At 62.9% G+C, this 57,671-nt stretch carries 46 protein-coding genes and 1 pseudogene (1 of these 47 cut by a window edge); 13 read left to right on the top strand and 34 right to left on the bottom strand.

The features are described 5' to 3' along the window. Positions 1-375: the beginning of a hypothetical protein gene (locus SJY41_RS21320; RefSeq protein ID WP_380784386.1), read on the bottom strand. Its footprint begins 966 nt before the window's first position; only the first 375 of its 1,341 coding nucleotides appear in the window; its start codon is at positions 373-375; its stop codon lies off the left edge, out of view. Positions 376-474: 99 nt separating this feature from the next. Between SJY41_RS21320 and SJY41_RS21315 the strand changes: the two genes are divergently transcribed. The 3 genes from SJY41_RS21315 to SJY41_RS21305 all read left to right on the top strand — a co-directional run bounded on the left by SJY41_RS21315 (position 475) and on the right by SJY41_RS21305 (position 3,185). Beyond that, positions 475-1,347 (top strand): glycosyltransferase family 2 protein, encoded by an 873-nt coding sequence (locus SJY41_RS21315; protein ID WP_380784385.1) that lies wholly within the window; start codon positions 475-477, stop codon positions 1,345-1,347. A gap of 4 nt (positions 1,348-1,351) precedes the next feature. Further along, positions 1,352-1,951 (top strand): acyltransferase, encoded by a 600-nt coding sequence (locus SJY41_RS21310; RefSeq protein WP_380784384.1) that lies wholly within the window; start codon positions 1,352-1,354, stop codon positions 1,949-1,951. Positions 1,952-2,099: 148 nt separating this feature from the next. Next, on the top strand, positions 2,100-3,185 hold the full coding sequence (locus SJY41_RS21305) for an acyltransferase family protein (protein ID WP_380784383.1): 1,086 nt from the start codon (positions 2,100-2,102) through the stop codon (positions 3,183-3,185). A gap of 17 nt (positions 3,186-3,202) precedes the next feature. On the opposite strand, the gene SJY41_RS21300 is transcribed toward SJY41_RS21305, so the two are convergent. Genes SJY41_RS21300 through SJY41_RS21290 form a run of 3 tightly spaced genes read right to left on the bottom strand, consistent with a single transcriptional unit; the run spans position 3,203 to position 6,638 of the window. Continuing rightward, on the bottom strand, positions 3,203-4,063 hold the full coding sequence (locus tag SJY41_RS21300) for an alpha-1,2-fucosyltransferase (RefSeq protein WP_380784438.1): 861 nt from the start codon (positions 4,061-4,063) through the stop codon (positions 3,203-3,205). Positions 4,064-4,068: 5 nt separating this feature from the next. Then, a complete protein-coding gene (locus tag SJY41_RS21295) occupies positions 4,069-5,571 on the bottom strand; it encodes an oligosaccharide flippase family protein (RefSeq protein WP_380784382.1) in 1,503 nt (500 codons plus the stop codon). After that, positions 5,568-6,638, bottom strand: coding sequence for a hypothetical protein (locus SJY41_RS21290; protein ID WP_380784381.1), 1,071 nt, complete (start codon positions 6,636-6,638; stop codon positions 5,568-5,570). The genes SJY41_RS21295 and SJY41_RS21290 overlap by 4 nt, the downstream gene beginning before the upstream one ends. A 117-nt stretch (positions 6,639-6,755) precedes the next feature. Between SJY41_RS21290 and SJY41_RS21285 the strand changes: the two genes are divergently transcribed. Beyond that, positions 6,756-7,910 (top strand): glycoside hydrolase family 5 protein, encoded by a 1,155-nt coding sequence (locus SJY41_RS21285; RefSeq protein ID WP_380784380.1) that lies wholly within the window; start codon positions 6,756-6,758, stop codon positions 7,908-7,910. Between the two features lie 62 nt (positions 7,911-7,972). Here SJY41_RS21285 and SJY41_RS21280 read toward each other — a convergent pair whose 3' ends face one another. From SJY41_RS21280 to SJY41_RS21270, 3 genes are all read right to left on the bottom strand, one after another. Next, positions 7,973-9,145: an acyltransferase family protein gene (locus SJY41_RS21280; protein ID WP_380784379.1), complete on the bottom strand. Its 1,173-nt coding sequence runs from the start codon at positions 9,143-9,145 to the stop codon at positions 7,973-7,975. Positions 9,146-9,291: 146 nt separating this feature from the next. Continuing rightward, entirely contained in the window at positions 9,292-9,435 is a 144-nt protein-coding gene (locus tag SJY41_RS21275) for a hypothetical protein (protein WP_380784378.1), read from the bottom strand. A 390-nt stretch (positions 9,436-9,825) separates the two neighbouring features. Then, positions 9,826-10,152 carry a hypothetical protein gene (locus SJY41_RS21270; protein WP_380784377.1) on the bottom strand — a complete coding sequence of 109 codons (327 nt, stop codon included), beginning with the start codon at positions 10,150-10,152 and terminating at the stop codon, positions 9,826-9,828. Between the two features lie 587 nt (positions 10,153-10,739). On the opposite strand from SJY41_RS21270, the gene SJY41_RS21265 reads away from it, so the two are divergent. Continuing rightward, positions 10,740-11,807: an acyltransferase family protein gene (locus SJY41_RS21265; RefSeq protein ID WP_380784376.1), complete on the top strand. Its 1,068-nt coding sequence runs from the start codon at positions 10,740-10,742 to the stop codon at positions 11,805-11,807. Positions 11,808-11,964: 157 nt separating this feature from the next. Next, complete coding sequence (locus tag SJY41_RS21260) at positions 11,965-13,062, top strand: acyltransferase family protein (protein WP_380784375.1); 1,098 nt, start codon at positions 11,965-11,967, stop codon at positions 13,060-13,062. Positions 13,063-13,117: 55 nt separating this feature from the next. On the opposite strand, the gene SJY41_RS21255 is transcribed toward SJY41_RS21260, so the two are convergent. The 4 genes from SJY41_RS21255 to gmd all read right to left on the bottom strand — a co-directional run bounded on the left by SJY41_RS21255 (position 13,118) and on the right by gmd (position 17,234). Continuing rightward, positions 13,118-14,074, bottom strand: coding sequence for a GDP-L-fucose synthase family protein (locus SJY41_RS21255; protein WP_380784374.1), 957 nt, complete (start codon positions 14,072-14,074; stop codon positions 13,118-13,120). 88 nt (positions 14,075-14,162) lie between these two features. Continuing rightward, complete coding sequence (locus tag SJY41_RS21250; RefSeq protein WP_380784373.1) at positions 14,163-15,098, bottom strand: hypothetical protein; 936 nt, start codon at positions 15,096-15,098, stop codon at positions 14,163-14,165. A gap of 173 nt (positions 15,099-15,271) precedes the next feature. Then, positions 15,272-16,174, bottom strand: coding sequence for a glycosyltransferase family 2 protein (locus SJY41_RS21245; RefSeq protein WP_380784372.1), 903 nt, complete (start codon positions 16,172-16,174; stop codon positions 15,272-15,274). Beyond that, the gene (gmd, locus tag SJY41_RS21240) at positions 16,167-17,234 is read right to left on the bottom strand and encodes a GDP-mannose 4,6-dehydratase (protein ID WP_380784437.1); all 1,068 of its coding nucleotides are present in this window, start codon (positions 17,232-17,234) and stop codon (positions 16,167-16,169) included. Before gmd ends, SJY41_RS21245 begins: the two co-directional genes overlap by 8 nt. 1,229 nt (positions 17,235-18,463) lie before the next feature. Between gmd and SJY41_RS21235 the strand changes: the two genes are divergently transcribed. After that, positions 18,464-19,453, top strand: coding sequence for a J domain-containing protein (locus SJY41_RS21235; RefSeq protein ID WP_380784371.1), 990 nt, complete (start codon positions 18,464-18,466; stop codon positions 19,451-19,453). 129 nt (positions 19,454-19,582) lie between these two features. Here SJY41_RS21235 and SJY41_RS21230 read toward each other — a convergent pair whose 3' ends face one another. Together SJY41_RS21230 and SJY41_RS21225 are read right to left on the bottom strand one after the other, a co-directional pair. After that, positions 19,583-20,851 (bottom strand): nucleotide sugar dehydrogenase, encoded by a 1,269-nt coding sequence (locus SJY41_RS21230; protein WP_380784370.1) that lies wholly within the window; start codon positions 20,849-20,851, stop codon positions 19,583-19,585. Positions 20,852-20,859: 8 nt separating this feature from the next. After that, on the bottom strand, positions 20,860-21,858 hold the full coding sequence (locus SJY41_RS21225; protein ID WP_380784369.1) for a GDP-mannose 4,6-dehydratase: 999 nt from the start codon (positions 21,856-21,858) through the stop codon (positions 20,860-20,862). Between the two features lie 255 nt (positions 21,859-22,113). On the opposite strand from SJY41_RS21225, the gene SJY41_RS21220 reads away from it, so the two are divergent. Both SJY41_RS21220 and SJY41_RS21215 read left to right on the top strand, forming a co-directional pair. After that, on the top strand, positions 22,114-22,764 hold the full coding sequence (locus SJY41_RS21220; protein WP_380784368.1) for a hypothetical protein: 651 nt from the start codon (positions 22,114-22,116) through the stop codon (positions 22,762-22,764). Between the two features lie 18 nt (positions 22,765-22,782). Beyond that, positions 22,783-23,862, top strand: a complete 1,080-nt coding sequence (locus SJY41_RS21215) for a glycosyltransferase family 4 protein (RefSeq protein ID WP_380784367.1) — start codon at positions 22,783-22,785, stop codon at positions 23,860-23,862. Here SJY41_RS21215 and SJY41_RS21210 read toward each other — a convergent pair. Together SJY41_RS21210 and SJY41_RS21205 are read right to left on the bottom strand one after the other, a co-directional pair. Then, positions 23,856-25,796 carry an acyltransferase family protein gene (locus SJY41_RS21210; RefSeq protein ID WP_380784366.1) on the bottom strand — a complete coding sequence of 647 codons (1,941 nt, stop codon included), beginning with the start codon at positions 25,794-25,796 and terminating at the stop codon, positions 23,856-23,858. The two genes, SJY41_RS21215 and SJY41_RS21210, sit on opposite strands and share 7 nt — an antisense overlap. Then, on the bottom strand, positions 25,793-27,619 hold the full coding sequence (locus SJY41_RS21205) for an ABC transporter ATP-binding protein (protein WP_380784365.1): 1,827 nt from the start codon (positions 27,617-27,619) through the stop codon (positions 25,793-25,795). Before SJY41_RS21205 ends, SJY41_RS21210 begins: the two co-directional genes overlap by 4 nt. A gap of 169 nt (positions 27,620-27,788) precedes the next feature. Here SJY41_RS21205 and SJY41_RS21200 point away from each other — a divergent pair, with 169 nt between their 5' ends. After that, positions 27,789-28,784 carry a glycosyltransferase family 2 protein gene (locus tag SJY41_RS21200; protein ID WP_380784364.1) on the top strand — a complete coding sequence of 332 codons (996 nt, stop codon included), beginning with the start codon at positions 27,789-27,791 and terminating at the stop codon, positions 28,782-28,784. Between the two features lie 9 nt (positions 28,785-28,793). Here the strand turns inward: SJY41_RS21200 and SJY41_RS21195 are convergent, their stop codons facing one another. The 19 genes from SJY41_RS21195 to SJY41_RS21105 form a co-directional block, all read right to left on the bottom strand. Continuing rightward, positions 28,794-29,663 (bottom strand): sulfotransferase, encoded by an 870-nt coding sequence (locus SJY41_RS21195; protein WP_380784363.1) that lies wholly within the window; start codon positions 29,661-29,663, stop codon positions 28,794-28,796. Next, complete coding sequence (locus SJY41_RS21190) at positions 29,660-30,772, bottom strand: glycosyltransferase (RefSeq protein ID WP_380784362.1); 1,113 nt, start codon at positions 30,770-30,772, stop codon at positions 29,660-29,662. The genes SJY41_RS21195 and SJY41_RS21190 overlap by 4 nt, the downstream gene beginning before the upstream one ends. 56 nt (positions 30,773-30,828) lie before the next feature. After that, on the bottom strand, positions 30,829-31,953 hold the full coding sequence (locus SJY41_RS21185; RefSeq protein ID WP_380784361.1) for a glycosyltransferase family 4 protein: 1,125 nt from the start codon (positions 31,951-31,953) through the stop codon (positions 30,829-30,831). Then, complete coding sequence (locus tag SJY41_RS21180; protein ID WP_380784360.1) at positions 31,950-32,987, bottom strand: glycosyltransferase family 4 protein; 1,038 nt, start codon at positions 32,985-32,987, stop codon at positions 31,950-31,952. The genes SJY41_RS21185 and SJY41_RS21180 overlap by 4 nt, the downstream gene beginning before the upstream one ends. Positions 32,988-33,040: 53 nt before the next feature. Then, entirely contained in the window at positions 33,041-33,979 is a 939-nt protein-coding gene (locus tag SJY41_RS21175; RefSeq protein WP_380784359.1) for a glycosyltransferase family 2 protein, read from the bottom strand. A gap of 1 nt (position 33,980) precedes the next feature. Further along, a complete protein-coding gene (locus tag SJY41_RS21170) occupies positions 33,981-35,084 on the bottom strand; it encodes an EpsG family protein (RefSeq protein WP_380784358.1) in 1,104 nt (367 codons plus the stop codon). Next, complete coding sequence (gene asnB, locus SJY41_RS21165; protein WP_380784357.1) at positions 35,078-37,033, bottom strand: asparagine synthase (glutamine-hydrolyzing); 1,956 nt, start codon at positions 37,031-37,033, stop codon at positions 35,078-35,080. The genes SJY41_RS21170 and asnB overlap by 7 nt, the downstream gene beginning before the upstream one ends. Continuing rightward, positions 37,033-37,560 (bottom strand): hypothetical protein, encoded by a 528-nt coding sequence (locus tag SJY41_RS21160; protein WP_380784356.1) that lies wholly within the window; start codon positions 37,558-37,560, stop codon positions 37,033-37,035. The genes asnB and SJY41_RS21160 overlap by 1 nt, the downstream gene beginning before the upstream one ends. Positions 37,561-37,614: 54 nt before the next feature. Beyond that, complete coding sequence (locus tag SJY41_RS21155) at positions 37,615-38,517, bottom strand: glycosyltransferase (RefSeq protein WP_380784355.1); 903 nt, start codon at positions 38,515-38,517, stop codon at positions 37,615-37,617. Positions 38,518-38,880: 363 nt separating this feature from the next. Further along, entirely contained in the window at positions 38,881-40,071 is a 1,191-nt protein-coding gene (locus tag SJY41_RS21150) for a glycosyltransferase (protein ID WP_380784354.1), read from the bottom strand. Beyond that, the gene (locus SJY41_RS21145; protein WP_380784353.1) at positions 40,068-41,141 is read right to left on the bottom strand and encodes a glycosyltransferase; all 1,074 of its coding nucleotides are present in this window, start codon (positions 41,139-41,141) and stop codon (positions 40,068-40,070) included. The genes SJY41_RS21150 and SJY41_RS21145 overlap by 4 nt, the downstream gene beginning before the upstream one ends. After that, the gene (locus tag SJY41_RS21140) at positions 41,142-42,020 is read right to left on the bottom strand and encodes an FkbM family methyltransferase (protein WP_380784352.1); all 879 of its coding nucleotides are present in this window, start codon (positions 42,018-42,020) and stop codon (positions 41,142-41,144) included. It lies immediately after the preceding gene. A gap of 417 nt (positions 42,021-42,437) precedes the next feature. After that, entirely contained in the window at positions 42,438-43,814 is a 1,377-nt protein-coding gene (locus SJY41_RS21135; RefSeq protein WP_380784351.1) for a lipopolysaccharide biosynthesis protein, read from the bottom strand. 86 nt (positions 43,815-43,900) lie between these two features. Further along, positions 43,901-45,136 carry a tetratricopeptide repeat protein gene (locus tag SJY41_RS21130; protein WP_380784350.1) on the bottom strand — a complete coding sequence of 412 codons (1,236 nt, stop codon included), beginning with the start codon at positions 45,134-45,136 and terminating at the stop codon, positions 43,901-43,903. Next, on the bottom strand, positions 45,133-47,397 hold the full coding sequence (locus tag SJY41_RS21125) for a GumC family protein (protein ID WP_380784349.1): 2,265 nt from the start codon (positions 47,395-47,397) through the stop codon (positions 45,133-45,135). Before SJY41_RS21125 ends, SJY41_RS21130 begins: the two co-directional genes overlap by 4 nt. A 124-nt stretch (positions 47,398-47,521) precedes the next feature. After that, positions 47,522-48,838, bottom strand: coding sequence for an O-antigen ligase family protein (locus tag SJY41_RS21120; protein ID WP_380784348.1), 1,317 nt, complete (start codon positions 48,836-48,838; stop codon positions 47,522-47,524). A gap of 586 nt (positions 48,839-49,424) precedes the next feature. After that, a complete protein-coding gene (locus SJY41_RS21115) occupies positions 49,425-50,075 on the bottom strand; it encodes a polysaccharide biosynthesis/export family protein (protein ID WP_380784347.1) in 651 nt (216 codons plus the stop codon). A 154-nt stretch (positions 50,076-50,229) separates the two neighbouring features. Continuing rightward, a complete protein-coding gene (locus SJY41_RS21110; RefSeq protein ID WP_380784346.1) occupies positions 50,230-50,997 on the bottom strand; it encodes a metallophosphoesterase in 768 nt (255 codons plus the stop codon). A gap of 90 nt (positions 50,998-51,087) precedes the next feature. Further along, positions 51,088-52,284, bottom strand: coding sequence for a sugar transferase (locus SJY41_RS21105; protein ID WP_380784345.1), 1,197 nt, complete (start codon positions 52,282-52,284; stop codon positions 51,088-51,090). A gap of 630 nt (positions 52,285-52,914) precedes the next feature. Between SJY41_RS21105 and SJY41_RS21100 the strand changes: the two genes are divergently transcribed. The 3 genes and pseudogenes from SJY41_RS21100 (at position 52,915) to SJY41_RS21090 (ending at position 56,977) form a co-directional block, all read left to right on the top strand. Beyond that, a complete protein-coding gene (locus SJY41_RS21100; protein ID WP_380784344.1) occupies positions 52,915-54,261 on the top strand; it encodes a UDP-glucose dehydrogenase family protein in 1,347 nt (448 codons plus the stop codon). A gap of 473 nt (positions 54,262-54,734) precedes the next feature. Then, positions 54,735-55,491, top strand: a pseudogene (locus tag SJY41_RS21095) (IS5 family transposase). 907 nt (positions 55,492-56,398) lie between these two features. Beyond that, on the top strand, positions 56,399-56,977 hold the full coding sequence (locus SJY41_RS21090) for a class I SAM-dependent methyltransferase (RefSeq protein ID WP_380784343.1): 579 nt from the start codon (positions 56,399-56,401) through the stop codon (positions 56,975-56,977). The last annotated feature ends 694 nt before the right edge of the window (positions 56,978-57,671 follow it).

The raw sequence follows: 57,671 nt of genomic DNA, 5'->3' as shown, positions 1-57,671 counted from the left end.
TGTTGCCATGTTCACGCGAGCCCAAAGCAAAGCGACCGCAGGATTTGCTTGGAGACCCCTTACGAGATTTATTATAATGATGACGGCAATTAGTAATATCGGTATTAGTATGAGTCCACCACGCGGGCGGCGATAGTTTAAACCAATAAACGTTGAGGCAATTGCCATGAGCACGGGGGGGTCAACGACGTGTAAAGTGTAGAAGCCGAACGAAACCAGCATACTCTGCCCGAGAACTTCCCGGACAAAGTTAGCGAGCAGCACCGCCCAAATCGTCCATACCGTCCACCGCTCATCGAGCGGTATGATGGCCGCCCGGGGGCGGCGGGGTCGGGCGATATTTCGGTTCCCAAGACCAAGCGCCTGCTCGTTCATCTCACGCCCCTCGTCACGCACATGCTTGCGCTCCCTAGCCGGTCCGCTTACGGACACGAAGGCAAAATCGCGCCTAGGGGGCAGGTTCATGAAATCCGCGTGGTGACGCCCGGCCTGCCGGTCGTGGCGATCCTGCTAGTCTGTCGGAACCGGCGCGACACCACCGTCGCGGCGGTGCGGCGGCTGCGCGAACAGTCGCTCGCCTTGCCCTATCGCATCGTGCTGTTCGACGATGCGTCCACCGACGGCACGGTGGACGCGGTGCTGGCCGAGGTGCTGGACGCGGTGGTGGTGCGCGGGACGGGCGACGCGTTCTGGAATGGCGGCCTGTTCTGGGCGTGGCAGCGGGCGCTCGACCTGCCGTGCGACTGCTTCCTGTGGCTGAACGACGACGTGACGCTCGATAAAGACGCGTTCGCCCGGCTGGCCGACGCCTGGGCCGCGATGCACGCGCGCCGGCCGGCCGGCGACTTCATCCTCGTCGGATCGACCATCGGCAGCGACGGCGTCGTTAGCTATGGGGGCCTGCGGCATGTGCCCGCCTCCCTGTCGTTCCGCCTGGACCGCGTCGAGCCGGGCGCCGATCTAGCCGCCGTCGACACGTTCAACGGCAATATCGTGCTGGTGCCGCGCGCGGTCGTCGACCGGATCGGCATCAACGATCCCGCCTACCATCATAATTTGGGGGACATGGATTACGGGCTGCGCGCCAGCCGTGCCGGCATCCCTGCAATGCTCATGCCGGGCACGTTCGGCCGTTGCGACGCCAACCTGGCCAAGCAGGATCGCGGATACGGATCGCCGACGTTGCGGTGGCGCGAGCAATGGCGCAAGGTGAACACGCACCACGGCTTGCCCTTTGCCAGCTGGTGGCATTTCACTCGACGCCATTCGGGCGGCTGGTGGCCCCTGCATTTTCTGGTGCCGTACCGCCGGCTGGTCCTGCCGCGGTTGCGGCGCGGCGTGCGCTGACGCCGTGGGCGGGCTGGCGGACAAGTTGCAGGGGCTCGACTGGCATCTGTCCAGCGCGATCGCTCGCGCGCGCCTTCCGAAGGGCGTGCGCGGCGGCGCGGATCTGCGCTGTCTCGGGCAGCCGCTGATCGTGCTGGCGCCCGGCGCTACGCTGACGCTGGGCACCGGGATCGGGCTGGTCAGCCGCAGCATCGGGACCGCGCTGGGCGTATCGCACCGCGTCGTGCTGCGCGGGTTGACGTCAGGCGCGCGGATCGCGATCGGCGACGACAGCGGATTGAGCGGCACGTCGATTTGCGCAGCGATCACTGTCACCATCGGCCGCCGCTGCCTGTTCGGGGCGGACGTGCTAGTGTTCGATACCGATTTCCACAATCACGCGCCCGAAGGCCGGCGCTTCGCAAAGTCCGACTGGGCAGCGATCAGTCGTCCGGTCATCATCGGCGACGACGTGTTCATCGGTACCCGCGCGATTGTGGGCAAGGGCGTGACGATCGGCGACGGGGCGATCATCGCGGCGGGTAGCGTGGTAGTGTCGGACGTTCCGCCGCGCAGCATCTTCGGCGGCAACCCCGCCCGCCTGCTGCGCGCGATCGACCGTTAGCACCGCCCCCTCGGCCGCATGCGGCTTCCGCCTGTCGTCGAACTGTGGCACGGAGCGGATGGGCAGGACTGAACTGGGGGGACTTGTGTCCGAGACGATCGCCACACGCTTGGCCCGATGCAGCAACCGGCCGTCGGGTTTCGACTATATGCGGCTAATCCTGGCCTCGCTGGTCGTCTGGACGCATACGGTGAACATCGCCGTCGGCAACAACGCGGTCGACCGGCTGTGGGGCGGGCCATTGCGGCCCCCGCTGGCGATGGTTCTCGGCATGTTCTTCTGCCTTAGCGGCTTCCTGGTTGCAGGTAGCTTGGAACGGTGCAGGACGATGGTGTCCTTCCTTGGGCTGCGCATCATCCGGCTGGTGCCTGCGCTAGCGGTAGACACTGCGATCGCAGCGCTGATCCTCGGCCCGACCTTCACGTCGCTGCCGCTGGCAGAGTATTTCGCCCATCCCGAGTTTCGCGCCTATTTTCTAAACATCGTCGGCGAGATCCATTTCCTCCTGCCGGGTGTGTTCGAGTACAATCTGCAGAAGACGGTCAACGGGCAGCTATGGACGCTGCCGTACGAGTTAAAATGCTACGCTGTGCTGACGCTGTTCGGCATCATCGGCTTCGTTCGGTATCGCTGGCTGCTTCTGCTGACGGTGATCGTGGCTATCGTTTTACTGACCGGCTATGAGCTTTATGAGGCCAAGTCGCTTGTCCGCTTCACGCTATACGGCCGCGCGCTGGTGCTGTGCTTCCTGCTTGGCAATCTGGGCTACATGTTCCGGGACAAGATCCCGTTGTCGCGGCCGCTTTTCGGGCTTGCGTGCGTCGCCGCCTACGGGCTGATGATGCTGCCAGGCGGCGACTATGTCGCGTTGCTCGCTATCGCCTATGTCACCTTCTATCTGGGCCTGCTGACGCCGCCGCGGATGAAGATCGTGTCGTCCGGCGATTATTCCTACGGCATCTTCCTATATGGCTATCCCATCCAGCAGGCAGTTTTCCAGCTTGTCGGCCCTGGTTTCTGGAAGAACCTGCTGCTGCCTTATCCGATCATCGTCGCGCTGGCGGTCTTCTCCTGGTTCATGGTCGAGAAGCCGGCTCTCCGGCTGCGCACGAAGCTGTTCGCGCTGGAAGTCTGGGTGCAGCGCCGGGCGCTGGCCATTCCGTTCGGCCACTGGATGGTGCAGCCGCCAGTTGGTCCGTGGCTGCGCCGCCCGCCGGCGCGCGAGAACCTTTGACTCAGGCAGGTGATCGATCAGTAGCGGCGGTGGTCCGGCCGGTAGATCGGATTGTCGGAGTCGCTGCCGGGGCGGGCAGGGCGCTTCCAGTCCCGCGGCACCCAGACGCGCTTGCCCGCGGTATCGCCCAGCGACGATGCCCACCATGAGAATGTCGAATTGGCGATCACGAAATCGTCGCATGCCGCCATCGCAGCGAAATCGTCAAGCGCGGTCGCACCGGGGAAACGTGGTACCGGGCGGCCGAAATCGATCGCATCCAGCGCGTCCGGCGTGTCGGTGAAGGCGATCACCCGCGCCTCGGGTTCGAGCCCGGCCAGCACGGCGCGGACCCGTGCTACCGGGACCACCGCTTCCTGGCCGTCGCCGATCGTCAGGTAGTCCCCCAGCCGCAGGTGCAACGCGACGATGCGACCCGTACCGGCTAGGCGCGTCTCCAACGCCTTCCGCGCCGCTGTCATGCGCGGTCCGAAGCGTTTGCGAACCGCCGCCTGCACAGCATCCACTCCTGGTTCCACGCAGGCCCAAGCCTGGAAGAAGCCAGCGACGAGCATGGGATCGCGGATTCGCGCAAACCCCGGATGGCAGCCTGCATCGGCAGCGATATGGCAAATGCCCGGCACATGCCGGACCGCGGTCCCGCGCGGGCGCAGCAGGCGGTGGATCGCCACCGCAGCCAGCCCTCGCGCGCTGCGCGTGCGGATCAGCTGATCGCGGCAGTCGACCAGTTCGGGCAGCAGCAGCGGGCGATCCGGGCGTGCGTGGACGGAGTCGAACGCATCAACCAGAAAGCCGATCTCGGCGCCCGTCCGCGCCTGAAGAGTCGCTGCGGCGGCATATTGGAACAACTGGTTTCCCAGGCCGTCCGTCAGCCGCATAACGATCACGGTCGCACCGCCTTGCCTGCACCGCGCAGATACCTGTCGAGCCAGGGCAGCAGGCGCAGCGCGACGGGGGCGGCATTCTCGATCAACAGCAACGCCACGGCCGGGAACAACAAAAGCATCGTCAGCGCGTCAACCACGCCGCACGCCGCGACCTGCACGGCAAAACGCAGCGGCGTCGCCAGCGTTTCCTCGCCGCGGCCGATGGCCCAGGCCACCGCGAAGCACGGCACGGCAACGACGATGCCCGGCACCAGCCAGCCAAGCACCTCCGCCACCCGCATTTCCAGCACCCGCGCGGCTGTGCGGGCCGAGAGCAGGAGGTAGATGCAGCCGCTTGTTGCGATGCCCGCCACAGCGCCGATGAGGCCCAGCCGCGTCCCCGCCAGCGCGAGCACGACGAGGAACGCCGTGCTGATGACCTGCGCGCGTGTCTTCGCGGCGAACGCCCGCATCGCCTCGATGGCGATCCCGTACAGCGTGCCCATCATCACCGCCCAGGCACTCAGGGCCAGCAGCGGCAGGAAGGTGGCGGCGTCCGTCCACCGTGGTCCGAAGGCAAGCAGCAGGAACGTCTCGTTGGTGCCGGCGATGCCCGCCGCCACGGGCGCCACGACGACGCCCGCGACCTGCACTAGCACGCGGGCATTGTGACGGAAGCGCGCACGTTCGTCGCGCATGGCGAACAATGCGGACACCATCACCCGGCTCATCGAACTGGTCAGCAGCTGGATCGGCATCTGGACAAGGCTGTAGGTCCGGTTGAACAGGCCCACCGGCCCCACGCCCAGCTGGGTCGCCAGCACAAGCGGCGCCACTTGCCCGTTCACGATCTCCGCCGCCGCGGTGCGCCCCAGGTCGAAGGCCGAACGCACCAGCACCACCGCGCGCGCGATCGACGGACGGGTCCAGCCGGGCGCGTCGCGGTGGCGCACCCGCAGGATCAGGACCAGCACGATGTTCTGGAACACCGCACCACCGGCAAGCGCGTAGCTGCCCCAGCCGGCGGCGGCCAGTGCCACCGCCATCGCCCCCGCGCCGAGCAGCATGCCGGCCAGTTCCGCGCTGACGATGATGCCGAAATACAGCCGCCGCCGCATCAGCACGCGCGGCATGATCGCCCCCGCGCCGATGACGTTGGCCAGCAGCGTCGCGCCAAGCAGCGCGGGTTCCAGCGCCAGCAGGCCGGTGGCGTGCAAGACCCACGCGATGCCCAGCGCGCACAGCGAGATGCCGGCGGACAGGATCAGCAGCACCGCGGACTGGTCTGCCGGCTCGCCGTCGGCTTCGGCCACGACGAGCGCGCGTTCCATGACGTTCGAAACGAATACGGCGGAAAGCGAGGCAATCGCCACGCACAGCGCATAGGCGCCATATTCGGCGGGCGTCAGCAGCCGCGCCAGCACCGTCATGACGAGGAACTGGAGCACCCCGCTCGCGACGGTGCCGAGGAAGGTGAGGCGAACGCCCGCGCGGATGCTGCCCTTTGCCGGTGTGCTCATGCGGTGTGCGCCCGCCGGTGGGCCCGAACCGCCTGTTCCAGCCCGTTGCGGAACACCGGTTCGGCCTCCAGATGCTCGAAGACCCAGCGCTTGGCCGCCAGCCCCTCCGCCAGCAGGTCGTTGTCCGAACGGCCGATCAGCCAACGCGCCGTCTCCACCGCCTCTTCCGGCGTTTTGCAGGCATAAAGGCCGGGGCAGTCCGCGAAGATATGATCGTAGCCGAAATGGTGCGTCGTTACGTGCGGCACGCCGGCGGCAAGCGAGATCGGCAACCGATCCGAAAAATAGTAATCGATATCATCGAAATGATCCCAGTTCACCGTGATGCGGCCGGACTGGATCGCTTCCTCTTGCTTGAAGAAGGGCAGGCTGCCCTGCGCCGATGCGAGACCGGTCCAGCCCCCGCCGTAGAGCGCGAAGCGGCTGGCGAACATGGCCGACAGGTGCCTGGCCAATTCGGCGCGGCGGCGGCCGCCCGGCACATAGAGCATCTTAAGCCGCCGACGCCGGCCGCTGTTGCCGATCATGACGAGATCGTGCGTCTTTTCGGCCGTGGCGGGATCGCGCTGCGCGAAGCGGCTGCGCACGAAACAGTGCGGCATCCAGCCGATCGGCGCCGTGCTGTGCTGCCCGAGAATGTCCGCCAGCGAGCCGAGGCCACAGGCCAGCACGAGATGCGCGTGGCCGAGTATGGCGACGGTCGCGCGGTCGATGCGCTTCGCACCGCGATCGAACGGGTCGCCTTCGTGATAAACCAGCGTGGTGCCGGGCATCTCGTGCCGGATTGCCTGCCAGAAGCCCTTGCCGAGATCGGTGCCGAACAGGTGCTGGACGAACAGGATGTCCGGCGCGAAGGCGCGAACCGCGTCCATCGCCGAACGCTCGAAATCAGCGGCCGTGCTAAAGCGGGCGCGCTCCACCCGATAGGAATAGATCTGCAGCGCGTCGACGGTGCCGTCCGCTTCCATCGAGCCGAACGCATCCCGTCCGCCCGCCTGGGTAAAGTCGGGATAGAGATGCGCCGGCTCGTTCGGCCAGTACATCACCCGCATTCCGGTCCGCTGCATCGGTCCCCCTTGTCCGACCGCCAGGGGGCATTCCTGGCGACGCCGCGTCTATAGCGGTCCTCCCGCGGGGCGCATACAGCTTTGGACGGCGGCCCTCGCTATGATAGGTCGAGTGTTATGAATGGTCGGTCAAACCAGATATATTACCGCTGGCGGCGGCCGCTGCGCGCACTGGCGCTGCTGCCCGCGGCGTTCGCCTGCACGTCGGCGGCGGTGCCCCCCGACGCACGACTGTTCGGCAACGGCCGCGGCATGAACATGGGCACGGCGGTGCTCGCCATCGGCACGCCGCGCACCTACCAGGTCCAGCCCGCGCGTTACAAACCCGCGATCGTGCGGGGGGTCGCCGATTCGGGCTTCGGCTTTGTCCGGCTGGTTATTACGCCGACGCCCCTGATGGCGGACGACCCCGCCGCGCGCGCCCGCGCGCTGGCATGGCTGGCCGCGATGATCGATGCCTATCGCGCCGCCGGCCTTTGGGTGGTGGCGGACCTGCACTTCTGGTCGTCTGACGCGCCCGTGACGCAGGATGATGTCGCGCCCGATCCGCGCCGTCGTGCTGCGCTGATCCGCGCGCAGGTCGCGGTGGCGCAGATGCTGGCGGCTAGGCCCAGAGTCGCGCTGGAACTGCTGAACGAGCCGCCGTGCTGGCAGGACGGCAAGCCGTTCGACTGGGCGCCGGTGCAGGCCGCGATGGTCGCCCGGGTGCGTGCAGTAGCGCCGCGGCTGCCGCTGGTGCTCACGGGGTGTCGCGGTACGGCCGCTGCACTTATGGCACTCGACGCCGCGCCCTATCGCGGTGATCGCAACATTGCCTGGACCTTCCATTATTATGATCCTGGCGCCTTTGTCGGGCAGGAAGAGGACGGGGTGCGCGGCGTGCCGTTCCCGCCCGATCCGAAACTGGCGACCGATGCGGCGACCAAGATGCTGCCTGCGCCCGGGTCCCCGCGCCGCAACTGGCTTGCCGCCCGGCTCGACGATTATCTCCGTCATAATCGCGGCCAAGCGACGATCCGCGCCGATATGGCCGCGGTCGCCGCCTGGGCCAGACGGCAGGGCGTGCCGCCCGGCCGCATCTTGGTCGGCGAGTTCGGTGTCGGCCTCACCCCGCAGAAATCGCCCCTGCTTCTCGACGACGCGTATCGCTGGTTACGCGCGGTCCGCGCGGAGGCGACGGCGCGGGGTTTTGCGTGGGCCTATTGGACCTTGCCCGATCCGGGTGCGTGGAAGCAGGGTCCACCACCCGACTTTCCCGGCGCCCGGCCCTAGCGCGCGCCGCGTAGGGCGCAACTTGACTGGAGGGGCGCGCATTGCCTGGTGACGTCGCGCGGCTATGATCGAGTGCCGCCCGGTGGCACTCGGCTGTCCAAGTACCGGATCAGCCGCTTGCCCTTATCGATGAATCGGTCCTCGATCTGTCGCTTGCTCAGTTTTGCAACGGCGAGGCTTGCCAGCACGGACAACAGTAGCGTGGGCAGGTAAAGAACTGCTTGGGCACGCACGCTTAACTCAAAGAGGCGCAAGATGCTCGATGTCAGGACCCAGGCGAACGCAAAGTGGAATATGTACATGGAGTAGGAAAGCTGGCCGACACGCGCAAGCCATAAGGACCGAGTGACGATTGTACCGGATCTCGCGAGATTCAATACGAACACGAAGGAAAGAGCGGCTGTTGCCGGAAGCAGCGTGAAGGCGGCTGCGGGCAACCTTCCTTCTTCTCCCAAGTGCAGAAGAAGGAAGGAGGATGTGCCCAGTATGAGGAGGGCCGCAAGGTCACGCATCGGGCGCAGGGGGGGGGCGCCGTCCCTGATGACGAAGTACGCGGACATGCCGATCAGGAACACGGGTAACTGATTGAGTATATTGCAATATACCAGGTTGTTATTGGATATGCCCTTGCCGGCGTACCGGTACAGACCGCACTCCAGCGCGGCAGCGACCGCTATCCCGACAGCGGGCGAGGCGACAAGTGCGCGTATCCCGTATCGATCGTAGGCCGCCGCGAACCACCCGTGGAGAAACGGAAAGATGGCGTAAAACGTCATCTCCGTCCCGATCGACCATCCGCCCGGTACGACACCGTTAAAGGCGCCGGGCACGAAGCTGTGGACGAACAGGAGGTTCGCGATGATATTCACCGGCGTATAGAGGCCGGGATAGCCGTTTTGCGGGATGCCCTCTCGCACCATGTACATGGCGAGGTAGAAGAATATCCCGAAATAATAGAGGGGCGCGATGCGGATCAGGCGGCGGAGGTAGAAGTTGCGGGTCGCGTGGGATTCCTGCCGCCGTGCATCTGCCGACAGGCAGAGCGTGAAAGCGGAGGCCACGAAGAAGAGTTGCACACCCAACTGGCCATAGGATGCAATGGTCCGGACCGACGGCAGATCGGGAAATCGCTGGGAGTGATGCACCACGATCACCAGGAGGATTGCCAGCCCGCGGAGCCAGTCGACAAAAACGAGCTTGTCCTTCTCCGCCAGGCGCCCGCTCTCGGCCTGCATGGGCGCAAGCGCTCGTGCGGCATCCTGAACAGTCCTGGCCTGATCATCGCAAAGCATGTTCGGAGCCCCCACAACCCGTGGGCCACCGCTAACAGTTGCGGCGAATCCTGACAACACGGGCGACGGGGGACAATAGAGATGCCGGTTTAGAACCTGGGCAGGTTCGCCGCCAGCCAGGCGCGCAGTCCGGCTTTGCCGGCATAGCCGTTCCACAACTGGGTCAGGCCCTGGTCGGCGGAGTGGATGCGCTTGCCATCCGCGCCGTCCGACAACACATAGTTGGCACCCACCGCCCGGTCGAAGCTGGCGCCCAGATCAACGACAGCACGCTGGGATCGCCCAATCCCGCGACGTAAGTCCGCTCGGCGGATCGGAGTGCCGCCGCAGCCCCCCGAACGTCGCGTTCTGGAGCGGCGTCGGCCCGAAGATGACAAGCTTCGCGCCGGTATAGCGCTTCCGCTTCCAGGCGACGAGAGCCTGGATGTTCGCTATAGTGGTGCCGGTCGTGTAGCCTTGGCCCGCGTCGTTGACGCAGAGATTGTGAAGATCGTGTCGACCTGCGCAAAATCATATTTGCCGCCCCTGGCGGTAATAATCATGCCCGGTGCTGGTCGCCCCTCTATAGGCCTTCAGGATATTGTGACTGTCTACCCCCGATCGCGGTAGAATTTGTTAATCTGCTAGGGCGCGCAGGCCAGCATGCTCATCGCGCCGACGCCGTTCCAGGTGCTGTCGCCCAGCATAAAGATCACCTTCCGGGCGCCGAAGTTGATGCTGCCGGCGAGACCGAACGCCGCCACGGTGAAACCGACATAGTGGGTGCCGGTCACGGCGGGGGCCAGCCAGCGCTGGATATAGCAGCTGAGGCTGAAGCGATCGGCAGAGCGGATGAAATTGTTCACCGGGATGATCGGGCACGCAAGCTGCGGCCCGCACGAGAAGCTGACGTCCCGGAGCGGCGCGGTGCCCGTGCCCGGCCAGTGCGAACCGCCCGTGCTGATCTGCATGCGCCCCAAGATCGGCGTATTGGAGCAGAAGCTGATGCACCGCCCGACCGGGGCCGGGCGAGGGGACGCCGTTCGGGCCGGCTGTGCCGGCGTCGGTCGGCACCAGAAGGGGCATGTAGGTCGTGCTCGCATCGCCCGCCGCCGGTTCGCCTTTACGGTTTAGCCGCTCGATCAGCGACAACGGGCTGGCGCCGCCGCGCAGATCGACGGGCAGGAGGCTGTCCGGCGTCACCGCGACGGCGGGCGATCCCAGCGCACCGAAGAATAGAGCGTGCGGCGGGGCAAATCGGCCGGGGCGGCCACTGGCAGTTTTGTCTGGTCGGACAGCTCGGTCTCCGATAGGGTTTGGACCAACGGTGAACCATATGGGTCCTACATTGCGAGGATCAGTTATGTTTCCGCGTTCCTCAGAACCAAATGCCGCGCTCCCTTAAAACCATATCGGTTAACTAACTGATGAATAGGGTGTACCCTGCGCGACAGGTCGTGCCCTTGTGAAGGACATGAATCGGTGCCAGACGCAGGTTGAGGATTGAACAGTTCGGGTGCCGCGGGCCCGGTCGCCGGTTCGTGCGGGGGGTATGATCATGACGGTTGAGCCAGAGGGGCGACAGGCGCAGCGCTTCGCATGGCTGGACCTGTTGCGCTTCCTCTGCGCGATGGCGGTCGTGCTGTTCCATTATGGCTATGTCGCGCCGTTGGATCTGTCCGGCGGGCTTGCAGACTATGTGGTCGCGCCGACGATCACGATCTATGGCCGGCTCGGCGTGCCGGTGTTCTTCATGGTCAGCGGCTTCGTCATCGCCATCAGCGCGGAAGGACGGACGTGGCGCGATTTCCTCTGGGCGCGGATGGTGCGGCTCTACCCTGCCTATTGGCTGGCGGTACCGGCCACGGCGCTGGTGCTGGCGATGACCGCTTCGCCGCGCGCGCCCGGACTGGGGCAGACGTTGGTAAACCTGACCATGCTGCAGGCGTTCGTCGGCGTGCCGCATGTCGACGAGGTCTATCATACGCTGGCCGTCGAACTGCGCTTCTACCTGCTCGTGGCGCTGCTCGTCATGGCCCGCGTCCGCGTCACGTCGCCCGCGGTGCTGATCGGCTGGATCATAACGTCTGCGGCCGCACCGTGGCTTCCGGGCATCATGGGCAAGCTGTTGCTAACCAACTTTGCGCCTTATTTCCTGACCGGCATGACGATCCGGGCTATGCTGCGGCCGCAGGGCAGGCTGTTGAACGCCGCATTGCTGGTCGTCCTGCTTGCCATGGAGGCGTGGATGCTGGGCGTCGGCGGTGCTGCACGCCCTGGCCCCTATGATCCCGCCGTGCAATTCGCCATCGTCGTCGCCGGCACGGTGCTGATCCTCGTCTGCGCCTTTGCGCCGAACCCACGGCGTGCGGCACCGCTGGCCGCACTTGGCGCGATGACCTACCCGCTCTACCTGTTTCATTCGGAGATCGGCATGGCGCTGATGCGTGTCGCCGCACCCTGGATGCCGCGCGCGACGGGGATCTGGCCGATGGTCGGGGCGATGCTGCTGCTGGCCTGGCTCGTCAGCCGCTATCCGGAACCGGCGATCCGCCACCGGTTGCAGGCGCTGCCTCGGAGGCGTTCGGGCGCACGCCACGGGCTGGAACCTGCCGGACGACTTTGAACAGAGCGGGTATTGCCATGGAGTGCGGTTGCGCAACCGCGTCTTCACTGGCACATCCGCTACTCTGATGGTGACGCCGGATCACGCCGATCGTGGCGGTGGGCGCACGCGTAGGAACCGGGCGATCCGTGAGGGCTGGGCTCGACAAGGGGGATTGATGACCGTCGAATCGCTCGGACCGCTTGCGCGGCGCTATGAGTTTCTGGATCTGCTCAGGCTGCTATGTGCCGCCTCGGTGGTCCTGTTCCATTATGGCACGGTGTTCCCGCATAGCGGCGTGTTGCCGCTGCGCTTCTCGTTTGTCCCGGATGTCTTAGTGTACGGTCAGTTCGGCGTGCAGATCTTCTTCATGATCAGCGGTTTCGTCATCACGCTGAGTGCTCGCGGCCGGGGGCCGTTCGCCTTTGCTTGGGCGCGTTTCCTGCGGCTGTATCCGGCCTACTGGATCTGCTGCACGCTGACCGCGCTTGCGATCGTGATCGGCGGACGCGTCCACCCGACCGTCTGGGCACCGGATCTCTTTCATTATCTCGTCAACATGACGATGGTGCAGGCCTTCGTGCATGTGCCGTTCGTGGACGGGGTCTATTGGTCGCTTATCGTCGAATTACGGTTCTACATTATCGTCATACTGTGTCTGGTACTTCGGCGACGCATAGATGCGCTCTGGCTGCTCGCCGCCTGGCTGCTTGCATGTGCGATCGCGCCCCATGCACCGGCGATCCTCGGTAAGGCGGCGATGACGGATCACGCGCCCTACTTTATCGTGGGAATCCTCGCACAGCGGCTCGGCGAGCATCGGCATACTGCTGTCAAGCTGGTCCTGATCGTCGCCGCGCTCCTGCTTGCCTCGAAAGGCATCTATGCAGTGGCGGCAACACCGGCCGCACACGCGGCCTATCCCTATTTTCCGGGGATTGCGGTGGCCGTGATCTGGTGTGGCGCACTACTGGTCGGCTGTTGCGTATTCCTGCCCGCGCCGTCGCCGCGGCTTACCCGGATACTCGTCACGATCGGCGCCACGACGTATCCGCTTTACCTGCTGCATAGTTCGTTCGGCGCGGTGCTGTTCGTCCGGTTGCAAGATCGTGGGCCCACCGTGATGGTGTGGCTCGGCGTGGTGGCGATCGTCTTCGGCGTCACGCTACTCATTTCCGAGAAGGTGGAGCCGGCAGTACGCAACCGGCTGCGCACGCTTGGCAAGCGTCTGGCAGTACCCGAGCCAGCCCGGGTTGCAGGAAAGCAGGTCGCCTGACCGCGCGGCAGGGGCTGCCTGCCGCCCTGCCTTGCCGCTTGCGCGACCATGCGGCTTAGGTTGCCGCCATGCCGCGGGCCTGATCGCCGGTTCTGAGGAAGTAGTTGTAAGCATCCGCGATCCCCTGGCGCAGGTCGATCTTCGGCGACCAGCCCAGCGCACGCAGCTTGCTGGCGTCCATCAGCTTGCGGGGCGTCCCGTCGGGCTTGGTCGTGTCGCAGCGCACGTCGCCGTCCAGCCCCACGGCGGCCATCACCATCCGCGCGACCTCGAGGATCGTCACGTCCTCGCCGAAGCCGACATTGATATGCTCGTCTTCGGAATAGACCTTCATCAGGAACACGCAGGCGTCGGCCAGGTCGTCGACATGCAGGAATTCGCGCCGCGGCGTGCCGGTGCCCCAGATTTCCAGGCCATGCTCGCCGCGCAGCTTCGCCTCATGCGCCTTCCGGATCAGCGCGGGGAGAACGTGGCTGCCCTTCAGGTCGAAATTGTCGCCCGGCCCGTAGAGGTTGGTCGGCATGGCCGAGACATAGTCGTGCCCGTGCTGGCGGCGATATGCCCGCGCTAGCTTCAGCCCGGCGATCTTGGCGATGGCATACCATTCGTTGGTCGGCTCCAGCGGGCCGGTCAGCAGCAAATCCTCGGTGATCGGCTGCGGCGCCATCTTTGGATAGATGCAGGACGAGCCCAGAAACATCAGCTTGGCGACGTCCGTGCGATGCGCGGCCTCGATGATGTTCGCCTCGATCATCAGATTGTCGTAGAGGAAATCTGCCGGAGAGGTGTCGTTCGCCAGGATGCCGCCGACCTTCGCTGCCGCTAGGAACACTGCGTCCGGCCGCTCGCGCTCGAACCAGGCGCGCACCGACGCCTGGTCCTTCAAGTCCAGTTCGCTGCGCGCGGGTGCCAGGATGGCGCAGTCCTCCGACGCCAGCCGGCGGACCAAAGCCGAACCCACCATGCCGCGATGGCCCGCGACGTAAACTTTCTTGCCCGACAGCTTAAACATATGCTTGCTACGCCTCATTCTGGAGTTCTGGTATTCGATCATCCGGCGGTTGGGCAGCACCTGTGCCCGTTCCCGCATCCGTCGCGCATCAGCCGTCGGCTTCCGTACCGATGACCTGCCGTTCGGGAAACCCGGTTGACCCGCTAAGCGTCTTGTTGATCGTCACCGTCTTCAGGTCAGGACGCGAAATCTTACTAATCGCGGACAGGTAGGAACTGGTTCGGATGCAGCGCGGTGCCGACGCGATCAGGAAGATGTTGACCACCGCCTCTAGGGCCTTGTCCTGCGGCGACATCGCCGAGAAATGGCGGGGCACGCCCGTGGGCACATCGTCCAGATTGTAGGTTGTAAAACTTACGTCAGGGTAGCGGAGGCGCAGCGCCACCTCGCACGACGCATCGTCGGTGGCGAGGAAGATTTGTCCCCGCGCCGGCAGCGATGGCAGCGTTCGATCGATCTGGCCGAACAGATTGTCGACATCGACGCGACCGGATTCTAGAAACTTGTCAGTGCCGCGGAAATGTATCGACAGGTCGAACCGGTTGCGCCCGGCCATCACCGCAGCGATCGTTTCCCTAACCAGCGCGCTCGGCTGAAAATGCTGCGCGAACAGGGCGGCGGCGCGTTCGTAGGATATGTGCGTCTGCGCCACCTTCCGCAACGCCCACAGATAGCTGCGTCCGCTGAGCGGAGGTCCAGGGCTGGCGGCGACCGGCCGATCGAAGTAACGGCCCAGGAAATCCTGCCCGGGCGCGCTGGCGTAGAGGGGATTGGAAGATATGATCTCGGGACGCAGTTCCAGATCCTCCGCCAGCGCGTGGAATAGCAGCGCCTTGGCGATCGTCGCGCCGAGCCCCATCCGCGCATCGACATTGACCGCGAGGACACCAGGGTTGGCGCGCCGCCGGCGTCGGTAAGCAGGCAGGCCGATGGAGGCGGTCAGATCACGGACTGTTTCACTGGTCTTAACCCGAATGTAGAACGGGTATGCGGGGCCAAGCAGGGACTTAACGCGACTGTTCACGCGCCGGACCTCGGCGTGGACTTAGGGCAGCGGCCGATGCCGCGCGGGCACACTCTGGGCGCGAAACGGTTGGCACGATGCCTAGTCATGATCAAGTTAGTAGCTCCCCGCGTCTGGTCGCACTCGAAAGATGATATGGTCCAGCGGCGATCCCACCAGAACCGATCGGCCGGTCAGCGCATTTTCGTGGCCGCCCAGATTGCCAACAGCTTGTCCTCTACGCTCCAGCGGAAGCGCCGCGGAACGAGGCGGCTAACGCTAGCGATGGCCCGAAAGACGAAGGATCGCGAGAACGCCTCGACCCTCAGATCCCACAGCCCGCCCGCTCGATAGAGTTCGGGATAGGTGGATCTGAATTTCTCGGCATCGCCAGTAAACGATACGGTGCTGCCCCCGGAGTTGAGCGTCAGCGAGCCGAAATGGACGCACCGTGCCGGGATCTGCCATATGGACCGCTTGTCCAGCTGCATCCTACGCGTCAGCACGACGTCGTTGTAATTGCCCTTGAACTCCTCCGGAACACCGCCGATCGCGTTCAGATAGTCGGTCGGGAAGGCGTTGAAGTTCAGCGTCATCAAAGGAACTTGGATCGCCTTGCGGAACGTGCCGCCGACTCGCTGTAGGTTCAGGTCGCCGGCGCTGAGCAATGGCACAACGCAGCCGACCTCCGGTCCCGCGTCGGCGCAGAACCCGTCCAAGGCGGAGAACACCGTTGCGGACGGATAGATGTCCGACGCGCAGAAGATCGTCCAGGGCCGATCGGACAAGGCCAGTCCGCTATTATAGCCTTCGGCGAAGCTGAGCCGCCGACCGGCGTGGTAGTATCCTATGCCGAGCTCAGCCAGAGCAGTCTTCAGCTTGCCATTTGGCTCTGCTGACCCATCGACCACCACCACGGCCCCGACTGACGTTGCCGCTATAGCCAGCGAGGCCGAGAAGAGGGTGGACTGCACAAGATAGGCGGGCGGTTTGGCGCCCTGATAATGGTTGATGACGACGAAGAACCGGCCTGGTCGCCGCTGGTGCGCCGGGCTGCCGGCGGCTGCCGCCGGTTCCTCAATCGTTCCATCAGGCATCCTTGGCGATCGGCGCATGACGCATCACTTCGAGATCCGCCAGCACCATCTCACGCGCCAGTTCGCGCACGGGCGTGTCGTGGACCCAGCCGAGCTTTTCCTTGGCCTTGGTTGGATCGCCGATCAGCAGTTCGACCTCGGTCGGGCGGAAATAGCGCGGGTCGACCTGGACAAGGCACTTGCCCGTCTCGGTGCAATAACCCTTCTCCTCGACGCCTTCGCCTTCCCAGCGAAGCGTGATGCCGGCATCCTCGAACGCCCATTCGACGAAGGTCCGGACCGGCGTCGTCGACCCGGTGGCCAGAACATAGTCATCCGGCGTGTCTTGCTGGAGCATCAGCCACATGCCGCGAACATATTCGCGCGCATGGCCCCAGTCGCGCTTGGCGTCGAGATTGCCGAGATACAGCTGCTCCTGCCTGCCCAGTTTGATTGCAGCAGCCGCGCGAGTGATCTTGCGCGTCACGAAGGTTTCGCCGCGTAGCGGGCTTTCATGGTTGAACAGGATGCCGTTCGACGCGTGCATGCCATAGGCTTCGCGGTAATTGACGACGATCCAGTAGGAATACATTTTAGCAACCGCATAGGGTGAGCGGGGATAGAAGGGCGTCGTCTCGGACTGGGGCACTTCCTGAACCAGTCCGTAAAGCTCGGACGTGGAGGCCTGGTAAAAGCGGGTCTTCTTCTCCAGGCCCAGGATCCGGATCGCTTCCAGCAGTCGTAGCGTGCCGATCCCATCTGCATTCGCCGTATATTCAGGCGTCTCGAAGCTGACATGCACATGGCTCATGGCAGCAAGGTTATAGATCTCGTCGGGCTGGGTTTGCTGCACGAGCCGGATCAAGTTCGTCGAGTCAGTCAAGTCACCATAGTGAAGATGGAACCGCGCGCCCTCTGTATGCGGGTCCTGATAGATGTTCTCGATGCGCCCCGTATTGAACGAGGAGGAACGTCGCTTTACGCCGTGAACCTCGTATCCCTTGGATAAGAGAAGTTCGGCCAGATAGGCGCCATCTTGCCCTGTCACACCCGTAATTAGCGCTACCTTACCGTTCGACATACGTTCCCGCCTTTTACTGCTTTGCCCATTCGTAAGCTGCCGTGCAGGCACACGCAAGGGGGGTGCTGCATTGCAGCAAATCCTCTGCGTCTAGCGGGCGACCGGGTAATTGCTCACCGAGATGGCGCGCGTTTACCTGATCAGGCAATGGCGAACTCGCCATCAATCATGTCACGCACGGCCGCGAGCGCCGATTAACCGGTTAGGCGGGCGGATCCGGTGACGTAGCGGTATCAGGCATGGATCTGCCCCTAGTCCCGACGGAAGCCATTGGTAACCTTGTGGAAAACGCCGAGGGTGGAGTTCCGCGCCCGGAAATAGTGTTGGTAGGGGCCCTTTACTATTGGCGACGAAGACGAATAACATCGTCCACCAGGTCTTAATAGGCTTGAGCAGAGACGGGCTCCCAGAACTACGTCGGTAGCGAGGCCGCTGCTAGTCATTAGTATAATCTTGTTCTGGGATGATTGTAAAAAAATGAACTGGCCGGGTAGATCCCATTGCGGGACCTTCGTACTGGCAACCAAGTGGCGCGTATTCCCGCTTCCTCGGGTTATTAGCGGAGCTCACTCATGCGTATTTTTAGGTGCCTCAAGTGCATCTTGATTGAAGGTCATCAATTCTCGCCCAGCCGTCGTTACGCCGGGATGCAGACGTGCGCTCGCTGTCGGGTGCGGCGATAGCAGTGCCTCCTCGCAACCGCATAGGTCGTGATACATTCGCAGGATTATCAGGCCATGCTCTAGGCAAAGATAGCCGTACGCAGCAGGTGCACCCGATGTTGGCCGTATCGTGCTGCGGTTCCACTCGCGTGCGCTGAGCGCCCTCGGTGCGTCCTGCGGCACGAAATCGGCTTGCTGATCAAATTGATGCTGTTCTTGCCTTACCAAACACAGAGCAAACCCTCGGCGCTATGCTGCCTGTCTGACTGTCGCTAGGTAGATGAGATTGTCTTTGCGGTCAGCTTCTCCACTCGGGCCAATCTCGATCAACCTCCTCCAATCACCTAGCCAGATACGGCAAGACGCGATGCGGTTACGGCGCCCCAAACTGACGACTTGGTAAAAATCTGCTGCGATTATGGCGCGACCCCGACAATCACGCAAATCTGTGGTAACTCCATAAAGGCTCGGGACGGGTGAAGATGGCCAAAACTCCACGGCCAGAGTTGATAGTCACGGTCCGCGCGATTAGGCCTTTAGCCGGCGTTTGCCTTTAGATGCGTAGCGATGGTTGGCCATAGGTCTGGAGCGCGGGTGTCGGGTAGCTACTATGATCTGTTGGGAGTGCCGGTAACCGCTGATCAGAGAGCGATCAGAGCGCGGTATCTCCTGCTGATGCGTCGTCATCATCCGGACGTGAACCGATCGCCGACGGCGCATTCCCGTGCGGCCGAGCTGAACGCGGCGTTCCGGTTGCTCGTCGAGCCGGACCTGCGAGCCCGGTACGACGCCGAACTGGCGGCCCAGCGTGTCGGTAGCGTGACGGCGCGGGCGATCTCGCTCTACCGCGGTGGTAGGAGCCGGGGCCGGAAAATGCTCGTGCGTCCGCGCACGTCGGCGCTGAAAAGCTCTGCCACGCGGCTCGGGCTGGCGGCAGTGCTTTCGGTAACCGTCCTGACCGGTTGGCAGATCCAGCGACACCTGCTGTCCAGCAACGGCGCCGCTTCGCCCCCAGCCAGCTTCGATGATTCGCACACTGAGGCCCGCAAGACGGTCGCAGCCGTGAATGCCGCCACCGTCGAGGAAGCGCGCGCCATGCCACCGGTATCGCCCGCTTCGGTGGCGGACGGGGTGGAAGCGTTCCGGCGCCTCGGGGCGAGCGGGTCGCTGGCGCCGGCCCAGATGTTCAGCCTTCAATGTCATGAGAATGCCGCGAATCTCGGTACGTGGGACGCGCTGGATATGTGCGCGGCGTTCGACCATGCGGCTTTCATGCGGGTCGCGCGGGACAAGACCGCGTCGGCAAATGCAGGCTATTTCATCGACCGGCACGATCGCGCGGCGCACCTGTACGTGCCGAATCTGTCCAGCATGGATACGATCGCACTGCGGCTGGACAGGATCCGCGAGCTCGTCACGCCGGTTCCGGATCGACGTCTGTACGCGCGTACGGCCCGGGTGCTGCACACTATTGCGAAACGTACCTGGGCCCTTGCGAATGCTGAGCGGCCCGGCGCCGGGCCCCCGAGCGCTATGCCCGCCTCGTACGATTTCTGATCCAAGGGCGGCACCTCAGTCGAGGCCCTTTCCGCGGGTGTAGCTGGCGGCGGCATCGATGTTTGGTAGCGCTCGGTAAGTCCCTGGACTGCGCTCGGGATGGGAGGATCAGATCAAACGCATCACGCGTCAGATGCCCCAGTAGGAAACACCGGCGGGCAGCGCCTGGCCGGCAAACACCCCCTTCAGGTCAGCGAACAGCCCGCCGGTGCGGAGGAAACGGGTCGCCCCAGTGACTCCCGCGGCGCGGTATTCGACATGCGGCACCGCTAGCAGCACCGCGTCATAGGCTACCTCCATCGGCTCGGCGATCAGCGCGATGTCATATTCGTGGGCGGCCTCCACCCGGTCCGCGCGGGGATCGGCGACGTCGACATCGTGCCCCAGCAGCGCAAGCCGCGCGATCACGTCGGCGACCTTGCTGTTGCGCAGATCGGGAACGTCTTCCTTGAACGTCAGGCCAAGCACCAGCACCCGCGATGCGGGCGCGATCCGACCGGAAAGCTGGTCCGCCACCCACGCACCCATGCCGTCGTTGATCGCCCGCCCCGACAGGATAACCGCCGGATTATGGCCCCGGTCTACTGCACATTGTGCAAGATAATAGGGGTCCACCCCGATACAGTGCCCGCCCACCAGACCGGGTTGAAACGGCAGGAAATTCCACTTGGTGCCGGCCGCCTTTAGCACGTCCCACACCGAGATATCCATGAGCGAGAAGATCTGCGTGATCTCGTTCATGAACGCGATGTTGATGTCGCGCTGCGCATTCTCGATCACCTTGGCGGCCTCCGCCACCTTGATCGACGCCGCCTGGTAGGTGCCTCCGGTCGTGATAGCGCCGTATACGGCCGCGAGCCGTGCGCCGATCTCCGGGTTTTCACCGGCGACGACCTTGGTGATCTTGTCGATTGTGTGTTCGCGGTCGCCCGGATTGATGCGCTCGGGCGAGTAGCCGAGGAAGAAATCCTGCCCGCGCACGAGCCCCGAGACCTGTTCTAGGATCGGGCCGCACAGGTCCTCGGTCACCCCGGGATAGACGGTGCTTTCGTAGCAGATGATCGGCCGCCGCCGGCCCTCGAGCATCGCACCCACCATTCGCGATGCGCGCTCGACGATCGACAGATCCGGTCGGTTCGCAGCATCGACGGGTGTGGGCACGGTGACGATGTAGATGTCGGCGGGTTCGATGGTGGCGGGGTCGCTCGTGAGGCGGAGCGTCGTCTCCGCCAGCTGCTCGGCACTCATCTCGTTGGTGCGGTCGTGCCATCGCTGGAGCTCGGCGATCCGCCCGGTGTCGATGTCCAGACCGGTCGTCTCGAAGCGTTGCGCCAGCGCCACGGCGAGCGGCAGGCCGACATAGCCGAGCCCGATGACGACGATGCGCGGCGTGTCCATTACGTTGCTCACAAGCTGTGGTAGCTGCGGTACCACGCGACGAACGCGGGCACACCGCGATCGATCGGCGTGGTCGGCGCAAAACCTAGGTCACGCTGGATCGCGGTGATGTCGGCAAAGGTGCGCCGCACATCGCCGGGCTGCATCGGCAGATAGTCCTTCACCGCCTCGCGCCCGCATGCCTCTTCCAGCAGGCCAATCATGCGGCCGAGCGGCTCGGAATTGTTGTTCCCGATGTTGTACAGCCGATGCGGCGCGTGACTGCCGCCGGCCTTTTCGGCCCCGTCGTCGGGGGGCGGGTTGTCATGCGCGGCGACCACCCCGGTGACGATATCATCGATATAGGTGAAGTCACGCTCCATCTCGCCATCGCCGAATACCGGGATCGGCTCGCCCGCAAAAATCGCCTTAGTGAAGATCCACATCGCCATGTCCGGCCGACCCCATGGGCCGTAGACGGTGAAAAATCGCAAACCCGTCAGCGGCAGTCGATACAGATGCGAATAGGATTCGCTGATCAGCTCGTCTGCCTTCTTGGTGGCAGCATAGAGCGAAAGCGGATGATCGACCCGGTCCTCGACGCGGAAGGGCAAAGTGGTGTTGCCGCCATAGACCGACGAACTCGACGCATAGACCATGTGCGCGACCTCGCGGTGCCGCGCGACCTCTAGCAGGTTGAGGTGCCCGACCAGGTTCGATTGGACATAGGCATGCGGGTTCTCGATCGAATAGCGGACGCCCGCCTGCGCACCGAGATGAATGATGCGATCGAAATCATATCCGGCAAGCGCCTTGTCGAGCGCGGCCATGTCGGCGAAGTCAACGCGGAGCAGGGTGAAGCGATCGCCGAACCGATCCTTGAGCTGGGTAAGGCGATCTTCCTTCAGCTGCAGCGTGTAATAATCGTTGACGATGTCGATGCCGACTACAGTGTCGCCGCGCGCCAGCAGCCGTTCGGCGGTGTGCATGCCGATGAAGCCGGCGGCCCCGGTCACTAACGTCGTCATAGCTGGTCCCGGTTCCCTGGTGCCGTTTGGCAGATGGTCGTGCCTCGACGCGCATCCGCGTCCCCGCGACCGCAAGCCTCTGCCCCCGCGGACTGCTACCGCCTGCGCCGCAGCGATGAAAGCAATAAGGTGGGGCATGCGCGCCAGGAGATCGGGTGTCGTGGACTTCCTATGGCCCGCCGCCCCGATAACCTTTAAGGGTCGAAGCTCAATCCGGCTTGCGACCGGCCGCTCCGGAGGCGCTAAGTGAGATACGTGGCGAAATTGCATGCCTTGCGACAGTTCGTCAGGTTCAAATATGACCAGCGTTTCAAGGGCTTCGACGTCAGCGACGAACCGCATTTCGATCCTTTATCGCTTCCCGAATTCAAGCGGCTGCTTTCGGAAGCGCGCTGTTACCTGGAATATGGGTCGGGGGGATCGACCCTGCTCGCCGCGAAGCTGAAGGTGCCGACGATCACGGTGGACAGCGATCCGTTCTTCGCGCGCGCCGTATCGGCCCGGCTGGACCCGGCTGCCGGGCACAGGATGCTGCTGGCCAACGTCGGTATTACCGGAAAATGGGGGTATCCCGTCTTTACCCGCCCTACGCCTAGCCGGGTTCGACACTGGAGCGAATATGTCCGGCTGCCGTTCCGGCATCTGGACGGTCCATTCCCCGACTTGATCCTGGTGGACGGCCGCTTTCGCCGGGCGTGTGCGCTGGAGTCCGCCCGCCAAGCGCAGGTCCGCGGCGTGAAGACGACCATCTTCGTCGACGATTATCTGGGGCGGCGATACTCGTCGATCGAGGCGCACCTGGGGGTGCCGAGAATGGCAGGCCGCGCCGCGATATTCTCAGTGGATAAGTCGCTTCCGCTGATCCCGGTGGCCGTGATCAACGACGCGCTGCGTGATGTGGCCTAGCCTGCGGACACCCGACGAATGAAGCGCATCATGATGATCGCGCCGCATTATGAGGAATATGCCTTCCTGCTGTCGTGCGCGCTCGGCGATCATGCAGAGGTTTTGCTGGTGCTGCGGCAGGATCTGCTCGACCGGGACTTTGCCGGGCGTCCGCGGCCCGCCGCGCCGAATGTGATGATCCGCCATAACAGCTTCCGCACGGTCGCGGAGTTCGGGCGACTGCTGGCCGATCTGCGCCGGTTTCGCCCCGACGTGCTGCACTGGCAGGAGCCGTCAGGGTTCATCAAGGCGGTGATGGCCGCGGCGATGGTGGCATGGGCCGGGCGCTTCACTCGTACGGCGCTCACAATCCATGACGTGGTTCCGCATTCCGGGGACGATGCGCGTGTTGCCGCGCGGTTCGCGCGCATCCGCCGCCATGTCCGGGCGCGCGTCCACCGGGTGTTTGTCCACGGGCCGACCAGCCGCGAACAGTATCTATGCGATTATTTGCCGATGCCGCACACGGACGAGCGGGTCCGGCTGACGGATCATGGCGTGATCCTGGCCGGCGACACGCCGTGCGAGCCCGGTGATGGCTTCCGCGCGCTGATGTTTGGGAGGATGGAGGCGTATAAGGGGCTCGATGTCCTGTTGCCGGCGATCACGGATATGGCAAACCGGGGATGCGCGGTCGATCTGGAGCTGGCGGGCAGCGGCCCGGAAATCGATCGGCTGGAGAACGACTTCCGGGCCGTGCCGCATGTCCGTGTCGATAACCGGTTCGTTTCATCCGCCCTGCTGATCGAGAAGATCCGCGCGGCCGATTGCGTGCTGCTGCCGTATCTGGACGCCACGCAGAGCGGGGTGCTGGCCGCCGCATTCGCCAATGGACGGTTCGTGATCGCAAGCCGGGTCGGTGGCTTGTCCGACCTCGTCGAACACGGCGTCAACGGTCTGCTAGTCCCGCCGGGCGATGCCCCCGCACTTGTCGATGCGCTGGACATGGTGGCAGGCGACGCCGGACTGCGGCAGCGGTTGCGGGCGGGCGCACGACGGACGGCGGAGGATCGGCTGGACTGGGGGCCGATCGCGGCGCGGATGATCGGCGATTACTGAGCGGTGGTGGCCGCCGCGTGCAGGCGATCTCGCCCGGCGGCTGCGAATAGCGGTTCGTAGAGCGGTTCGAGCAGGCGAACGCCGGCCGCCGTTAGGTGGTGTGTGTCCGAATAGAGCGGCTTACCCGCATGCGCGAACAGGCAGCGGTCGCCTGGGCAGAGCAAGGGGACGGGGTCGAGCACCGTTATGCGGGCATCGTGCGCGGCCCAGCCGGTGATCGCGGCGTTGACAGGGGCCGAGCGGACGTCGTGCGCGGCGCGGGGATAGCGGCTCAGGTCCTGCCAGGCATCCGGGAGCGTGAGATAGAAGGCCGGTGCCAGCGTCGCGTCGCGGGGGGTCGGGCGTTCCAGAACCACTTGGACGCCCGTCGCGCGTAGCCGGGTAATGGCCGCATCGAAGGCCGCGCGGTCGAGGCGGTCGGGCCAGAGCGCCACAACTACGACGCGGGTGATGTGGTGCTGCCCGATTTCATGTACTAGCCGGCGCCACACCGGCCATTTACAGTTGCTGTCCACGCCAAAGTCGATGATCCGGCAGTTCTGCGTCGTGATATGGACCGGCACTGCGTAGCGCGTGCCCAGCGCGATCAGAAGGTACTTCTGCATTTCGACGTGCGAATCGCCGATGAAGAGGATGCCACCGGGGCCATCCGCTTGGGTGAGGCGGCAGGTCTGCGCGCGCCACTGCCGGAGCCGGCCGAGGATGGGGCAGCGGCCGTCGGGCCGGTCCATCTGCGCCAGCAGCAGGGGCTGCATGCGGGGCGGATAGCGCCGGACGAACCCGTCGCTGGCGACCAGCGTCGCTCCGACCCCCGCCGAAAAGGCGAGGAAGGCGAGCAGCATCGCGATCGTGCGCCAGGGGCGGGCCAGCCAGTCCGCACGCGACACGCCCTGTTCCAGCAGCCACCAGGACAGCAGGCCGAGCGCATAGCCGAGTAGCAGCACGGCGGCCGCCGCCGGCCCCGTCGCGGGATGACCGCGCAGGAGGAACAAGAACACGACCGGCGGCCAGTGCCACAGATACCAGCTGTAGGAGATCGCGCCGAAATGCTGCGTCACACGGTTCGTGAAGGCACCCGAAAGCAGCGGTGACAGGCGACGCTGCACTACGCATAACGCCACGGTAGCCAATACTGCGAGCAACCCCTGCGTCAGTACGCTGGCACTCTCCTTGTCGAACAGGAATATCGCTACGAGGAGCGCGGCCACCGCGAGCAGCGCTACCGCGTCCGCCGCTATGCGGGGCAGGCGTTCGGCGACGCCGCGCTGGAACAGCAGCGCCGCTCCGATCCCCGCCAGAAATTCCCACGCGCGGAACGGTAGCCAGTAGAAGGTCGTCTTTGCACTGATCTGTTCGACGACGGCGCCTGCCGCGATCGTCGCGACGATCAGCAGCAGGGCGGCGGCGACGGCGACCCGTGGCCGCCAGCGGAGCGCGAGGACCAGCAGCGGGAAGCAGAGGTAGAATTGCTCTTCGATCCCCAGCGACCAGCTGTGGAGCAGCGGTTTCAGCAACGCCGCGTCGAAATATTCGCCTTGGACCCAAAAGACGAGGTTCTGCGCGTAGAAGGCCTGACCGATCAGGCTGTAGCCGAAATTGATGAGGTCTTTCGGGACCATGATCCATGCCGCGCAGAGTGTGACGGCGAGCAGCATCGCGAAATAGGCCGGCACCAGCCGGCGGACGCGGCGCGCGAAAAAGGTGCGGAAGCCAATCTCGCCCGCGACCATCGGTTCGAGGTAGCGCAGCGCGATCACGAAGCCGGAGATCACGAAGAAAATGTCGACGCCGATATAGCCGCCAGCCGCCAAGGCCGGGAATATGTGAAACAGCACAACCGCAACGACCGCGAAGGCACGGAGCCCGTCGATGAAGGGCAGGCGTCGATGGGTGCGACCTGGCGCGCCCTCGTTCGAGTACGCCGCCCCGCTCAAGCTGGCCCGTCGCCCGTGCCGACGACTTCGGCAAAGCTGCCCGCTTGGACGAGGCGGCCATCGTCGAAGCGGAAGATGTGCGAGCAGCCGCGCAGCGTGCTCAGCCGGTGCGCGACGATGATGACCGTTCGCTTGCCCGCCAATGCGCCAATCGCATCCATGATGGCCTGTTCGGTCCCGGTATCGAGCGCACTCGTGGCTTCGTCCAGGACGAGCACCGCACGTTCCGCGTAGAGCGCTCGCGCTATGCCGATGCGCTGACGCTGGCCGCCGGACAGGCGCTGGCCGCGTTCGCCAACGAAGCTGTCATAGTGTTCGGGTAGCGATTCGATATGATCGGCGATCCCTGCTAGCCGTGCAACGTGGCGAACATGCGCCATGTCGATGTCGGCCCGGCTCAGGCCGAAGGCGATATTCTCGGCGATCGTGCCGTCCGTCAGGTAGATGACCTGCGGCACATGGCTGATGTTCATGTGCCACGACCAGCGCGCCAGTTCATCGAGTGGCTGGCCGTCGACCGTGATGGCGCCCGTCCGCGCATCGAGCAGGCCCATCAGCAGATCGAGGAATGTGCTTTTCCCGCTGCCCGTGCGGCCGATGAAACCAACCGTCGCACCGAACGGAATTGACAGGCTGACGTCGTTTAGGACGGACGACCCGTCAGGGGTATAGGCAAAGGACAGCCGATCGACGTCGATTGAACGTTCGAACGGCAGCGCGGCAAGCGGCGTCGGCGCCTTGACGACGGGCTGATCCAGGAAATCGAGCACGTTGGTCACGTTCTGCAGGTTGGCCGTCATCTGGACCCAGGCGACATAGACCTGCTGGAGCAGAGGCATGAGCCGTTGCGCGCCGATTGCCAGCGCGCCGAGCATCGGCAGCACGGCTAGTAAGCCGCCATCCCGCTGCGCAAAACTATAAGCCACAAGCGCGATCAGGACCATTCCGATCCCCTCGATCAGGAAGCGCGGTGCCATGCCAAGGAACGTGGTCATGGCCTGAGCATTACGATACGCATCGTCAAGCGCGGCGAAGCGCCGGAGGTAGATCGGCTGGGCACGGTCGAGCAGGACGTCGCGGATCGCGCCGATCCCCTCTTGCACGATCTGGATACGTTCCCCCTGGACGCGCGCGGCGATGCGGCTGTTCCGGCGCAGCGCGACACGCGCGGGGACGGCGCTCAGGACGTAAAGGAAGCCGAAGCTGACGAGTGCGGTGAGAGCGAGCGGCGGATCCGCCCACACCAGGGCGGAGACGATGAAGACGCCGACCGTCGCGGAGATCAGCCCCTGGAGCGCGGGCTGGAAGAAGTAGCTCGTGATGGCATTGACCTTCTGCAGGGTGGCGAGCGCTTCGGCGCTGTTATTCTGCATGTGGTAGAGATAGTTCCGGTGCAGCAGGCTGTCATAGACGGCGACGCTGAGTTCGTGCCCGACTTCGAAGATGAAGCGCTGGGTGCTTTTGAGCAGCGCCAGCCGGACGACGGCGGCGATAATGGCGGCCAAGACAAAGCCGACCAGTGCCGCCATCATCAGCGTGGCCGGCGTCGCCGCGAAGCGCCCGGCGATCGCGTTGGTGAGTGGATAGCGCGTGATGCGTTCGGGTGCGGACAGCAGCGTCAGAAATGGCAGCACTGCCCCGATCGTGACCATTTCGGCAAACGCGCCAACCAGCATGAAAACGAGCAGGGGGATTGACTGACGCCGCCGGCGCGGGCTGAGGTGGCCGGCAAGCCGTCGCAACGCCGCGAAGATACCTGGCTCGGCGGGGTCCATAGCGTCTGTCGTCGAACCGGCTGATGCCGCGCGCCTGCGCCCGGTCATGCGTTCAATCCCACGTTGGCGGCCCCCATTCCGAGCTGAACCAACGCCGGTGACCTGGCATTTACGGGCCAATGACTTAGCTGTCAACGCGAGCGAGGCGGGTCTTGCGGTGGCATGACCGCAGGCTTAACGGGCGGCTTAGGTGTCGCCGGGCCGGCGGGAGGAACCCATGACCGACCAGAGCGAGGGCGTGCACGAGAATCGGATCGAACCCGGGATTTCCGTGGTTATCCCGCTATACAACAAGGCCAGTTATGTCCGGCGGACGGTGCTGGGGGTGCTGGGACAGGCGTATGACCGGTTCGAGGTGATCGTCGTGGACGACGGATCGACCGACGACAGCGCTTGCCAAATCGCCGACCTAGACGATGCGCGACTCCGCATTCTGCGCCAGCCCAACGCCGGGCCTGGTGCCGCGCGCAACCTGGGGATCGCGCATGCGAGACACGAATGGGTCGCGTTCGTCGATGCCGATGACGCCTGGTATCCTGACCATCTAGCGGAGCTGGCGCGGGCGATCGCCTCCTTTCCTGCGGCGGGCATGGCGTCCACCGCCTATATTAAACGGCCAGAGAGCCCCGATCTTCCCGCGCGGCCCGCCGGTCAGGGTACTATTTCACGGACCAGCCTGTTCGAAGCGTGCCGCCACCGGAACGTCGTCTGCGCATCCACCATGGCGGTTCGGCGGGCGGTGTTCGAGCAGGTTGGGGGATTCAAGGCGTTCTGGCCCGGCGAGGATACCGATATGTGGGTGCGTGCGGGGCTACGGGTGCCGCTCGCCTTTTCATCGCGCGTGACGGCAATCTACACGATGGAGACTGGCGGGATCAGCCAGACTCTCACCCCGCGCCGCAGATCGACGGCAGCAGCAGTAGAGGCAGGCGAGACACCGGTGCTTGCCTTTCTAGCGGACCGGCTGGAAGAGCCGGACCATCACGCACTCCACGGCGCGATCCGGAATTATATAGACGCGCGGTTGTTCTCGATTGCCCGCAACGCATTGTTCGACGGCGATCGCATGAAGGCGCGGCGGACGCTGGGCGACATGTCGCGCCGATCCGGCACCCGTTACCTGCTGCACGTGGTGCTGGCGCATCTGCCGGCCGTTGTCTTCGATCCAGTGCGCGCGGCGTGGCGGCGCAGGCGGCGTACCACGCGCGGCTGAACGGAAACGTCAGGCGGGCGGTCGGTCCCGCCAGGCGGCTCCGTGCGTCCCGAAAAGCGCGGCGCACCGGTCGAGTTCGTCGCCGAACCAGTCGCGGACGGCGCGCCGGACGTCCGGATTTGGATCAAGCGCGACGCGGCCCTGCTTGCGGTTGCGGCCGGGTGCCAGGCCGGGCAGCCGCTTCGACCAGTCCGCGCCGATCATGCCGACGATCGTGCGGAGCGACTCTTCCGGATCGTGCACGATGTCGTCAAAGAAGAGGATGCCGAGCCGGTCCGTGCCGATGCCATCGCGCCAGCGATCGACGATATCGCTGAGCAGATGCTGCCGCTGCCGCGCGGGATCGTCGAAGAAGGCGCGAACGACGGGCATGGCGGCATAGTCGACCGTCCCGAAGGTGCCCTTGCGCGCGTGCATCGACAGTTCGGACCAGAAGCGCTGGACGGGATCGCGGGCGAGCAGGAAGATGCGCGCATTGGTCAGCACGGGGAGGGCGCGGGCGATCTCAGGCGCGGTCATCGACGCGTACATGGGCGAAATGTCGCCCGAAACGCGACGACCGGCGGGTGCGAAGAGGGTGCGGTAGCCGGCCAGGTCGAACGTCGAATTGGCGAGTGATCCTGCGGCACGGAGGAAGGCGCGATCGGCCATGATACCCGGCCCCTTGTTGCGGATGACCCGTTTGGCGATTTCCCGCCCGGTCCAGCGCATCGCCATATACGGCTTGCCGTGATGGCCGGGGAAACCGCCGCTGAGGTAGCTGAGTTCCTGGATCGGGGTCAGCCAGATGTCGCGGTGGAATTTCAGCTGGTCAGCCAGCCATGTCGTCGCGCTGCGTTTGGGGCCGATGCAGATGAAATCCGGGCGCGTATGGTTCATGCGACGACCCGTTCACGGCCGGCCAGGCCTAGAAGTGCGAAGTGGCGGTCGATCACGGCGTCCTCTCCGAACCGTCGGACGCCTTCAGCCAGGACCGCCGGGTCGGTAGGGTGGTCGATCTGGCCCGCGATAGCCTTGGCCAGCGCCGCGACGTCGCCGACCGGCACGACGCTGCCGAACCGTCCGAAGCCGAGGATCTCGGCAGGTCCGCTCGGGCAATCGGTGGAGACGAGGCTGCACCCGCACATCATCGCTTCGATCAGGACGTTGCCGAGTCCTTCGAAATAGGAGGTCATGGCGAACACGTCGGCCCGCGCGAAGTAGCGCAGCGGGTTGGTGATTTGCCCAGGCAGCGACACGCGCGCCTCCAACCCCAGGTCGCGGATCTGTCGTTCGAGGTCAGCGCGCGAGGCGCCTTCCCCGAAGATCACCAGACGAAGGTCGCGGCCGTCCGCGATGAGGCGGGCGAAGGCGGCGATGAGATCGGCAAACCCCTTGCGCGACGACAGCGTCCCGGCACTGACGACGATCGGGCAGGTCTTGTCGACGAACCACGGGTGGTCGACGGGTTCGTGGATACGCAGGCGCGACGGCGCGTCGTCGACCAGGTTGTAGACGGTGACGTGTGGCGGCTGGCGGAACAGTGCGCGATATTCCTCGACCATCCCGTCGGAGACGCAGGTGAGCGCATCGGCCCGCCACATCACGGCGCGCATCGCCTGCTTGAATACCCATTTGCGGGTTAGCAAGCGGTTGGAATAGGTGAAGAACGGATTGACCCGGGACGAGCCGCTGATCTGCGCCCGGGATCGCGTCAGGATCGCCGCCAGCAATACGAAGCCGTTGAGATTGTCCTGCGACGAGAACACGATATTAGGCCGGGCGCGGCGCAAGTAGCGGCAGAACGGCAGCAGCATGCCGCGCGCGGTGGACGGCCCCAGCACGACCAGCTTCGCCGCGCCGATATGCGTCGGCAGGGTGTCGGCGCCAACATGGCCGAAGACAAGATCAACGTCGTGTCCGCGCGCGGCAAGTGCGCGGGCGAAGCGGATTTGCGTCAACGGAACGCCGGTCAGCGAAAAACGCGCGACGACAACGCAGATCTTCATAGGTGCAGGGTCGCTGTCCATATCGGGGGCGGCGATCACAGTCGCGGCGGTGTGTGTCAAGTCGGGTGGCTGGCGACCGCGGCGGCAACGCGTTCGAGGTAGATTTCGATGACGCGCTGTTCCGCGTAGTCCCGTTCGACCCGCGCGCGGGCTGCACGCCCCATGGCGTGCCGTTCAGCCGGGGTCAGCGCGATCATCCGGCGCATCGCCGCGGCGAGCGAGCCTGCGTCCTTCACTTGGCACAGCAGCCCGGCGACGCCGTCCTCCACGACGTCGCGGCAGCCGGGAACGTCGGTGGTGATCATCGGCCGGGCCAGCGCGGACGCCTCCAGCAGCACCCGCGACGTCCCCTCGCGATAGGAGGGCAGGACGATCACGTCAGCGTCGGCCATCTGCGCGCGGACATCATCGACGGCAGGGTGATAGTCCACGACGCCTTGGCGGACCCATCGCTCGACCGTCTCGGCTGGGATGGCGGAGCGATTGGGTGCCCCGATCCCACCCAGCAGGCCAAACCGCACGCCCGGATGGTCGCGCCGCACGATCCGCGCGGCATCGACATATTCGCCGACGCCCTTGTCCCATAGCATTCGCGCGACGAGCAGGAACCGGATCGGCCGGTCCGGATCGTTGGGTGGTGCCGCCCCAAAGCGATCGACATCAATGCCCGAACCAGGAAGCAGGACCGCTTGGCTGGGGCGGACGAGCTTCAAGCCCTCGAAATGGGCGAGGTCGTCTCCATTCTGGAAGAAAACAGTGTGCGCGCCGGCTAGCCCTACGCGGTAAAGACTCCGCACGACACGGTTAAGCATGCCGGTGTTCATGAACCCGGTGCCAAGACCTGATATGTTGTTGAGTGTCGGGATGCCAAGGCTGCGGGCAGCGAGCGAACCATATACATTAGGCTTGATGGTGTAGCCGAGCATCGCCACCGGCCGTTCGCGCTGCAGGATGCGGCGGAAGGCCGCTAGCAACGCGAGATCACGTATGGGAGAAAGCCCTGCACTGTCCATCGGCAGCGCGACCAGCCTGATACCTGCCTGTTCCAGCGCGTGGCGTGACGCCGCATCCTCGGGTGTCACCGCGACGATCTCATATCCCTGCGCCATCAGCGCGCGAAGCACGCCCATGCGGAAGTTGACGAGGTTCCATGCCGCATTGACGGTGGCAACGATCTTCATGCGGTCCGCGTCGTCCGGCGTTTGACCAGCTCTGCGCAGGCCGAAAGGAACTCGTCGCGGTAGATAGGGCGGTCGCGCCAGGTTTCGACGGTTGCCGCGCGCATCGCCGCGAGCTCTGCGGGGTCCGCGAGAATCCGGTCAACTTGGTCGCGGGCATCCTCCGCCGTTTCAAACCAGATGCCGTTGCGGCCGTCGTCGACATAGCTGCCGATCTCTCCGACCGGCGTGACAACCGGAACCAGCCCCAGTTGCATCGCCTCGACGACCGCCATGCTCATTCCCTCGGCACGGCTGGTCTGAACGAAGAAGGTGGCGGTGGCGGCATGCTGCGCGATCTCGTCAGCGTCGGCCGGCCCGAGAAATCGGACCGCATCGGTCAACCCGAGGGCTGCGACCCTTGACTCCAGCATCGTGCGCTCGCCCCGGTCCGGGCCGATGATGTCGAACCGGGCGTCTGGATGGCGGGCATGCACGAGCGCGAAGAACGCGATCGCCAGGTCGATGCGCTTGCGCGAATGCAGCCGGCCCCACGTGATAAAACGCGGCGCCGCGCGATCGCCGACGACGCGGTCGAGATGCGCGGTGAGGAACGAGATCGGCCGCGTGCGGGACGCCCAGGCAGGCCCTAGCCGGCGCGTCGCGGTCGATGCGGAATCGGCCCAGACTGCATCCGCGAGCCTTGCCGCCAAGCGGGTCAGCACGGCATCGACCCAGTTTGAATCCACGCTGTTGTGCAGGAAGACTACCAGCCGGGTACGAGGACGCAGCGTCTTCACTACGAGTCCCACGATGCACGACCGCCACAGCGAAAGGATCAGCGCCGCCGGCCGCAGGCGCAGCAAGTGGCGGATCGTCCGCGCGAAGGCGAGGGGGTTGTTCTCCGGCCCGATCCCGGGTTCGTAGACATAGGGGCGCGGCGTCACCGGGCGCTTGCTAGCGATGTAGGCTTTATGAAAGCCGAAACCAGGGTAGGGCCCCGTGGCAATGCTGGCCGCCGCCGTCTCCACGCCGCCGATGCCGTCATAGGGGATCACATGAACGATCTGCGGCAGTGCGCGCGCGTCGTCGCCGGTCGGTCCGCGATCTATCATCGCCGCCCCGCCAGCAGCCGGTGCAGCGGTGCCGCAACGCCGAGCCGCCCCGCCAGGATCATCGCGGCGCTGCCCCAGCGCTGGCGCGCGCCGGGATGGAGGCCGAGCAGCGCGCCCCGGAACCGACGCGCGGCGCGCACGTCGCCCAGGCGCAGACTGGTGCGCAGCCGTCTGATCAGGAAACGTCGGCGGTTGTCCTCGTTCAGAACATAGTCGTGCGCGAAGGCGAGACTGGCGTCGACGTTCGAGCGCGTGCTCATCCGCGTATCACCTGCGATGTCGATCACTACGCCGGGCGTGGGATCGAACCCGATCCGTTCGCCATTCCGCCAGGCAGCAAGCGCGAATCCCCAATCTTGATGCTTGGCGAGGCCTGCATCGAAGGTTGTGCCGCGCAGCACGCGGCGATCAACCGAGATCGTAGAAGAACGAGCATCGCCGCCCTGCGCGAAGAGATACGCCTCGACATCCCCGCCGGTATAGGCGCGCATCGGGCCGTCGAACACCCGCATCCCGTCGTCCAGCCGGAACCGGCCGATGACGACGCTCGACTGGTCCGCCGCATGGATCGCGCGGCGACGGGCGAGATGTCCGGGGAGGAAGTAATCGTCCGAATCGAGGAAGATCACTAGATCCCCGGTCGCCTGAGCGAGCCCCAAAGCGCGGGAATGCGCCGCATTCGTCCGTACCGGTTTGGTGATCAGGCGGACGCGCGGGTTCGCCGCGGCGATCGCCTGGAGTACCGCGATATCGTCCGACGCATCGTCGATGAGGAGGATCTCGGTGGCGGGGTCGTCGATCGAGTCGAGCGCGGCTGGCACGGTGGCGGTGCTGTTGTAGGTCGGGATGACGACGGTGATCGTGGGGCGTGGCGCGGGGGTGATGCGGGCCGCCGTCGCTGCCCGTACCTCTGCGGGGGTTGCCGAAGCTGTCATGTCAGTAGTCCCTGTCACCCGGATCGCCGCATTCAAGGCAGATACCGTCCTCGAAAAGGTAGAAGCGATAGGGGAACCAGGATTTGGCATGGTCGCCGTAGTTGATGAAGGTGAAGAACACCCCGACGTACAACAGGATGGCGCCGACAGCGTAGAGTTGGCGTTCCTGCCGCGACCGGGCGAGCGCATCGGGCATGTTGGCATAGACGAAGCACTGCACGGGCAGCAGGTACAGGCCCAGCCGGTCGACGACGGTCGATGACGAGAAGAGCATAACCGCGGGGACGGTCGCTACCGCCGCCATACTAAGCGCGGTCCAGGCCAAGAGCGCGCTGCGCTCCAGCCCGAACTGCTTGCGGAAACGCAGAAAGATCAAGCCCGGCAGCGCGCTCATGAAGCTGCGCACGAGCGCGCCGGACGAACTCGCATCGGTGTCGACATAATTGTCGACCAGCGCATCTGCGCGCGAGCCGATGAGCCACTGGAACGAAATGATCGTGATCGCGGCGATGACGGCGATTACGAACAGGCGGTTGCGGCGGCTGGTGATCGCTCCGAGCGGGATTAGGATTAGCGCGGTGCCGTGGAAGAGTGCGCCCGTCGCGACCCACGCGGTATATCGCCCGATCTTCTCGCGGTCGAGCGCAAGCAAGCCGATCATGATGAACGAGACCGCGATACCCTGTCGGATATAGCCCATGCCGCAGACGACGACCAGGTAGGGGAAGGCGACCGTCATGCACAGCCACGGCCGTTTCTGCGCTAGGCAGAACAGCATCAGCGCGACCGCCATCGTTATGCCGCTGACCATCGTGATAAAGACGATGCCGGTCGGGAACCAGGACGCTACGATCGACAGCGCGGTGTAACCGACGTCCTTCGACGTGACAGCCGCCTTGTCGACCGTCAACCAGTAGAACGGTTCCAGATTAACATAATAGTTGCCCCAGTCGCCGCCTGTCTTCCAGCGGCCGCCGATGAACAGCGCAAGCGCGATGCTGAACATGATCCACAGGAAATTGACGCGATGGTTCGCTTCTTCATTTCCCTGTTCGAGCAGGGCCATAAATCCGGCGAAGCCGAGGAAGATCCAGTAGATCAGCACTTGGATTGCCACCCGATCAGCATGAGAACCGACCAGAGCGAGGCCGTCCAGTCGTGCGTGCCGCGCAGATGCTGCTGCCAGCGGCGCTGCACGGCGGCACCGTCAAGCCCCTCGATCCCAGCGAGCGACGCTGGCGCCAGCAGATCCTCGGCCCATTCGCGCAGCGGACCGCGCAGCCACTTCGCCAGCGGTACGCCGAACCCTGCCTTGGGACGTTCGATCAGCGACGGCGGAACATGGCGGTATAATATCTGGCGCAAGAGCCACTTGCTCTGGCCGCCCCGGATCTTCTGGTCGAGGGGGGTCCGCCAAGCCTGGGTGACGATGTCGCGGTCCAGCAGAGGCGCGCGAACTTCGAGCCCCGCGGCCATCGAGGCGCGATCGACCTTGGTCAGGATGTCGTCCGGCAGGTAGCTCATGATGTCCCAGTACATCATCTGCTCCTCGCGCGTCTCCCCACGGAACGCGCCATCTTCGATCGGTAAGGCAAGCCGTTTCTCATGGGCGATCGGGACACCTGCGTGCCATTCCTCGGTGAACGCGGCGTAGATATCCTCCAGCGCGCCGCCCGACCGCATCGCGCGCGCTACCTTGTGCGCCTTGTTGCCGAGCATTGGCATGGCCGGCCCAAACGGCAGGTCCCCCAGCCGGTCCCACAGATCGGTCGACACCCCGCCGACCATCCGGCCGAGGCCGCGACGAGCGGCTGCCGGCATTAGCGACAGCCGATCGAAGATGCGGCTGGTCATGACGTAGCGGTTGTAGCCGCCGAACAGTTCGTCGCCACCGTCGCCCGACAGCGCAACCGTGACGGCGCGCCGCGTTTCCCGGCTAAGGATGTAAGTCGCGATCTGGGAGGAGTCGGCGAACGGTTCGTCATAGATCGCTGGTAGATTGGCGATGACGTCCATCGCCGCCACGGGCCTTATGTAATGTTCGGTATGTTCGGTGCCCAGGTGCCGGGCGATGGCGGCTGCATGCGGGGCCTCGTCCAGCGCGGGGTCTTCGAACCCCATGGTGAAGGTCCGCACGCGTCCGCCGGTCGCCTGTCGCATCAGCGCGACGATCAGCGAGCTGTCCACGCCGCCGGACAGGAAAGCGCCGATCGGCACGTCAGACATTGTCTGCTGCGCAACCGACTGGGTAAGCGCCGCCTCCAGCGCGACGATGGCGCGGTCGGGGTTCCGCTCGGGCGTCAGCATGCCGTCACGCGCGACCTCGGCCAGCGACCAGTAGCGCGTGCAACTGACGCCGGGTGCGGCGGACGGCACGGCCGGCGGCAGGGAAGGGGGCCGTGCGATGGACGACGTATCGAGTGTCACGATCGTGCCGGGCATCACCTTGAAGATGCCGCGATAGATCGAATAGGGCGCGGGCACGTAGTTGAAGCGGAAATAGAGCGCGGTGACATCCGGATCGATCTGCGCCGCGAAGCCTGGCACGGCCCTGAGCGAGGCGAGGCTTGACGCGAAGAGCATTCTGTCGCCGTCCCAGCCGTAGAACAGCGGTTTTTCGCCAATGCGGTCGCGAGCGAGGCTCAGCTGCCGCGTCTGCCGGTCCCATAGCCCGAGCGCGAACATGCCGCTGCAGCGCTCAAGTGCTCCGGCCAGTCCCCAGCGAGCAACCGCTTCCAGCAAAGTCTCTGTGTCCGAGTGGCCGCGCCACTCAACAGGCCCGTCGGTCTCAATCGCGCGACGCACGTCCGCGTGATTGTAGATTTCGCCATTGTAGGTCAGCACATAACGGCCGCAGCGGGAATGGTAGGGTTGATGACCTGCTTCCGATAAGTCGACAATCGAGAGCCGGCGGTGGCCAATGCCGATGCCGACCTGTCCGTCGATCCAGACGCCCTGATCGTCGGGTCCACGATGCGCCAGCGCGTCGGCCATCGCTCGGACCGATTCTTCAGCAACTGCACCCGTCGTTAGTATGCCGGCGATGCCGCACATCAGACGCCGCCCTTCATGGGGTCCCACACAGGGCAAAACACTGTCTCGCGTATCGAGGCTACCCGTAGCACGGTCACAGCCGTGGATACGATAAGCCTGACCTTACGCTTGCCGGGTTCGGTCTCAGCTAGTCTACTCTTCGCCAGCACGACGATGGGGGCCTTGCGCGGCCCGCAGGCATGTTCGACACGCTGCGATACAAAGGGCAGCGGCGCTCGCGACCTACAGCGGTCCGCAAGTCGTAATGCAAATGTCCAAGGCATCGAACGGGGATGGCTGCCTTCCACCGCGACGATGGTTTGTACATGGCGGGCAGCCGACTGCTTCATAGCAAGCACCGCATCAACCATACCGGTAGCCCTTTCAAGGCTGACACGATGAGCAGCCACGCAGCCGTCTCCAAAAACGTCTGCGGGGGCAGTACGGCAAGGGAAGACGGCGAACGACGAGCAAGCATCGTACTGCCCCATCACGTCGACCATCCCGCCAAGTCTGCGGCATGGGGTGACGGAATCCAGCTTCTCCATGTGAGCAGAGCCGTGCTTACCCGAACGCTGACGGCAGTGATTGGCGCCCTGGCATCAGCCATCAAAATCGGTTCCTACCTGTCCGCGTAACCCGCGCACCACCGCGCGCGGCACGAGGCGGTGCTGTTGCCCCATCAGCAAGGCAGCAAGAGTCCGCCAGCCGTTTCGCGCGCCGTAGCGCGCCAGGCCAATGCCGAGCGTCATCACGCCCCGCGCCGGTACCTTGTCGAAATAACGATGGTTCAGCACCAGCGTGTTTTTAATAAAATAATAGAGCTTGGTCGGCGTGAGCGGTCGTTGAGTGACATCGGGATGATAGTGACGTGCCGCCAGGACAGAGTGTACCTTACCTACCTGGCGCAAGCGGAAGAAATAATCCACTTCGTCACCGTATATGAAGAAACCAGTGTCCACTGTACCTGCCGCGCTAATCGCCGCCCGAGTGATTAGCGCGCCGTTGAACAGATGCGCGAATGGGTAAGTGCCATCCCTGGCGACTTGGTTGAGCTCTGCCAACGTCGGCAGCTTGCGCCGTCGCCCTACGACTACCGGCAGGCCGGCGCGGTTTAGCAGCGGGAACGGAAATACGAAGTTCGTCGGCTGATTTTCGCGCAACACCACTGAGGAGACGCAGGCCACGCCCGGCCCAAGGCCCGCCTCAAGCGCTGCAAGCGCATGGCTGTCAGGAAAACCATCGTCATCCATTAGCCAGACTGCGTCGTAGCCGCCATCGATGCACTCGGCAATGGCACGGTTCCACCCGGCAGCAGGACCAAGATTTGGCTGGTCTATGTGCGCCACCCCCCTTGTATCGAGCATCGCCACCGTATCGTCAGTGCTGGCGTTGTTGATGATTATCAGACCGTCTGACGCGCGCGTCTGGCGCGCAATATGGTCGATGCAGCGCTCCAAAAGCATGCAACGGTTGTGCGTCACAATCGATGTAAGGATTTTCATACAGCCGGCCTTACGAACGCAATATACAGGGTGGACGAGCCAAGCGCGCCCTCGATGACGTGGACCGCAGTAAGCGAGAGCACGTCCCGGAAGCTTTCGGAAGCAGGCTCGGCTGAGCTATCGTTCCCGATATGGCACAGAGCAGCGGGCCTGCGCCTGCCGCTGTCTTTCGTGCCGTCAGCATCGATGCGGGCCGCCTGGGCGGGATGGCGGAGTAGGCCGTGCTCACTAGCGACCGGCAGTTCGGCACATACGGAGGGTGGCCATCACAGCGGGTATGAGGATCACCGTAGCGTACTTGCCGCTTGCGGGACAACGTTCAGCATCGCAGCAGATCCGCAGCAGCGCTCAGTATCCACGCACTCAAGCCCCCCTGACATCAAGCGTCTCGTAGATCGCGGCATAGGCATCTATGCCAGAGTCCAGACTAAGGGCCAGTGCGGATGAACGGATTTCTGCGGAGGACAGTGGTCGCGCCAGTACCTGTCCTAATCCGGCGCACATTGTGGCGGGCGCAAAGTCTGTCAGCACGAGCGATCCGTTAACAGTGGGTGATAACAGGGTGTCGAGGTCGCCGACGCCGGCATTGGCGACCACGGGCACGCCGCAGGCCAGCGTCTCGCCGACCTTGGTGGGAGAGCAACCGATCTTGGACAGGTCGGCGCGAATGAAAGCCACCGATAGGTCACTTGCTCCGATTAGCGCCGGCACCCGTGATCGCGCCGCGCCCGTGACCCGGATCGCCTCGCGTGGCAGGCCGGCCGCCGTAGCCGCAGCATACACCGTGTCCGCAGCGTTGTTGACGACGAAGAGGAAAATCGCATTCGGCCTTAGCTCTCGCAACTGCACAAATAGCGTCATCATCGAATCGAGCAGGTACTCAACGCCGATGCTGCCAAGATAGAGGAGCACCGTGGCGTCGTGCGCGATGCCGAGTTCCGATCGGATCGGCCCCACGTTGAGCGGCAGACGGAACAGGTCAAAGTCAGCACAGCACGGCACGACCGAAAAGGTCGGCGCTTCGGCCGTCCCGACATATTGACGCCGCAAATGCGTCACCGCACGCTCAGTCAGGCAATTGACATGATCCGCTGCGAGTACGAACCGTCGTTCGAGGCGCTTAAGCCCGCGAAAGACGGGCACGAACCGGCCTCTCGCGATCCCGGTATCCGCCCAGAAATCGCGGAAATCGAACAGTAGCCTTGCACCCGTCCAGTGCTTCACCGCGATACCGACTGGCATGGTCGGATGGCTGCGGCAATGAACGAGCGTGATACGTTCGGCGCGGCAAATGCGGCGCGCCGCGCGTGCCATGGAGGCAAGGTCGCGCAGTGTGCCGATCAGGGGCTTGTGGTAAGATATTGCTGTCCAGCGCACGCCTACGGATGCAAAGCGCGCCTGATAATCGGCGACCAGCGCTTCCCTGCCATCCTTCTCCGCGCTGAGAAGGTGGATGTCATAGCCGCGCGCGGCCAGCCCGAGCACGTAGGGCGCGATTTGACTTTGGCCGATGTGATCGGTGATCCCATCCTGACTAATGTACAGAACTGTCATTCGGCTGTCCCTAGCATCAGTGCGCGGTAGCGAGCGGCGATTGGTGCCGGCGCAAAGGCCGTAGCCCGCGAGCGCGCGGCTACGCTGTCGTCGGGAGCCGCAAGCGCCGCCTCGATGGCGTCGGCCATCGCGACCGCGTTCCCGACGGGGACCAGTCGGCCGAGACCGTCCAGTATTTCGGCTGGTCCACTTGGACAATCTGTAGAGACCACAGTCAGACCATGTCCAAGCGCTTCGGCCACCACGTTGGCAAAACCTTCATAGTCGGAAGACAACACGAAAAGATCGGCCGATGCATACCAGCGCTCTGGTGCCGGCGTGTGACCGGGAAGCAGCAACTGGCGTGCGATGCCGAGCTTTTGCGCAGCCTGCTCGATTGCTGCGCGTTCACTCCCTTCACCAACGATTGCCAGACGATCGCCAGGCCGAGCCATGCGGGCAAAGGCTTCGAGCAGCAGTCGGTGATTTTTTTGTGGCTTCAAAGTACCGACGCTCAGGATGCGCCGCCCAGCACCACCCCAATCGGGTAGGTCGCTAGGTTGAGAAGCAGAGGGTGGCGCGATCGGGTTATGGATGGCGTGCACGGTACTGCGGGGCAAGCCGCATAGCACCGCCAGGTCGTCCGCTGCCCCTTGCGACACGGCAACCCGGGCTGCAGCTTGGCGGTGGCTCCAGCGTAGGGCCGGGCGCAGCAGCGTGCGCGCGCTCGCCGGCCACGTCTGTGCCTCGACGGAGAGCGTATTATGCTCAGCTACGACGACCCGTATGCGACTGCGCCGCGCCGCCCATACCGCGATGCTGGTTAGCGGCCATAGAGAGGCGAGCAGGACATCGGGCCGCACCCGAGCGCAATAGTCCTCGAGTGGGCGAACCGCATTGCGTAACCGCCTCGCCTCCAACGCCACCAAGCGCACCCCGACGGGGACCGCGTCCAACAACGCGCCCTCTTGGCGCAGCACCAGCAGGTCGACCTCATCACCCAGCCGCACGAACTCGGTCGCGAGCGTTAGCGTGACGCGCTCGGTGCCGCCTGGTTCAAGGCTTGGTAGCAGTAGCGCAATCCTGGCCACTCAGCCGTCCGCGCGCTTAGCAAGATAATTGTGCCGATCCAACGGCTTCACCACAAAGCCCGCCCGAGCAAGCACGGCGGCGATTGCGCCGGTGTCGTCAAGTTGTTCGAAAATGATGGCCCGCGTACGCGCGAGTGTCGTCGCGGCGCCTGCCAGCGCATCAATTTCGGCGCCTTCGATATCGAGCTTCAGCAGCGCGATTTCGGCCACGTCTGCGAGCACCTCGTCGAGCGTGCGTGTCTCTACCGACAGCATAGTCGGCCGGTCCAGCGTATGCGCGAGCACGAGCGTAGCCTGTCCGCTTTTCGCCGGGTCGATTGCAGCCGTTACGACACGCCCTGAACTGGCGGCGAGTGCGGCCTCCACGACGTCTGCTTCCAAGTCGTTGCGCGCAAGGTTGGCGCGCAGGCGTGCCGCGGTGGCTGGTATCATCTCGATTGCAACCAACCTACCGGCGGCCCCGATCAGTCGGCCGGCGAACACGCTGAACGCACCGATATTGGCGCCTGCGTCGACGACGGTATCGCCAGGGTGGAGTAACGCGCGGGCAGCCGCGTAGACCGCCGCTTCCCGGCGGGGCAGGAGCAGGTACAATTCGTCGCTATGTGCGTGTGCGAGGAAACGACCGAGCTTCGGCACGTCGATGTTGATGTCGTGCAGCAGTACCGGATTGCGCCAACCATAGAAGCGGCCCCAGGCGGTCATCGGCGCGGCGAGCGCCGACTGGCGCAGCCAGCGGCGGTCGGTTGAAGTTACGCCTTTGATCTCGCGCAGTATCACTACCCACGTGGTGATCCGGTCGAGATAGTTGAGCGCTCCCCGACCTGCACGCCGTACGGGAGGTGGCAACTTCCACACAAGAGTAGCAGCCAGGCTCATCGGCCGCTCCGCTGCAGTGGTCGCGCTGAAACTATGACGACTACCGTCTTTGACGATGTATCGGCGCTGGTCACGACGTGCTTCCTCATCACGGTGTCTATCGTCGCCCGCCTTAGCTCTGTTGCCATATCGCTCGGTCGGTCGCATCGGCCAAGCCACCGCTTGGCTGTTACGCTTTCGTGCGGCTGGCGTGAAACGACGCAGTCTGCGGCCTCCGGATCGCAGTCGCGGATCGCATGGTGGAAAATTGCGATGTCACCGCCAGTCTCGCGTACCGGTTTGGCATGGGGGGGAGTACACACCTCACCACAGAGCGGTGAGGACGCACTCGGGGCGCGACCAACACCGCCAGGAGACCCAGCGTGCGCCTTGCGCCATCTTCGACTGATCAAACCATCCGTCAAAGTCTTGTCTCTTCTAATTAGTACCACGACCGCGCCCGAACGACCATGGTCGAAGGGGACGCGAGCATTGGGAGCCGGTGTTAAATAAACTGGCGGTGCCAAGAAGAGACGGAATAATTCCCAAATTCCGGCTAGCGAACCGGTTCAATATTCCGGCGCGAACTAGAGTTGCAACAAGAATAGACGCGGCTGCGCCAACTGCCCCGAACAGCGGCGTAAGGACAAACCCCGTCGCCACTGCGGCCATCACAGACGCCGCAAACGCTCGAGCGACCACCCGCTCATGCCCTGTCATGGTCAACAGCATGACGCCCGGCCCAAGAGCGGCAGCAATCAACTGATTGCAGCTAAGCACCAGAAGCGGCCAGTAAGCATCGACGAAATCCGTTCCAAACGCGAGCGGAAGCATCCATCTTCCCGCAAGTGCGACCGCAAGCGTTGCTGCTCCAACCGAGATCGTCATGAAGATGGTCGATCCAGCGACGATCCGTGCGAGCCTGTGGCGCTTGCCGGCCGCATGCGCGCTGGCAAGGAACGGTCCCACGACAATGTTCTGTAGAGAGATTGGCACCGATACGACGGCCGAGCAGGCCATTGCGACCCTTAACAACCCGGCATCGGTGATGCTCGCTGCATAACTGGCCATGAGCACACCATAGTTGCCCTCCAACGCCCGCATTGCTTCCAACAGGGTCATTGGCAACGCCGCCGCACTCCACGCACGCAGGCGCGGCGGACTCCGCCCGGCAGCGCGAGGGAGGCGGACGTAGAACAGGGTAAAGCCGATTACTGTAATTCCGACTGCGGCTAATGTTTGCGCGCCAATTGCTCCCGGAGCCCCAAGCGGCCGCGACCAAACAAGAAGTGCCGTGAGGAATGCGAGCGGCCGCACCAGCACATCGAGCAGCTGGCTGGAGATCACGCGTTCCTGTCCGCGCAGCAGGCCGGTTGCGAGTGCCGAGAACGCCAGTGCAGGTAGCAATATTGCCGCAGCACTCAGGGCCTGCTTCAACGACGGCGCCAGCGGTAACACGTCGGCGCAAACCAACAGCGCGGTGGCGAGAAGGAGTGATGCGACACCGACTGTCAGTACGAACCACCAGGCCAGGGCAGCCACCTCGTCAGCCCGGCCGCGGACGCGTGCCGCCGACACCTCACGGGTCGCTAGCAGCGGTAAGCCGAGCTGCGCCGGCACGGCGAGCAACGTCACAAGAGCGAGTGCCGTGCCGTAAATGCCGTATCCGCTAGCACCGAGCTGCCTCGCCAGCACCACGCCGACGCAAAAGGTCGCCAATGTGCCCGCCGCCCAAACCACTCCGCTTGTTATGGTCGCCATCGCCAGCCGCCGTCCAAGACTGGATTGGGCCAGCTCGCGCAGGGTCTTCAGCATGCCACTTGCTGCCGATGCCCTTGCCCGGCAATGCGTGCGGCTGGCGATGCGATAGTGAGGGTCATCACGGGCGCGCCCGCGGGTAGTCAACCACTAGGCACCAACTCGACGCCGGTGACCTGCGCTTCGATCTCGCTGAACATTTCGCCCGGCGTCCCTATCAACCGCACTCGCAGCATTTCGCAACCCGGCGCGACGTTTACAGGTGTGGACAGCGCCCGCAGCTGTGCGTCGAGGGGATCGAGCGGCAAAGTGGCAATGACCGAGCCGTTGGCGCAGCGCACCTCCATACTTAGCCGCCCGCCGGTTGCACCGTTGGTACGGCGCCGTGCGGCAAGCCTGAGCTGATATGTGCCAGATTGCGCGTACACATATTGTTCCGCCAGTACGCCGGTTGTTGATCCGAAATAGCGCACATCAAGCGCGGTCGCCTGCGGTAGGTCGCCAGCTGTTACCATACGCGTGGAACCGACTTCGTCCTGCGAAAGAATCCAGTTGAACGGCCGTGCTCCAGGCCAGCGACCGAAGTTGCCGTCGTAAATGCCGTGCGCACGTTCGCGATAATTCGTCGGAAGAAGCTGCCGCCAGGCCCGATAGGCGCGAACTCCGTCACCAGCGTTGATCATGGCGACAAATACCGCCCGCTGCTCATCCCCCGTTGCCATACGACTGGCGACGCTCGATGAAGGCGACAGCAGAGCCAGGAGGGTGTCCGACGAGGAGGTGTTCGCCGCTGTCTGGAAGAACGCCGTGCGCCAGAAAGGCTGGGTCGCCAGTTTATCGGCCAGCGCCCTTTGCCCGTCCGGAGTGGCGGCAATGGCCGTTAGTACGGTCATGATCGCGGTAATCGCTTCCGGACGGAGGCGGATCGCCGGACCAACCTCATCAAGCGCTGCTGTATAGTGCCCGGTGCGAACGAAATGATCCAACAGCCAGAAGCGGGCGAGTGGGGCACGCGGATCGCGGTCCCGTGCAGCCACCATAAGCCGCTCGGCACGGCTGATATCTCCCTTGCCAGCGGCATCCAAACCCGCGAGCGCGAGCGGGTCGGCGAGCAGGGGGTCACGCGCCAGGGCCGAACGGTAAAGTGCGCGAGTCGTATCGTCGATATCGCCACTGGCGGCAGCGACGCGCGAACGAGCGAGCGCTGCGAGGCTCGCACCATCAGCGGGCCAAAACTGGGCCGCCAATTGGGGATCAGCATCACGCACGCTGTCTTGAACCGCACCGCGTACTGACATCCAGGCTAGTACTAGGGCGGCCCCCAGCATCGTCACCCGAACAACACTGCCGGGGATATAACGACTATCCTCTACCGTCATGCGACACGATCAATATCGAGCTGCCGGATTTCGGCGTCCTCCCCGTAGCGTTTCTGGCGACGTGCGCCGTAGCCATAACCGTAACCATAGCCATAACCGGAGCCATAGCCGTAGCCGTAGCCGCCGTTCTTAGGATTGTACTTCGTCAAGATCACGCCGGTGACGCTCGCATTCGCCGACTGTAGCCGGCGCAGTGAACTCAAGATCGCCTGACGGCGCGCTGAACTAGCTTCCACCACGAGGATCGTAGCGTCGCACAGTGCAGAAAGGACCGGCGAGTCCGCCAAGCCAAGCACGGGCGGTGAGTCGATCAGCACAATGTCGAAATGATCCGATAGTTCGCTCAGAATCGCTTCTATACGGTTCGTCGCAAGAAGTTCTGCCGGGTTGAGCGGAATAGGGCCGCTCGGCAGAAGGGATAAATTGGCGAGAGCGGTCGTTGCCACATGATCCATCGCGCGTCCAGGCGTTACCAAAAGCGTCGCCAGCCCGATATCGCTCGGCTGACTGGTTTTGAACGACGGCTTACGCATATCCGCGTCGACCAGAACGACCTTGGCGCCAGCACGGGCAAGGTTTTGAGCCAGCGCAAGTGACGACGACGATTTGCCTTCACTGGGCCTAGTACTGGTAACTAACGCGGTTCGCGGAAAACTGTTGTTCGATATAAACTGTATCGAGCTCATAATTGTATAGTAAGCCTCGCTGAGCTCGGAACGTTGTTCCTTTAACTCATCGACGAACGAGGTTCCCTTAGCAGTTCTAGGAACTATACCAAGTAAGGGAACTTTGAGTTTGTTAATCACATCTTCTGGAGTCTTGAGTGTATCGTCCACGAACTCAATAGCAAATGCCAAACCTAATCCAAGAACGACCCCGGCTAAGACGCCGATTGCCAAATTCTTAAAGACGTTCGGTGTGAAAGGCGAGTTTGGAGTCTTGCCGTCATCAACAATTGCGGCTTGACTTTCGCCGACACCGCCCGCGGTGCCAATTTCTTTAAAGCGCTGCAGCAGGCCGTCATAAAGTGTACGGTTTGTGTCAAGGTCGCGCTGAAGAATGTTGTACTGGATTCCTCGACTACGAAGATTCAAAACGTTTGTTCGGTATGAATTGACTTGCGCTAAAAGCTGACGTTCGCGTCCTTGCGCTGCAACAAAAGCCGACCGCAACGTATCGCGTTGTGCAGAACCTATCTTGCCGGTCTCGGCAGCGATGCTATCATTGATCGAGGCCATGCGTTGGCGCAGCGCAACCATTTCAGGAAAATCCGGACGGAACGTCCCAAGCTTCTGCTGATAATCTGCCTGCACCCCAGCGAGCTGGCTACGCAATCCCTGAACAGCCGAAGCGTTATCAGCAGCCGCGCTGGCTGCCGGAGTCGCCTGGCGATATGCCTGCTGTGCAGCGATACGATCGCGGGTCGCAGCGGAAAGCGCCTCGTTATACGACACCAGTGACTGCGCCGACAGCGAGTCCTGCGCAGGGCTACCGCTGTCGCCGGCTTTGCCGGTCTGGGCACCACTGCTTAGGGAAAGGATGTTCTGAGACCGAGCGTACGCAACGAGTGCTCGTTCGCTGGCCTCCAGTTTGTCGCGTGTAGAAGAAAGGCGGGTTTGCAAGAATTGTCGGGCAAAAGCAGTCGCATTATAGCGTCGCTCTAGTGTTGAATCAATAAAGCCCTGCGCATAGGCGTTGATGACCCGGGCTGCTCGAGCCGGATTAGTATCACTATAGGCAATGACGATCAGGTTGCTGCCGCGTAACGGCGTTACCTCGAAATGCTGCATCAATTTGCCGACTGCTGCGCCCTCGCGGTCTGCATGGTTTGTATAGCCTTTTACAAAGGCGTCATCGTCAGCAAGGCCAACGGTCCGCATCACCCTTTCGGCCAGCGTACGGCTGCCGAGCAGGCCAACCTGCGTCGTCAGAAACTGGGCCTCGTTGCGCGCAACCGGCTGGAGGTCCGTCTGCTGCTGCATGAGTTGCATAGGCTGCGTGTTGATCTCCAGCGTTGCCGTCGAGCGGTACACCGGTGTCGTCGAGAGGGTAACGATGATCGAGGCAGCGACCGCGGCGATCAGCACGCCTAGGATCAGCCATCGCCACTTCATTAGGACGCGCCAGACTTCGTTGACGTCAAACTGACTTGGCGTTTTGCGTGTGTCGATCGGATCGACAAGTGCAGTTGGACCTTGGGCCAATTGGCCACGCGATATGGCAGCGCGTTCGGGCGGGGAAGTCGCGGTGATATCGTTCATAGTTTTTTGTCGATCTGGCAGATGACCACGCCCCCCGTTGGCGATCGGTCCGGATGGGTCATGACGGTTCGTACAAGGGACAGCAAGCGTAGCAAGAAGGAGAAGGAAAATAGATCTGTGTTCATCAATCGGCCAGCGCGATCTCGATCGTTCGTGCACTCTTTGTGCGACGTTGGCGGCGACGTGCCGATTGCCACGCCGGCATCTCGGACGACTCCGGGGCCACCATCAGCGCTGCGGCAAAGGCTGCAACGACGGCCAGCGCTGCAGTGCGCGTGGGATAGTCCACGAGGCTGTGGGCGAACAGGATGCCTATGGCGACGAAACCGGCGCGGGAAAGGGCATCGCCTTCCCCGCTACGCCACAGTCGCCGGCCCTGCATGATCCAGAATATGAAAGCGAAGAAAAGAATCAGGACACCAAGTATCCCATGCTCCAAAGCGACTTCAGCATACTCGTCATGTGCGTGATTTAGATATTCGAGCGAGGCTTCTTTAACATCTTCATAGTGCGGATATATCCGCTGGAACGTACCGCCCCCTGAGCCGAACGGCAGATAATCCAGCGAAGCTGCCGCTGTCGTGCGGATCGACTGGTTTCGCATGTGCGGATCGATGCCGCTCAACTTGTCACCTAAGTCGTTTATTTGGATAGGTGCCGCGACCGCAGCAACACTGCATACTAAGCCAACCGTCAGGCCGATCTGGATCAGCGAACGTGGAATTGTACCGTGTCCGCCTCTGATGAACACTGCCGCGGCAGCTAGTAGCGTCGGCGTCAGCAATAGCCAGCCAGCAGCTGACTTGACCACCACAACACCAACAGCGATCAGCAGAGCGACGCATCCCGTCATCATCAGCCGCCCGATCTTCGCGTCGGCCTCCTGAGATTTACGCTTTGGGCTGATCGCTATAGCGCCGATGAAGGGAAGGGTTGTAAGCAGAAGCGTTGCGAGGTGATTGCGGTTCGCAAAGAACCCGACAACACCGCCGCGGTTGGTAACATCGTAGATGTAGTACAGAGAATCAGGTCCCTGCATCTTCTGAAGAATACCGAGGAAAACCGAGACCACTGCTACGGTCACCAGCACGTACAACGAGTAAAGTCGACCGTACCCCGACGAAGCAAAGACCAGTAGCAGCATTGCAAAGGGAGGTATAATCGCAAGCAGTGCTGCGAGCGTACGATCGGGCGATAGGGAGATCGGGAGCCATGGTGCGCCGCCACCGACAAGGTCGAAACTCGCTGCGGCCAAATCGCGCCCAGGTAGTAGCGTCCACAAAAGGGGCGGCAGCGGTACGAGTTCGAGTATTAGCAGCATTCCCGCTGCGGCGAAGAGCATGAGAAGAATGCGGCCGGGTCGGGCCAGCTGAGGAAGCGATCCCGAAAGCACGACCGTCAATATGCAGAGCAATCCAAGCAGCTGGAGCGCACCGTTCACCATGGAACCAGCTGCGCTCGCGCCTCCCAACACCAAGCAAAGCAACAGGTATGCCGGTGTTAGATAACGACTAAAAATACGCGACAACTACGAAGCCCCAGATTGTAGCCGAGGCACCACCGCCGCCAGCGCATGAACGTGCAGGCCCCACAATTAGCCGGAAGAACAGCGCATCGGTGCGACTGCGTTAAATTTCAGGGTACTCATACTTTTTATGGGCTTGTGGGACGAGTCCCGCCGTTCCCGCCACCGCTGGCTGCAAGGCCCACTACCAAGCCAACTGCCGCGAGCCCGGCCAACGCAAAGAGGATCGAGTTCCCGGCCAAATTTGACTCGGCGTTCCGCACTGGAGTGCTAGTCTGTCCCGTGCGAACCCGCATAGTCTGCTTTTGAGGCGCGGCCATGCTCATCTGAGATGTCGCAAGCGCCACTACGGCAGCGATCGTTGCAAACTTGCGCATCAAACCTCCCAAAAGCCAAGCCACCGCAGATTACGTGCTGACTTGCAAAGACGGGCCACTATCATGGGAGGATCGCAGTCGCAAGACTTCATGCTCTTCAGATCACTGCTGGAACTACGAAATTCTTAAAACCGCGTAAACAGACCGATGAGCGGAACGGTTTGCAATAAGGTCGTCCACGCTGGGTTCGTCTGTCGCCCATCTACAACAACGATGTCGTTTGCATAGATCACCGGGTCAGGGTCGGTGCCATTGCGGATCGTCGTCAGGTCGAACGCCGCAGCATTGCGCTGGCCGTTGATCTGACGGAAGACCACGACTTTTTTTGGATTGGCGCCTTGCGAGGTGCCCCGCGCCATCGCGATCGTTTTCAACAACGTGGTTTTGTCGGGGATAGGGTAAAGACCCGGCGAGGCCACGGAACCATCGATGGTGACCGTTCTGGCCACTGCCGTTTTCAACGAAACTGTAACTTGAGGACGCTGTAGGTAGCGCGTGTTAAGCCGCGCGGTGAGGTCCGTGCCGATTTCCTGCGTCGACTTGCCAGCCACCGGTACCGCGCCGATTAACGGCATCGTGATGTTGCCCGCAGCATCAATTTGGTGATCGCCAGACATCGATTCAACGTTGAAAATCGTGATGCTTATCACGTCACCGGGACCTGCCTGGTACGTCGTCAGTGTGTCCGACATAGCGAGTGCGTCAGGTGCTGTGAAATTCTTTGGATTATAGGAAAGCTGCCTGTCCCGCTGGCTAGCGCAGCTTGCCAACAGCATGATGCCCGCTGTCGATGCGATCAACCTTAGCCCAAAGCGCAACCGCTCATCCTCCCTATGTAGTGCGCCTGAGGGCCACTTCCCCGACATTACCGATCGCTCCTCCATGCCCCAGCTCCAGCGGCGCGACAAGCCTAGCGATCAAGCAGTTGAGTCAGCTGGTGGCAAGGAACCAGCGTTCCGTGCCCTCCAAGCCGATGGCGGTTAAGATGCCGGTTTGATAGGCGCCGGTGTCTATCCCAATTCGATTACCATACTCGGTCGCTATCTTTTCGATCGTATGGCCATGAACGATCATCAAGCCATGCGTGGCCCGACTTTCCAAAAAAACTTCGCGGATCCAGCGCAAGTCTTCGCCTTGTTGCTCAGCGATGGGAACGCCTGGGCGGATGCCGGCATGAACGAAAAGATAGCCGCCAATCGCGATCTTACTCTCAGCGGCATCCAGCAAAGTGACGACATCACGGGGGATCCTCGTCTTTAGCAGCACCGCGAGATCGTTGTAGTTGCCCCGGTTGATCTCCTCCTCCGCTAGCCCGAAGCTGGCCAGCGTCTGTAGTCCACCGTTGCGCATCAAAGCGCGAACTGCTTGACGATCGCCGCGCGCGGCCAGCACGAACAGCTCCTCATGGTTGCCTTTGATCAACCTACCGATACCGGAGGAGAGGAGATCGCGTGCATAATCAATGGCCCGCGCGGAATCAGGTCCTCGGTTTACCAGATCGCCGAGCAATATCACGGTCCGCATGGCGGGGCCGCGCGCTGCATGATCGGCTTCGATCATATCCAGCAGGCAGCGCAACTCGTCTGCGCAACCATGGACGTCCCCGATTGCATAAACACGCTGTCCTGGTGGGACTGCAGGAGGTATCCCGGTACCGGCGCGTGGTGCCTTGCGGCGGAACAAGATCGGTAATCGCACCTTTGCTACTTTACTCCTGGCGCGTTGGGGGTCGGCGAGACTCAACCATGGCGTTATCTGCGTCTCGTACGGCCTGCTTGCTAATGGGGTTCAGCGTGCACCAAATCCGCTTAGGATTGTCCGCAGCGTTTTAAGCGCGATCAGCACATCAAGCCAAGCCGAGAAATTTTTGATATAGTAAAAGTCGTAGCTAAGTTTCGCTCGGACGGAGGCAAGGTCGGTGACGTGACCTTGCTGCACCTGTGCCCAGCCGGAAATGCCCGGTCGAACTATGTGCCGGTAATGGTAGAAGGGGATTTCCCCCTCGTACCAGCGAGACAGCGGGATGGCCTCAGGCCGCGGACCGATCCAGCTCATCTCGCCTTTCAAAACATGGAATATTTGAGGTAGTTCGTCCATCCGGCTGCGCCGCAAGATGTGACCGATACGCGTAACGCGCGGATCCCGGATCATCGTCATTGCGTCGCCGCGCGCGGCCGCTTCATTCACTTTGCTGCGCACGTACATCGTACGGAACTTTATCATTCGGAACGGAATGCCGCGATGTCCCATCCGCTCCTGGATGAAAAGCACTGGCCCTTGCGAGCTGAGCTTCACGATCAGCGCGATGCCCAGCAGCAGCACCGCGAGGAAGGGTGACAAGACAACTATACTCAATAGATCCAGCATACGTTTGGCATGGACATAAGCAAGATTAGGCACGAGCGAGCCGAAGCTGTTCTCGGACAAATGGTCCATCGACACGCGACCGGTAATTGATTCCATCAGGACTTTCGTGTGATAAACCTCATGTCCGCGAACTGCGGCGATCGCGAGCATGCGCGCCCATTCGTCGTCGTGATCATGTTGAAGATCGGCAACGATGATCGCCTGGGGGTCGCTCGGTACCACCGGATCGGTCAGGACCATCCAATCTACGCCGGGCACCTCGCGCACCGTTTCGGTATGGCCAAACGGTACCAGCCAGAAGCGGCGTTGTATCTTGCGCGCGACGTGTAGCGCTACGCTAAGTGCCACCAGCAGCGACAAGGCGAACGAGACCGACAGGAAAAGCCGGTTGTACTCAAGTCGAGCTAGGAGAAGCGTTGCGATAGCTAGCCCGTAGGCGCTGGCGAACGAGGGCAAAATGTAGGTGAAAGCGCGCGTGCCAGGGAAAGACGCGACGCGTCGTACGATCAGCGTTGCACTAATGATCGCAAATGTTGCGCCAATAATGCTATATGTGACACCGCGTCCGGCTCGGGTTTCCTCGCCCAAATAGGGGATGAGAAGCGTTGCTGGCAGCACTATGCCACATAGTAGGCCCAGCGCCAGCTGAACGCGAAGTCTCTCGGCCCTGGATCCCAAGGGCCGTACAACGGGATCCCGCATCATCAGCACGTACTACCCCCGCCCACATGGACTCCCTTAACACGCCAAGATTAAGCCTGCTTCCGCTTCCGCTTCCGCGCCCGCTCGCAAGCCATTAGCAACACGGGACGGTTATCGCGCCCCGGTCCGCGGGTCCACTTATCATTCAATTCTGTTGTGAATTGCTCCATTCTGGCAGAATTCTGGCAGAACATGCGCGCCCAGAACGGCATTCTCGCATCGGTTGGCGCTTTTAAAACACAGGTCGTGGTGCAGTCTGTCGCTTGTACGGTGCAATCGAAATCCGCCTGTACTTGAAATCTGCTGCCCATTCTCGGCGACCTGATCGGAACGGCCGAGGTTACCGTTCCTAAGGCGGATTTGGGTAAGTAGCGCTTCCAAGTCGTCTGTTGATATTTCACACCCCTATGAGTCCTTACGCTTTTGCTCAAGCAGGTTGAATGGGCTCCGCGACCCTAACGACCATTTTGCAAGGGTTGGGCCACTTGCGTGTCGAAAGGGGCGATGCGATGGGACGCACCATCTAAGGCGTGTCTGGGGGCGTATATGCGGATCACGATGGTAGGGACAGGTTATGTTGGCTTGGTCTCAGGCGCGTGCTTTTCGGACTTCGGGCATGAAGTGATCTGCGTCGATAAGGATCCCAGCAAGATCGCCTTGCTCGAAAATGGGGTCATGCCAATCTTCGAACCGGGTCTTGAGCAACTCGTCGCCAGAAATGTGCAAGCTGGTCGCCTGTCCTTCACTACCGATATTGCGGCGGGTGTGACAAACGCGGAGGCGGTTTTCATCGGCGTCGGCACGCCTACCCGGCGCGGCGACGGCCATGCCGATCTTAGTTATGTCTTTGCCGCTGCTCAAGAAATCGCCGCTGCACTAGAGGCGCAGAGTGTCGGAGCTTCCGATCTATTACTCGTTACAAAATCGACCGTTCCGGTAGGAACCGGGGACGAGGTAGAGCGCATAGTCCGTCAAGCGGCGCCCAATCGTGTGATCCGCGTTGCGTCCAACCCTGAGTTCCTGCGCGAAGGTGCCGCGATTGAAGACTTCAAGCGGCCCGACCGCGTTGTGTGCGGTACCGATGACGGGATCGCGCGTGGGATGCTGAGTCAGGTTTATCGTCCGTTGTCACTGAATCAGTCTGCGCCGGTCTTGTTCACGGGGCGGCGAACGGCCGAGCTGATAAAGTACGCTGCCAACGCGTTTCTGGCGACAAAGATCAGCTTCATCAACGAGATCGCCGATCTTTGCGAAGCCACTGGCGCAGACGTGCAGGAAGTCTCGCGGGGTATCGGACTGGACAATAGGATAGGGCGAAAATTCCTTCATGCAGGTCCCGGCTATGGTGGTTCGTGCTTTCCCAAAGACACGCTGGCATTGCTAAAAACAGCAGAGGATTACCAGTCGCCGCTGCGCATAGTCGAGGCCGTGGTTGCCGTGAACGATTCACGTAAGCGGGCCATGGGGCGTAAGGTTATTGCCGCAATGGGGGGCGAAGCGCGTGGCAAGGTGGTCACGATCCTTGGGCTGACCTTCAAGCCGAACACCGACGATATGCGCGACAGCCCAGCGATCGCGATTATTCAGGCATTGCAAGACGCCGGTGCCACAATCCGGGCCTGCGATCCTGAAGGAATGCAACAGGCGGCCAAGATGCTGACCGACGTTGCCTTCGTTGAGGATCCCTATGAGGCAGTAACTGATGCCGATGTGGTGGTCATCGTCACCGAGTGGGATGCCTATCGTGCACTGGATCTTTCGCGGATGGCCAAAACAATGCGCACACTGCTGATGGTCGACTTGCGCAACGTCTATGCCATGGATGAGGTGAATAGCGCCGGGCTTACCTATGTCGGCATCGGTAAGCGTGACAGTGCTTTGTCAACACATTGATTAGTCATATGAGCTGAGCCTTGGCGTTAGTCGCAAACGCTGCCTTTGCTATTGTTGTGAAGCTTAGTTGAATATTGACGCAGGTTTTTCTGAATGACGCGGGTCGACTATGCTGCTGCAGCGGTCGCCAAGGCGGCCGAATGAACGCCGGAAACTCACCTTCAGGTTGGATGAGAAACCGGGGGACGCTCAGCGCACCGGCCTTCTCAAAGTAGATCCCTGCCAGTTCGAAACGTATTTCCGTCAAGGCGAGCCCGACACTATCAGCGGTCTAGCGGGCAAATGACGTTCATCGCCACCGGCGCACTAGCCGAGATCGTCACGGACTGCATCCAAGTCAAACAACCGAGGGAGTGTTTGCGCCTTTCCAGAGCTAGAGGCTGTTATGGACTTAGAGGCGGGCCTGATCATCCGTTATTTGATGAGCATTTTGCCGCAAGCCGTATCCGTCTGACGTCAGCACCGAGGAATGGTTGTTGGTCGCACCCTACCTGCTGTTGCAGCGCGAGGATGCCGGCCAGCGGGAGCACGACCTGAGCAAGATGTTCAATGGCCTTCCCTTCATCGTGAAGACGGGTGCGCCGTGGCGGTGGATGCCGAACGACCTTCCGCCCTGGGCCGCGGTGTACCAGCAAACGCAGCGCTGGCTGGCGGCGGGATGCTTTGAAGCGTCGGTCGACGATCTGCGCGCGGTGTTGCGCTTGGCGGCAGGGCGCAAGGCCGAGCCGACCGCCGCGATAATTGGTAGCCGGACGTTGCGCTCCAGCCCGAGAGCGACGAGCGGGCCTGCTATGCCGGTGGGAACGCAACAAGGGCTCGAGGATCTACATGACCGCCGATACGCTAGGCCATCTGCTGGCGCTTCATGTAACACCGGCCAGCGCAGAAGACCGCAGCGAAGTGGAGCGGCTCACGCGTACTGTGCAAGCCATCACCAACGACACCGTCGAACTTGCCTGGGTCGACCAGGGTTATACCGGCAAACGAGCCTCCAACGCCGCAGCCAAACACGGCATCACACTTAAGGTCGTCAAATTGCCCGAGGCCAAGCGCGGCTTCGTCCTCCTGCCGCGATGCTGGGTTGTCGAGCGGTCATTCGCATAGGCGATCCGCTTTCGGCGCCTCGTCAAAGACTACGAGCGCTACGCCGAAACACTCGCAGGACTTCACGTCGTCGCCTTGGCCTGCCTCATGATGAAGGAGGCCGCTGCCTTTGCCGCAGGTTCATAACTGCCTCTAGATGCTGCAACCCCTTCCGGGGCAACGCGCAAATGTCGTAATCAATAATCGTAGTAAATCCTGTAATCCAAAGAGTGGTAATATTATATTCTAATATATGTAAGAATCGCTGAGAGGATGTGGCATGGAGTTCTTTAGAAGGACCTATTGGCTTGCTTTTACCTTGGCGTACCTATCTATCTGCGCATGCGGTTTGATATTTGTTATTATAACATTTGTACCACTCGCATACCTCGAGGGTCGTCGGGCCGCTAAGGCGCGTAAGCAAGCTTGCTTAAGGACTAATCTCGCGTCTCCCGGCGAGCCGCGTTTATGGTATCGCAGGTCCGTTCCGGCCGAGAGCGAAATGACACTTTAAGGAAATGGCAATGCCTGGGCAATTTCGATTCAAGCTGCTTTGCTGTTTATGACACCGCCTTAGATGCGTTGAGGCCGTACCAACATTGCAAGCATGGGTTGACCCGCTTCTCACCCTACGAGCGAGCCGTTACCCTTCTATAGCCTATGGGCAAAGTTCGATCTCAGGCGTTAATACCGTTTTGGTTCCGCTGGCCTAGTCTGCCACCACTCTTCACAAAGCGCGGAACTCGAGCTCGTCCTTGTTTGGATAAAGGCGCGCGGGCGGTACACCGGCCGCGTCATCTGCCGCGTCTGCGGCGGCGCTGGCTTCGGAACATCGAGGACGGGTCAGCAGGGTAGGCCTACACCTAATGGCAGACTTTCAATACCCCAGCCGCTTCCACCGTAATGCAGTCAACAAACGCTTCGTCTACTTCTCACATGCCAGTGATCAATTGTCCTGGACCAGCCGATGGACCGGTACGCTTTCAATTGCCTAACCCTTCCGAGTGATCGACTTCAGCCAACGACTACGCAAGGCTGCTCCATGGGAGAGAATATGCTAAACCGGCTGCTTCACCGCGAATACCAGCCTAGTGCAGGGGACTGGGACCGGGAATATGCGAGCGGGCACTGGCGCTATTTGGCGGGCCTGCCTGAGATGGCGCGCATGGCCGTGATCGTAGGCTATGCCGCAGCGGCCGGTTCGCCAAATCCAGTGATCCTTGACGTTGGCTGCGGCGAAGGGACCTTGCTGAAGGCGTTGCGCGATTTACCCTACCGAACCTATCGAGGCATCGATCTTTCCCCGGTGGCAATCGAACGTGCTCGCGCCAGCGCCGGGCCGCGTGACTCGTTCGAGGCGGTCGGCGCGGACGTTTTGACGCCCGATGAGGCCCCTGACATCATCATATTCAATGAGGTTCTTTATTACCTGAAAGACGTCGAACAACTGGTCTCCCGCTACTTATCAATGCTCGGACCGGAGGGAATCGCAATCGTCTCGGTTCACGTCCGCCGTCGGCACAACCACATCTGGCGGTCGCTTGGGCGCGTTGGTCGGATCGTTGACCAAGTCATGGTCCGGCATTCCATCGGAACGGCATGGCAGATCGCGCTTATCAAGCCGCCGGAATGAAGAGCGTACGAGGTGGTCGACCATCGCCTCGACGATTTTTTCCAGAAGTATTTATAACGCCTGCCGCGAGAGCATTGGACGGCCGTGGGCGAGGTTTGGCTGGGTAATACGGTCCTGGGTTGCCAGCCGATGATGAATGTTCCCGATGTAAACTGCACAGCGTGCTGCCGTAGTTTTTGCTTTCGGAGTTGTCGCTCTGCTTTCGCGTTACGTCTTTACGACCGTGGAAAATCGCTTGCAGATCGCCGTCTTCCTGTTTCTTACCGTTGCGGACGAGTGGATAGGGCGCCCGGCCTTCGGTCAAAGGCCAATCCCTGGAGGCCCGCTTTTGAATGCAGGTTTCGCCATCGCTGCGATACTTGCCGTACGTTGGCACTTGGAAGGATTATGCCCAGGGCTGCACCGCTCCGGATGCGTCTACCGTCTGACGATCGGCGTTTCCGGGAAGCTGCTGTCGGCATTGTCGCCTCGCCGTCTTTGCGACCGCAGTCCGCTAAGGTCAGATGCCTCGAAATGGTCATCGGACGCTGCGGCAACTGGTGCTAGGCTGCACCTATGAGCGAGGAGATCTGGATCAACATTGGGGTCGTGGCAGGCGCATTCCTGATCGCGCTACTGTTTCACTTCGCTATGAGCTTCGAAGAGCGGACATAAGTTTGGGGCTGCGGCCACCGCCTACCCATCTCTCTCCAAT

Source organism: Sphingomonas sp. R86520 (assembly GCF_042466285.1).
GTDB lineage: Bacteria > Pseudomonadota > Alphaproteobacteria > Sphingomonadales > Sphingomonadaceae > Sphingomonas.
The sequence above is the reverse complement of the archived record's forward strand: the minus strand, read 5'-3'. Positions and strand labels throughout refer to the sequence as shown.

Bases quoted from the DNA above. Each gene is read 5' to 3' on its own strand.
- SJY41_RS21305 (WP_380784383.1), top strand. From the start codon at position 2,100: ATGCGGCTAATCCTGGCCTCGCTGGTCGTCTGGACGCATACGGTGAAC.
- SJY41_RS21300 (WP_380784438.1), bottom strand. From the start codon at position 4,063: ATGCGGCTGACGGACGGCCTGGGAAACCAGTTGTTCCAATATGCCGCC.
- SJY41_RS21295 (WP_380784382.1), bottom strand. From the start codon at position 5,571: ATGAGCACACCGGCAAAGGGCAGCATCCGCGCGGGCGTTCGCCTCACC.
- SJY41_RS21290 (WP_380784381.1), bottom strand. From the start codon at position 6,638: ATGCAGCGGACCGGAATGCGGGTGATGTACTGGCCGAACGAGCCGGCG.
- SJY41_RS21285 (WP_380784380.1), top strand. From the start codon at position 6,756: ATGAATGGTCGGTCAAACCAGATATATTACCGCTGGCGGCGGCCGCTG.
- SJY41_RS21280 (WP_380784379.1), bottom strand. From the start codon at position 9,145: ATGCAGGCCGAGAGCGGGCGCCTGGCGGAGAAGGACAAGCTCGTTTTT.
- SJY41_RS21270 (WP_380784377.1), bottom strand. From the start codon at position 10,152: ATGCAGATCAGCACGGGCGGTTCGCACTGGCCGGGCACGGGCACCGCG.
- SJY41_RS21265 (WP_380784376.1), top strand. From the start codon at position 10,740: ATGACGGTTGAGCCAGAGGGGCGACAGGCGCAGCGCTTCGCATGGCTG.
- SJY41_RS21260 (WP_380784375.1), top strand. From the start codon at position 11,965: ATGACCGTCGAATCGCTCGGACCGCTTGCGCGGCGCTATGAGTTTCTG.
- SJY41_RS21255 (WP_380784374.1), bottom strand. From the start codon at position 14,074: ATGTTTAAGCTGTCGGGCAAGAAAGTTTACGTCGCGGGCCATCGCGGC.
- SJY41_RS21245 (WP_380784372.1), bottom strand. From the start codon at position 16,174: ATGCCTGATGGAACGATTGAGGAACCGGCGGCAGCCGCCGGCAGCCCG.
- gmd (WP_380784437.1), bottom strand. From the start codon at position 17,234: ATGTCGAACGGTAAGGTAGCGCTAATTACGGGTGTGACAGGGCAAGAT.
- SJY41_RS21235 (WP_380784371.1), top strand. From the start codon at position 18,464: ATGGTTGGCCATAGGTCTGGAGCGCGGGTGTCGGGTAGCTACTATGAT.
- SJY41_RS21230 (WP_380784370.1), bottom strand. From the start codon at position 20,851: ATGGACACGCCGCGCATCGTCGTCATCGGGCTCGGCTATGTCGGCCTG.
- SJY41_RS21225 (WP_380784369.1), bottom strand. From the start codon at position 21,858: ATGACGACGTTAGTGACCGGGGCCGCCGGCTTCATCGGCATGCACACC.
- SJY41_RS21215 (WP_380784367.1), top strand. From the start codon at position 22,783: ATGAAGCGCATCATGATGATCGCGCCGCATTATGAGGAATATGCCTTC.
- SJY41_RS21205 (WP_380784365.1), bottom strand. From the start codon at position 27,619: ATGACCGGGCGCAGGCGCGCGGCATCAGCCGGTTCGACGACAGACGCT.
- SJY41_RS21200 (WP_380784364.1), top strand. From the start codon at position 27,789: ATGACCGACCAGAGCGAGGGCGTGCACGAGAATCGGATCGAACCCGGG.
- SJY41_RS21195 (WP_380784363.1), bottom strand. From the start codon at position 29,663: ATGAACCATACGCGCCCGGATTTCATCTGCATCGGCCCCAAACGCAGC.
- SJY41_RS21190 (WP_380784362.1), bottom strand. From the start codon at position 30,772: ATGAAGATCTGCGTTGTCGTCGCGCGTTTTTCGCTGACCGGCGTTCCG.
- SJY41_RS21185 (WP_380784361.1), bottom strand. From the start codon at position 31,953: ATGAAGATCGTTGCCACCGTCAATGCGGCATGGAACCTCGTCAACTTC.
- SJY41_RS21175 (WP_380784359.1), bottom strand. From the start codon at position 33,979: ATGACAGCTTCGGCAACCCCCGCAGAGGTACGGGCAGCGACGGCGGCC.
- asnB (WP_380784357.1), bottom strand. From the start codon at position 37,033: ATGTGCGGCATCGCCGGCATACTAACGACGGGTGCAGTTGCTGAAGAA.
- SJY41_RS21160 (WP_380784356.1), bottom strand. From the start codon at position 37,560: ATGGAGAAGCTGGATTCCGTCACCCCATGCCGCAGACTTGGCGGGATG.
- SJY41_RS21155 (WP_380784355.1), bottom strand. From the start codon at position 38,517: ATGAAAATCCTTACATCGATTGTGACGCACAACCGTTGCATGCTTTTG.
- SJY41_RS21150 (WP_380784354.1), bottom strand. From the start codon at position 40,071: ATGACAGTTCTGTACATTAGTCAGGATGGGATCACCGATCACATCGGC.
- SJY41_RS21140 (WP_380784352.1), bottom strand. From the start codon at position 42,020: ATGAGCCTGGCTGCTACTCTTGTGTGGAAGTTGCCACCTCCCGTACGG.
- SJY41_RS21135 (WP_380784351.1), bottom strand. From the start codon at position 43,814: ATGCTGAAGACCCTGCGCGAGCTGGCCCAATCCAGTCTTGGACGGCGG.
- SJY41_RS21130 (WP_380784350.1), bottom strand. From the start codon at position 45,136: ATGACGGTAGAGGATAGTCGTTATATCCCCGGCAGTGTTGTTCGGGTG.
- SJY41_RS21125 (WP_380784349.1), bottom strand. From the start codon at position 47,397: ATGAACGATATCACCGCGACTTCCCCGCCCGAACGCGCTGCCATATCG.
- SJY41_RS21115 (WP_380784347.1), bottom strand. From the start codon at position 50,075: ATGCTGTTGGCAAGCTGCGCTAGCCAGCGGGACAGGCAGCTTTCCTAT.
- SJY41_RS21100 (WP_380784344.1), top strand. From the start codon at position 52,915: ATGCGGATCACGATGGTAGGGACAGGTTATGTTGGCTTGGTCTCAGGC.
- SJY41_RS21090 (WP_380784343.1), top strand. From the start codon at position 56,399: ATGCTAAACCGGCTGCTTCACCGCGAATACCAGCCTAGTGCAGGGGAC.